Origin of the sequence: Bradyrhizobium cosmicum, from assembly GCF_032290525.1 — a bacterium.
Classification (GTDB): domain Bacteria; phylum Pseudomonadota; class Alphaproteobacteria; order Rhizobiales; family Xanthobacteraceae; genus Bradyrhizobium; species Bradyrhizobium cosmicum_A.
In genome coordinates this window covers 53990-104418 of record NZ_JASXTA010000026.1, presented here as the reverse complement: position 1 = coordinate 104418, position 50429 = coordinate 53990, and the positions used below count along the sequence as shown (strand labels likewise).

Annotated in this window: 50 protein-coding genes (1 of these 50 cut by a window edge); 25 read left to right on the top strand and 25 right to left on the bottom strand. The window is 64.2% G+C overall.

The window, feature by feature from the left end; genetic code table 11:
- Nucleotides 1-73 precede the first annotated feature (73 nt).
- Entirely contained in the window at nucleotides 74-445 is a 372-nt protein-coding gene (locus QSV46_RS33650; protein WP_314961779.1) for a response regulator, read from the bottom strand.
- 240 nt (nucleotides 446-685) lie between these two features.
- Between QSV46_RS33650 and QSV46_RS33645 the strand changes: the two genes are divergently transcribed.
- Both QSV46_RS33645 and QSV46_RS33640 read left to right on the top strand, forming a co-directional pair.
- Entirely contained in the window at nucleotides 686-1336 is a 651-nt protein-coding gene (locus tag QSV46_RS33645; RefSeq protein ID WP_314961777.1) for a protein-L-isoaspartate(D-aspartate) O-methyltransferase, read from the top strand.
- A 109-nt stretch (nucleotides 1337-1445) separates the two neighbouring features.
- Nucleotides 1446-2825, top strand: a complete 1380-nt coding sequence (locus tag QSV46_RS33640; protein ID WP_314961775.1) for a LysM peptidoglycan-binding domain-containing M23 family metallopeptidase — start codon at nucleotides 1446-1448, stop codon at nucleotides 2823-2825.
- Between the two features lie 78 nt (nucleotides 2826-2903).
- On the opposite strand, the gene QSV46_RS33635 is transcribed toward QSV46_RS33640, so the two are convergent.
- The gene (locus QSV46_RS33635; RefSeq protein ID WP_314961774.1) at nucleotides 2904-3884 is read right to left on the bottom strand and encodes an ATP-binding protein; all 981 of its coding nucleotides are present in this window, start codon (nucleotides 3882-3884) and stop codon (nucleotides 2904-2906) included.
- A gap of 182 nt (nucleotides 3885-4066) precedes the next feature.
- Here QSV46_RS33635 and yajC point away from each other — a divergent pair, with 182 nt between their 5' ends.
- From yajC to QSV46_RS33605, 6 genes are all read left to right on the top strand, one after another.
- Nucleotides 4067-4444, top strand: coding sequence for a preprotein translocase subunit YajC (gene yajC / locus QSV46_RS33630; protein WP_314961773.1), 378 nt, complete (start codon nucleotides 4067-4069; stop codon nucleotides 4442-4444).
- A gap of 47 nt (nucleotides 4445-4491) precedes the next feature.
- Nucleotides 4492-6096, top strand: coding sequence for a protein translocase subunit SecD (gene secD / locus QSV46_RS33625; RefSeq protein ID WP_314961771.1), 1605 nt, complete (start codon nucleotides 4492-4494; stop codon nucleotides 6094-6096).
- 11 nt (nucleotides 6097-6107) lie between these two features.
- A complete protein-coding gene (secF, locus tag QSV46_RS33620) occupies nucleotides 6108-7127 on the top strand; it encodes a protein translocase subunit SecF (protein WP_314961768.1) in 1020 nt (339 codons plus the stop codon).
- Nucleotides 7128-7188: 61 nt separating this feature from the next.
- Nucleotides 7189-7572 carry an Mth938-like domain-containing protein gene (locus QSV46_RS33615; RefSeq protein WP_314961767.1) on the top strand — a complete coding sequence of 128 codons (384 nt, stop codon included), beginning with the start codon at nucleotides 7189-7191 and terminating at the stop codon, nucleotides 7570-7572.
- Nucleotides 7569-8432: a phytoene/squalene synthase family protein gene (locus tag QSV46_RS33610; RefSeq protein ID WP_314961764.1), complete on the top strand. Its 864-nt coding sequence runs from the start codon at nucleotides 7569-7571 to the stop codon at nucleotides 8430-8432. The genes QSV46_RS33615 and QSV46_RS33610 overlap by 4 nt, the downstream gene beginning before the upstream one ends.
- Before the next feature lie 45 nt (nucleotides 8433-8477).
- Nucleotides 8478-9722, top strand: a complete 1245-nt coding sequence (locus QSV46_RS33605) for a threonine ammonia-lyase (protein WP_314961761.1) — start codon at nucleotides 8478-8480, stop codon at nucleotides 9720-9722.
- Between the two features lie 13 nt (nucleotides 9723-9735).
- On the opposite strand, the gene QSV46_RS33600 is transcribed toward QSV46_RS33605, so the two are convergent.
- A complete protein-coding gene (locus QSV46_RS33600) occupies nucleotides 9736-10914 on the bottom strand; it encodes an aminotransferase class V-fold PLP-dependent enzyme (protein WP_314961760.1) in 1179 nt (392 codons plus the stop codon).
- Nucleotides 10915-11065: 151 nt separating this feature from the next.
- On the opposite strand from QSV46_RS33600, the gene QSV46_RS33595 reads away from it, so the two are divergent.
- On the top strand, nucleotides 11066-11539 hold the full coding sequence (locus QSV46_RS33595) for a VOC family protein (RefSeq protein ID WP_314961757.1): 474 nt from the start codon (nucleotides 11066-11068) through the stop codon (nucleotides 11537-11539).
- A 12-nt stretch (nucleotides 11540-11551) separates the two neighbouring features.
- On the opposite strand, the gene QSV46_RS33590 is transcribed toward QSV46_RS33595, so the two are convergent.
- The 6 genes from QSV46_RS33590 to QSV46_RS33565 all read right to left on the bottom strand — a co-directional run bounded on the left by QSV46_RS33590 (nucleotide 11552) and on the right by QSV46_RS33565 (nucleotide 17387).
- Nucleotides 11552-12124: a CAP domain-containing protein gene (locus QSV46_RS33590; RefSeq protein WP_314961755.1), complete on the bottom strand. Its 573-nt coding sequence runs from the start codon at nucleotides 12122-12124 to the stop codon at nucleotides 11552-11554.
- Between the two features lie 74 nt (nucleotides 12125-12198).
- A complete protein-coding gene (locus QSV46_RS33585) occupies nucleotides 12199-13293 on the bottom strand; it encodes a serine/threonine protein kinase (RefSeq protein ID WP_314961752.1) in 1095 nt (364 codons plus the stop codon).
- 7 nt (nucleotides 13294-13300) lie between these two features.
- Nucleotides 13301-14728: a methylenetetrahydrofolate--tRNA-(uracil(54)-C(5))-methyltransferase (FADH(2)-oxidizing) TrmFO gene (gene trmFO, locus QSV46_RS33580; protein WP_314961750.1), complete on the bottom strand. Its 1428-nt coding sequence runs from the start codon at nucleotides 14726-14728 to the stop codon at nucleotides 13301-13303.
- 126 nt (nucleotides 14729-14854) lie between these two features.
- The gene (locus tag QSV46_RS33575) at nucleotides 14855-15007 is read right to left on the bottom strand and encodes a DUF1127 domain-containing protein (protein ID WP_007590701.1); all 153 of its coding nucleotides are present in this window, start codon (nucleotides 15005-15007) and stop codon (nucleotides 14855-14857) included.
- A gap of 499 nt (nucleotides 15008-15506) precedes the next feature.
- The gene (locus tag QSV46_RS33570; protein ID WP_314961670.1) at nucleotides 15507-16331 is read right to left on the bottom strand and encodes a lytic murein transglycosylase; all 825 of its coding nucleotides are present in this window, start codon (nucleotides 16329-16331) and stop codon (nucleotides 15507-15509) included.
- A 147-nt stretch (nucleotides 16332-16478) separates the two neighbouring features.
- Nucleotides 16479-17387 (bottom strand): DUF2189 domain-containing protein, encoded by a 909-nt coding sequence (locus tag QSV46_RS33565; RefSeq protein WP_314961667.1) that lies wholly within the window; start codon nucleotides 17385-17387, stop codon nucleotides 16479-16481.
- 333 nt (nucleotides 17388-17720) lie between these two features.
- On the opposite strand from QSV46_RS33565, the gene QSV46_RS33560 reads away from it, so the two are divergent.
- Nucleotides 17721-18107, top strand: a complete 387-nt coding sequence (locus QSV46_RS33560; protein ID WP_314961665.1) for a DUF3597 domain-containing protein — start codon at nucleotides 17721-17723, stop codon at nucleotides 18105-18107.
- Between the two features lie 52 nt (nucleotides 18108-18159).
- Here the strand turns inward: QSV46_RS33560 and QSV46_RS33555 are convergent, their stop codons facing one another.
- Entirely contained in the window at nucleotides 18160-18435 is a 276-nt protein-coding gene (locus QSV46_RS33555; RefSeq protein WP_314961662.1) for a GNAT family N-acetyltransferase, read from the bottom strand.
- A 238-nt stretch (nucleotides 18436-18673) separates the two neighbouring features.
- On the opposite strand from QSV46_RS33555, the gene QSV46_RS33550 reads away from it, so the two are divergent.
- Complete coding sequence (locus QSV46_RS33550) at nucleotides 18674-19072, top strand: SPW repeat protein (RefSeq protein ID WP_314961659.1); 399 nt, start codon at nucleotides 18674-18676, stop codon at nucleotides 19070-19072.
- Between the two features lie 49 nt (nucleotides 19073-19121).
- Here QSV46_RS33550 and QSV46_RS33545 read toward each other — a convergent pair whose 3' ends face one another.
- Together QSV46_RS33545 and QSV46_RS33540 are read right to left on the bottom strand one after the other, a co-directional pair.
- The gene (locus tag QSV46_RS33545) at nucleotides 19122-19397 is read right to left on the bottom strand and encodes a GNAT family N-acetyltransferase (RefSeq protein ID WP_314961657.1); all 276 of its coding nucleotides are present in this window, start codon (nucleotides 19395-19397) and stop codon (nucleotides 19122-19124) included.
- A 128-nt stretch (nucleotides 19398-19525) separates the two neighbouring features.
- Nucleotides 19526-19825, bottom strand: coding sequence for a hypothetical protein (locus QSV46_RS33540; RefSeq protein ID WP_314961655.1), 300 nt, complete (start codon nucleotides 19823-19825; stop codon nucleotides 19526-19528).
- Between the two features lie 139 nt (nucleotides 19826-19964).
- Here QSV46_RS33540 and QSV46_RS33535 point away from each other — a divergent pair, with 139 nt between their 5' ends.
- From QSV46_RS33535 to QSV46_RS33525, 3 genes are all read left to right on the top strand, one after another.
- A complete protein-coding gene (locus tag QSV46_RS33535) occupies nucleotides 19965-20462 on the top strand; it encodes a hypothetical protein (protein ID WP_314961652.1) in 498 nt (165 codons plus the stop codon).
- Nucleotides 20463-20567: 105 nt separating this feature from the next.
- Nucleotides 20568-22175 (top strand): acyl-CoA synthetase, encoded by a 1608-nt coding sequence (locus tag QSV46_RS33530; protein WP_314961649.1) that lies wholly within the window; start codon nucleotides 20568-20570, stop codon nucleotides 22173-22175.
- Between the two features lie 9 nt (nucleotides 22176-22184).
- Entirely contained in the window at nucleotides 22185-23045 is an 861-nt protein-coding gene (locus QSV46_RS33525; protein ID WP_314961647.1) for a PCC domain-containing protein, read from the top strand.
- A gap of 16 nt (nucleotides 23046-23061) precedes the next feature.
- On the opposite strand, the gene QSV46_RS33520 is transcribed toward QSV46_RS33525, so the two are convergent.
- Nucleotides 23062-25143, bottom strand: coding sequence for a DUF1217 domain-containing protein (locus tag QSV46_RS33520; RefSeq protein ID WP_314961643.1), 2082 nt, complete (start codon nucleotides 25141-25143; stop codon nucleotides 23062-23064).
- A gap of 1142 nt (nucleotides 25144-26285) precedes the next feature.
- Here QSV46_RS33520 and QSV46_RS33515 point away from each other — a divergent pair.
- Both QSV46_RS33515 and QSV46_RS33510 read left to right on the top strand, forming a co-directional pair.
- Complete coding sequence (locus tag QSV46_RS33515) at nucleotides 26286-26849, top strand: SRPBCC family protein (RefSeq protein ID WP_314961641.1); 564 nt, start codon at nucleotides 26286-26288, stop codon at nucleotides 26847-26849.
- A gap of 2 nt (nucleotides 26850-26851) precedes the next feature.
- Nucleotides 26852-27799 carry a cytochrome D1 domain-containing protein gene (locus QSV46_RS33510; RefSeq protein ID WP_314961638.1) on the top strand — a complete coding sequence of 316 codons (948 nt, stop codon included), beginning with the start codon at nucleotides 26852-26854 and terminating at the stop codon, nucleotides 27797-27799.
- A gap of 3 nt (nucleotides 27800-27802) precedes the next feature.
- Here the strand turns inward: QSV46_RS33510 and QSV46_RS33505 are convergent, their stop codons facing one another.
- The 5 genes from QSV46_RS33505 to QSV46_RS33485 all read right to left on the bottom strand — a co-directional run bounded on the left by QSV46_RS33505 (nucleotide 27803) and on the right by QSV46_RS33485 (nucleotide 33909).
- Nucleotides 27803-28435, bottom strand: coding sequence for an HAD-IA family hydrolase (locus QSV46_RS33505; protein ID WP_314961784.1), 633 nt, complete (start codon nucleotides 28433-28435; stop codon nucleotides 27803-27805).
- Between the two features lie 14 nt (nucleotides 28436-28449).
- A complete protein-coding gene (locus tag QSV46_RS33500; protein WP_314961636.1) occupies nucleotides 28450-28950 on the bottom strand; it encodes a GIY-YIG nuclease family protein in 501 nt (166 codons plus the stop codon).
- A 9-nt stretch (nucleotides 28951-28959) separates the two neighbouring features.
- On the bottom strand, nucleotides 28960-31944 hold the full coding sequence (gene uvrA, locus QSV46_RS33495; RefSeq protein ID WP_314961634.1) for an excinuclease ABC subunit UvrA: 2985 nt from the start codon (nucleotides 31942-31944) through the stop codon (nucleotides 28960-28962).
- Nucleotides 31945-32222: 278 nt separating this feature from the next.
- Nucleotides 32223-32918 (bottom strand): porin family protein, encoded by a 696-nt coding sequence (locus QSV46_RS33490; RefSeq protein ID WP_314961632.1) that lies wholly within the window; start codon nucleotides 32916-32918, stop codon nucleotides 32223-32225.
- A 229-nt stretch (nucleotides 32919-33147) separates the two neighbouring features.
- Nucleotides 33148-33909: an outer membrane protein gene (locus QSV46_RS33485; protein WP_314961629.1), complete on the bottom strand. Its 762-nt coding sequence runs from the start codon at nucleotides 33907-33909 to the stop codon at nucleotides 33148-33150.
- Nucleotides 33910-34361: 452 nt separating this feature from the next.
- Between QSV46_RS33485 and QSV46_RS33480 the strand changes: the two genes are divergently transcribed.
- The gene (locus QSV46_RS33480; RefSeq protein ID WP_314961626.1) at nucleotides 34362-34859 is read left to right on the top strand and encodes a single-stranded DNA-binding protein; all 498 of its coding nucleotides are present in this window, start codon (nucleotides 34362-34364) and stop codon (nucleotides 34857-34859) included.
- A gap of 358 nt (nucleotides 34860-35217) precedes the next feature.
- Nucleotides 35218-37962, top strand: a complete 2745-nt coding sequence (gyrA, locus tag QSV46_RS33475) for a DNA gyrase subunit A (RefSeq protein ID WP_314961623.1) — start codon at nucleotides 35218-35220, stop codon at nucleotides 37960-37962.
- Nucleotides 37963-38068: 106 nt separating this feature from the next.
- Here gyrA and QSV46_RS33470 read toward each other — a convergent pair whose 3' ends face one another.
- Together QSV46_RS33470 and QSV46_RS33465 are read right to left on the bottom strand one after the other, a co-directional pair.
- A complete protein-coding gene (locus tag QSV46_RS33470) occupies nucleotides 38069-39922 on the bottom strand; it encodes a KUP/HAK/KT family potassium transporter (protein ID WP_314961621.1) in 1854 nt (617 codons plus the stop codon).
- Nucleotides 39923-40109: 187 nt separating this feature from the next.
- A complete protein-coding gene (locus tag QSV46_RS33465; RefSeq protein WP_314961619.1) occupies nucleotides 40110-40367 on the bottom strand; it encodes a hypothetical protein in 258 nt (85 codons plus the stop codon).
- 259 nt (nucleotides 40368-40626) lie between these two features.
- Between QSV46_RS33465 and coaD the strand changes: the two genes are divergently transcribed.
- Genes coaD through queA form a run of 5 tightly spaced genes read left to right on the top strand, consistent with a single transcriptional unit; the run spans nucleotide 40627 to nucleotide 43744 of the window.
- Nucleotides 40627-41124 carry a pantetheine-phosphate adenylyltransferase gene (gene coaD / locus QSV46_RS33460; protein ID WP_314961616.1) on the top strand — a complete coding sequence of 166 codons (498 nt, stop codon included), beginning with the start codon at nucleotides 40627-40629 and terminating at the stop codon, nucleotides 41122-41124.
- Nucleotides 41125-41162: 38 nt separating this feature from the next.
- Nucleotides 41163-41726, top strand: a complete 564-nt coding sequence (locus QSV46_RS33455) for a peptidylprolyl isomerase (RefSeq protein ID WP_314961614.1) — start codon at nucleotides 41163-41165, stop codon at nucleotides 41724-41726.
- Between the two features lie 9 nt (nucleotides 41727-41735).
- Nucleotides 41736-42161: a hypothetical protein gene (locus tag QSV46_RS33450; RefSeq protein WP_314961612.1), complete on the top strand. Its 426-nt coding sequence runs from the start codon at nucleotides 41736-41738 to the stop codon at nucleotides 42159-42161.
- A complete protein-coding gene (locus QSV46_RS33445) occupies nucleotides 42158-42622 on the top strand; it encodes a peptidylprolyl isomerase (protein WP_028144513.1) in 465 nt (154 codons plus the stop codon). Before QSV46_RS33450 ends, QSV46_RS33445 begins: the two co-directional genes overlap by 4 nt.
- A gap of 48 nt (nucleotides 42623-42670) precedes the next feature.
- A complete protein-coding gene (queA, locus tag QSV46_RS33440; RefSeq protein WP_314961596.1) occupies nucleotides 42671-43744 on the top strand; it encodes a tRNA preQ1(34) S-adenosylmethionine ribosyltransferase-isomerase QueA in 1074 nt (357 codons plus the stop codon).
- A 122-nt stretch (nucleotides 43745-43866) separates the two neighbouring features.
- On the opposite strand, the gene QSV46_RS33435 is transcribed toward queA, so the two are convergent.
- From QSV46_RS33435 to QSV46_RS33420, 4 genes are all read right to left on the bottom strand, one after another.
- Nucleotides 43867-44904: an aspartate-semialdehyde dehydrogenase gene (locus tag QSV46_RS33435; RefSeq protein WP_314961594.1), complete on the bottom strand. Its 1038-nt coding sequence runs from the start codon at nucleotides 44902-44904 to the stop codon at nucleotides 43867-43869.
- Nucleotides 44905-45131: 227 nt separating this feature from the next.
- Entirely contained in the window at nucleotides 45132-45737 is a 606-nt protein-coding gene (locus QSV46_RS33430; protein WP_314961591.1) for a PepSY domain-containing protein, read from the bottom strand.
- A gap of 251 nt (nucleotides 45738-45988) precedes the next feature.
- Complete coding sequence (locus tag QSV46_RS33425; RefSeq protein WP_314961589.1) at nucleotides 45989-46735, bottom strand: TetR/AcrR family transcriptional regulator; 747 nt, start codon at nucleotides 46733-46735, stop codon at nucleotides 45989-45991.
- Between the two features lie 132 nt (nucleotides 46736-46867).
- Nucleotides 46868-48037 (bottom strand): patatin-like phospholipase family protein, encoded by a 1170-nt coding sequence (locus tag QSV46_RS33420; protein ID WP_314961587.1) that lies wholly within the window; start codon nucleotides 48035-48037, stop codon nucleotides 46868-46870.
- 216 nt (nucleotides 48038-48253) lie between these two features.
- On the opposite strand from QSV46_RS33420, the gene tgt reads away from it, so the two are divergent.
- Entirely contained in the window at nucleotides 48254-49402 is a 1149-nt protein-coding gene (gene tgt / locus QSV46_RS33415; RefSeq protein ID WP_314961585.1) for a tRNA guanosine(34) transglycosylase Tgt, read from the top strand.
- Between the two features lies 1 nt (nucleotide 49403).
- Here the strand turns inward: tgt and QSV46_RS33410 are convergent, their stop codons facing one another.
- Nucleotides 49404-49622: a hypothetical protein gene (locus QSV46_RS33410; protein ID WP_314961582.1), complete on the bottom strand. Its 219-nt coding sequence runs from the start codon at nucleotides 49620-49622 to the stop codon at nucleotides 49404-49406.
- Nucleotides 49623-49842: 220 nt separating this feature from the next.
- Here QSV46_RS33410 and cysK point away from each other — a divergent pair, with 220 nt between their 5' ends.
- A protein-coding gene (gene cysK / locus QSV46_RS33405; protein ID WP_314961579.1) for a cysteine synthase A crosses the window boundary here: on the top strand, nucleotides 49843-50429 show its 5' portion. Its footprint extends 403 nt past the window's final position; the window shows 587 of its 990 coding nt (coding positions 1-587); the start codon lies at nucleotides 49843-49845; its stop codon lies beyond the right edge, outside the window.

The window sequence follows — 50429 nt, the reverse complement described above, 5'->3', positions numbered from 1 at the left end:
CCAGCCAGCATGGTGAATCAGAAATACACTGATTTGGGAATCCCAAATCGATTCAGACTAAACTCATCCCGCTTTAGCCGCCGCGGAGCGCGGCTTCGATGGTCTTGCCGAGCGCGTCGAGCTGGAACGGCTTCTGGAGCGCCGGCCGGTCGCGGTACTGCTCGGGCAGGCCGGAGGAGCCGTAGCCGGTGGCGAAGATGAACGGGCAGCCCTTCGCCTTGATGACATCGGCCACCGGCGAGATAACCTTGCCGTTGACGTTGACGTCGAGGATGGCGATGTCGAACTCGGTCGCGTGGGCGAGCCGCATCGCCTCGTTGATGTCGCCGGCTTCGGCTGCGATCTTGTAGCCGAGCTCTTCGAGCATGTCCGCGACCATCATCCTGATCATGACCTCGTCCTCGACGAGGAATACAGAGCGGCCCGAAAGCCCTGTCGCGGTCATTGTCGTTGAGTCCTTGCCCATTCCGGAAAACGTTCGCAGATAACACGAATCGGCGCAATGCGCGTTTCAGCGAACGGACACCTGAAAATGGCCTTTGCGGTTAGCCCGCAGCAAGCCAATTGTGGTCAAATACCGTGTCCGAAGGCTATCATGGGTTCCCGAGCAGGAACAGGACTCTTGTCTCGGGCCTTGGCGATTCAAGCGGCGACCCCTGACCTGACGAGGCGAACACGAGCAGCGATGACCTCCCATCAGCCCCCACCGGAAAAGATGATGTTTCAGCTCACGCTGAGGCGCCGGGGCATCAGCGACCAGGCGGTGCTTCGGACCATGGAGGAGGTGCCGCGCGAGCTGTTCGTCGACGAAGCCGACCGCGACGGCGCCTATCGGGACAGCGCGCTGCCGATTGCCTGCGGGCAGACCATCAGCCAGCCCTTCGTCGTCGCCTACATGACCGAGCAGCTCCAGCTGCAGAAGAAGCACCGCGTGCTCGAGATTGGCGCCGGCTCAGGCTATCAGGCGGCCGTGCTGTCGCGGCTCGCCGGCCAGGTGCTGACCGTCGAGCGCTATCGCAAGCTTGCGGACGCCGCACGCGCCAGGCTTGAAAAGCTCGATTGTCACAATGTCGAGGTGATGCTCGGCGACGGCCTCAACCTGCCGGCCAATATCGGTCCGTTCGACCGCATCATCGTGACCGCTGCGATGGAGCAGGTCCCGGAGAATTTGGTCGAACGGCTCGAGGTCGGCGGCATCCTGATCGCGCCGGTCGGCCCGCACCAGGGCGTGCAGACGCTGGTCCGGCTGACCCGGACGGAAGCCGGGATCGAGCGCAAGGAACTCGTCGAGGTCCGCTTCGTGCCGGCGCTGCCCGGGGTGGCACGGGAGCTGTAGATTTCCGGATCGGCTGTGCTGCCAACATCTTATTGGGAGGGTTAAGCCGTTATTTACTCGGCGCGTGTTTACTTAAATAACCAGTTCTGTTGCGTACGAGTGAGTAACCATGTCCGTCGTCGCCGAGTTGCTTTACTCGCGCCGCGTACCGCAGGTCGCGGTGCTGGCGCTGATCTCCTTCAGCTTCGCAGGGTGCAGCGCCGACATGTCGTCGCGGCTGTCCCAGTCGAACTTCTCCAACCCCTTCGCGTCTGATCAGACCGGTTCGGTGCAGCAGGCACCGCCGCCGCAGCGTGAGCTACCGCAATATTCGCGACCGCAGACGCAGCCCGGTTACTATCAGTCGCAGCCTTTGCCGCCGCCCGCGGTGGCCGCGCCGCAATCCTATCCCGTTGCGTCGGGTGGTGGCGTGTCCGGAGGCGGCCGCGGCGTCAGCTCCTACGCGCCCCCGGCGCAGCCGCATCTCGAAACGACGGCCACCGTGCCGCCGCGCTCGGTCGCGGCCGCCCAGCCGGCCGGCGGGACCAAGATCATCGTCGGCACCAGCGACACGCTCGACGTGCTCGCCAAGCGCTATCGCGTTACGCCGCAGGCGATTCTTGCCGCCAACGGTTACAAGGGCCCGCGCGCGCTCTCGCCCGGCCAGCAGTTGGTCATCCCGCATCCGGCGACGGCCGCAGCGCCTGCGCCGGTGATGGCTCCGGTCGCGGCAGCTCCCGCGATGGCGCCCGCGAAGCCGGTTGCAGCCATGGCTGCGCCGTCCAGCATGCACTTCGTCAATCGCGGCGACACGCTCGCCAGCATTGCCCGCAAGAACCATATTTCTGCGGTCGAGCTTGCTCGCGCCAACGGTCTCGATGCGTCGGCCAAGCTCAAGCTCGGCACCAAGCTGACCGTGCCCGGTGCGAAGACCGCCGCCGTGGCGGCGCCGGTTGCTGCAGCCCCCGTCGCCGGGACGCTCCAGCCCGTTGCGGCTGCTCCCGCACCGGCCACCAAGATGGCTGCTGTCGCCGCGCCCGTGCAGAGCGCGCGCCTCGCCCAGGCCACAACCAACATTGAAGAGAAGCCCGCCGAGACTCCGGCGAAGGCTGCCGAAGTCACCAGTGCACTGCCGACCTTCCGCTGGCCAGTGCGCGGCAAGGTGGTCACGAGCTACGGCGCCAAGACCAATGGCAAGTCCAATGACGGCATCAATCTCGCGGTGCCCGAAGGCACCCCGGTCAAGGCGGCCGAAGACGGCGTCGTCGCCTATTCCGGCAACGAGCTGAAGGGTTATGGCAATCTGGTTCTGGTTCGGCACTCCAACGGCTACGTCACCGCATATGCCCATGCGAGTGAGCTGATGGTGAAGCGCGGAGATACCATCAAGCGCGGCCAGGTCATTGCCAAGTCGGGTCAATCCGGGGAGGTGGCGTCGCCGCAGCTCCACTTCGAGATCCGCAAGGGATCGAGCCCGGTTGACCCGCTTCAATTCCTGAACGGAGCGTGAGGCCTAAGCCTTCGCACTGACGATGTCGTCGCCCGCTTTCGCGGGCGATGACGGTTTTAGACGTGGCGATAGCTTCGGCTACGTCGCTGTCAGCTTTACACCCAGCCGTCCCGCCAGCTCCTGCACGAACTGCCAGGCGACACGGCCCGAGCGCGAGCCGCGCGTGGTCGACCATTCCAGTGCCTCGCGCTCCAGCGCCTCGTCGTCGATCTTGACGCGGAAATGGCTGCAATAGCCGCGCACCATCGCGAGATATTCGTCCTGGCTGCAGCGGTGAAAGCCGAGCCAGAGCCCGAAGCGATCCGACAGCGAGACCTTTTCCTCGACGGCTTCGCCTGGATTGATCGCGGTCGAGCGCTCGTTCTCGATCATCTCGCGCGCGAGCAGGTGGCGGCGGTTGGAGGTGGCGTAGAGGATGACGTTCTCGGGCCGGCCCTCGATGCCGCCCTCGAGCACCGCCTTGAGCGATTTGTAGGACGCATCGTTGCCGTCGAAGGAGAGATCGTCGCAGAACACGATGAAGCGGAACGAGGAGGCGCGCAGCTGCTCCATGAGCGCGGGCAGGCTCTCGATGTCCTCGCGGTGGATCTCGATCAGCTTCAGCCTGTCAGAGGCATTGCGGTCAGTATTGATGCTGGCATGAGCGGCCTTCACCAGCGACGACTTGCCCATGCCGCGCGCGCCCCAGAGCAGGGCGTTGTTGGCGGGCAGGCCATTGGCGAAGCGCTCGGTGTTCTCCATCAGGATGTCGCGCATCCGGTCGACGCCCTTCAGGAGGAACAGCTCGACCCGGCTGACCCGCGGCACCGCAGCGATGCGGCCGTCGGGATGCCAGACGAAAGCGTCCGCCTGCTTGAACGAGTAGCGTTCAACGGCCGGCTCGCCCTGGGCGGCGAGGTGCGCCGCGATGGCCTCCAGCGCGCGGACGATGCGCTCCTGGGAAAGCTCCGAGGCGACCTTGGGAGCTGCCGTGGGGCGTTTTGCCGCGACGCGGGCGGGCTTCCTGGCAGGTGTGCGGGGGCCTTTGCCGGCCGGGCTTTTGCTTGGTTTTCTGGGCATGTCCGAAGTTCCTGAGAACGCAGCCTTTATCGGGCCTGACGGCGCGCCGCAAGGTGGCCAAAAGGGCGGTCTGGCAGCGTTGCAATTGGGGCAATGGCCGCTATAGTCCGCGCGAATTTGACCGAACCGGTCGCCTTCGAGGGCCTGACCGGCTTTCCCCCGTTCTCACGAGGATTGTCTAAATGCTGATTACCCCTGCGTATGCCCAGGCTGCGGGCGCCGGCGACACCAACAGCATGTTGATGTCGCTGCTGCCGTTCGCCCTGATCTTCGTGATAATGTACTTCCTGATTCTGCGTCCGCAGCAGAAGAAGGTGAAGGACCACGCCGATCTCGTGAAGAACATCCGCCGCGGCGACACCGTGGTGACCTCCGGCGGCCTTGTCGGCAAGGTCACCAAGGTCGTCGACGACGACCAGATCGAGTTCGAGATTTCCGACGGCGTGCGTGTGCGGCAGATGCGCCAGATGATTTCGGGCGTGCGCGCCAAGGGCGAGCCGGCGAAGGAATCCAAGGATAGCGCGAAGGAAGCCGCCAAGGATGACGCCGCGTCGAAGTGAGTGCTTCCGCGAGTCTCCCTAGTCTCCCGATCTGACAGGTCCAGTCGATGTTGTATTTCACGCGGTGGAAGGCGCTGGGGATTATCCTGACGGCGCTGATCGTGTGCCTCTGCGCGGTCCCGAACTTCTTCCCCGAAGCGCAGGTCAAGACCTGGCCCGCCTGGGCGCAGCGCCGCCTGGTGCTCGGCCTCGATCTCCAGGGCGGCTCTTATCTGTTGCTGGAGGTCGACGGCAACTACGTGAAGAAGGAGAGGCTGGACCAGGTCCGCGACGACGTTCGCCGGACACTGCGCGATGCCAAGATCGGCTTCACCGGCGGCGTCACCATGCGCAACGACGCGGCCGAGGTTCGCATTACCAAGGAAACCGACGTGCAGCCGGCACTCGCGAAGCTGCGCGAGCTGTCGCAGCCGCTGGGCGGTCTGATGGGGTCGAGCGGTCAGCGCGACCTTGAGGTAACCGACGCCGGCGGCGGCGTGATCCGCCTGAGCATCCCGCAGGCGGCGATGCTCGACCGCATGCGCAAGACGATCGAGCAGTCGATCCAGATCGTCGAGCGCCGCGTCAACGAGCTCGGCACCGTCGAGCCCGTGATCCAGCGCCAGGGCAACGACCGCATCCTGGTGCAGGTTCCGGGGCTCCAGGACCCGACCCGCCTGAAGGAGCTGCTGGGCAAGACCGCGAAGATGGAATTCCGCATGGTCGATACGTCCGTGTCGCCGGATCAGGCGCAGCAGGGGCGGCTGCCGCCGGAATCCGAGCTGTTGATGAGCGCGTCGCCGCCGCCAACACCTTATGTGGTGAAGAAGCAGGTGCTGGTTGCGGGCGGTGATCTGACCGATGCCCAGGCGAGCTTCGACCAGCGCACGAACGAGCCGGTCGTCAGCTTCAAGTTCAATACGTCGGGCGCGCGCAAGTTCTCACAGGCGACGCAGGAGAACGTCGGACTGCCCTTCGCGATCGTGCTCGACAACAAGGTGATCTCGGCGCCCGTCATCCGCGAACCGATCACCGGCGGCCAAGGCCAGATTTCCGGCAATTTCACCGTGCAGTCGGCCAACGACCTCGCGATCCTGCTGCGCGCCGGCGCGCTGCCGGCGCCGCTGGCGGTCGTCGAAGAGCGCACCGTCGGTCCGGGTCTTGGTCAGGACTCGATCGAGAAGGGCGAGCTTGCGGCCTATGTCGGCTCGATCCTGGTCATCATCTTCATGCTGCTGACCTACCGGCTGTTCGGGGTGTTCGCCAACATCGCGGTGGCCATCAACGTCGCCATGATCTTCGGCCTGCTGTCGCTGCTCAACGCCACGCTGACGCTGCCCGGCATCGCCGGCATCGTGCTCACCGTCGGCATCGCGGTGGACTCCAACGTGCTGATCTACGAGCGCATCCGCGAGGAGTTGCGCGGCGGACGCAACGCGATCTCGGCGATCGACGCTGGCTTCAAGCGGGCGCTCGCCACCATCCTCGATTCCAACATCACCACTTTCATTGCTGCCGCGGTGCTGTTCTACATCGGCACCGGTCCGGTGCGCGGCTTTGCCGTGACGCTCGGCATCGGCATCATCACCACGGTGTTCACCGCTTTCACCATGACCCGGCTGATCGTCGCCTGGTGGGTGCGGTGGAAGCGGCCGCAGAGCGTGCCGATCTAGGAGCTAAGACCGTGACGCAATATGTTCTCATCGGGCTTGGCATCCTCATTGCCGTCCTCACCGTGGTGGCCGCGCTCGGCGTGCTGCCGTCGCTGCGCATCGTCCCCGACGATACGCATTTCGACTTCACGCGCTTCCGCCGCATCAGCTTCCCGATCTCGGCGGCGCTGTCGATCGTTGCGATCACGCTGTTCTTCACCCACGGCCTGAATTTCGGCATCGACTTCCGCGGCGGCACGCTGCTCGAGGTGCAGGCCAAGTCCGGCACCGCCGATATTGCGGCGATGCGCACGACGCTGGATGCCTTGCGTCTCGGCGAAGTCCAGCTCCAGCAGTTCGGCGGCCCAGCGGACGTCCTGATCCGCGTCGCGGAGCAGCCCGGCGGCGACGCCGCCCAGCAGGCGGCCGTCCAGAAGGTCCGCGCCGCGCTCGGTGATTCCGTCGACTATCGCCGCGTGGAAGTGGTCGGCCCGCGCGTCTCCGGCGAGCTCCTTGCCTACGGCATGCTCGGCCTGATGCTTGCGATCGTCTCGATCCTGATCTATCTCTGGTTCCGGTTCGAATGGCAGTTCGCGCTTGGCGCCATGATCGCCAACGTCCACGACATCGTGCTGACGATCGGCTTCATGTCGATCACCCAGGTCGATTTCGACCTGACCAGCATTGCGGCACTCCTGACCATTCTCGGCTATTCGCTCAACGATACCGTCGTCATCTACGACCGCATCCGTGAAATGTTGCGGCGCTACAAGAAGATGCCGATGCCGCAGCTGCTCAACGAATCGATCAACTCGACGCTGTCGCGCTCCATCATCACCCACTTCACCGTGACACTGGCGCTGCTGGCTTTGCTGCTGTTCGGCGGCCATGCCATCCACAGCTTCACCGCGGTGATGATGTTCGGCGTGGTGCTGGTCGGCACCTACACCTCGATCTTCATCGCGGCGCCGATCCTGATCTATCTCGGCGTCGGCGAGCATCGCGAAGATGCGCCCGATACGGCTGCGCCGGCGAAGAAAAACAAGGCATGATCCGAACCGCATTGCCCTCGCAGGAGTTCGCGAGGGCAGTAAGCCAATTCGGACGAAGCTGATGGCCGGCGATCCCAACGCTCCGCATTTCCCGCGCTCGGCGCCGATCGAGGCCTATGGCAAGGGCGGCTTCGCCTTCGCCGGCATGTCGCATCGGGGATCGCTGCTGTGCCTGCCTGACGCGATCTGGGCCTGGGACGTGACGGATCCAGCCAGGATCGACCGCTATTCGCTGGATCGGGTCTTTACGGCCGCGAACAGCATCGACACGCTCCTGATCGGCACCGGAACCGGGGTCTGGCTGCCGCCGCCGGACCTGCGCCAAGCCCTGAAGGCGGTGAGGGTGGTGCTGGACACGATGCAGACCGGTCCCGCCGTGCGAACCTACAACATCATGATCGGCGAACGGCGGCGCGTCGCCGCGGCGCTGATCGCCGTGCCATGAGCAGCGCTACGCCGTCGCCCGACAACGTTAGCTTCTGCGCCGATCTCGTGCGCAGCCACGATTTTCCGCGTTATGCCGCGACCCTGTTTGCGCCCGCCGCGGAGCGCCGCGCGTTGCTGGCGCTCTATGCCTTCAATGTCGAGATCGTCCGCGTCCGCGACCAGGTCGGCCAGCCCTTGCCCGGCGAGATCCGCTTTCAATGGTGGACCGACCTGTTCTCGGGTCTCGTCCACGGCAGCGCCGAGGGCAATCCGGTGGCGGCCGAGTTGCTGCGCGCGATCCGCGATTTCGACCTTCCGGTCGAGCCGTTGTCGCAGCTCGTCGACGAGCACCAGTTCGACCTCTACAACGATCCAATGCCGACCCTGACGGCGCTGGAAGGCTATCTGGCGACCACTTCATCGGCGTTGTTCGGCCTGGCAGCCCGGATCATGGCGCCCCCGTCGGAGGAAGTCGAGCATCTCGCCCGCCATGCCGGGCTGGCGCAGGGCCTCGTGCAGGTGATCGCCAACCTCCCGCGCGATGCGGCGCATCGGCAATTGTTCCTGCCCCAGCAGGTGCTGGCGAGCCACGGTTGTCAGATGGAGGACGTGTTCGCTGGCAAGGAGACGCCGAACTTGCGCGCCGTGCTGGACCAGCTTGCAGGCGAGGCCCAGCAACATTTGACCACGGCGTTGTCGCTGCTGGTGCAGGTGCCGGCATCGTTACGTCCGGCATTTTTGCTGCTCGCCCAGGCGCGAGCCGACCTCAAGCGCCTGTCGCAAACCGGGCGCAATCCGTTTGCGCCGCAGCCGACGTCGCGGTTGCGCACGCTGTGGACGCTGTGGCGGGCTTCACGTTCCCGGGAATTTACCAAATAGCGGCTGGCTTATCGCCTCGGACCGCCGGATGCTCTATGCTGTCCTATGGCTGACTTGTCCCAGAGCATGTCCTCCGATCTCGGCGACATTCCGGTCGCCCCAGCCGACGTTCACGCAGCCGCCGACACCATCCGCGGCGCCGTCGTCGAGACGCCCTGCAGCTACAGCCGCACGCTGAGCAACATCTGCGGCTGCGATATCTGGCTGAAATTCGAGAACCTCCAGTTCACGTCCTCGTTCAAGGAGCGCGGCGCGCTCAACCGGCTCACGGCGCTGACACCGGAGGAGCGTGCGCGCGGCGTCATCGCGATGTCGGCTGGAAACCACGCGCAGGGCGTTGCCTATCACGCCAGGCGGCTCGGCATTCCCGCCACCATCGTGATGCCGGTCGGCACGCCCATGGTGAAGGTCGAAAACACCAGACATCACGGCGCCGAGGTGGTGGTCACGGGCGCGACGCTGGAGGAGGCGGCTGCGTTTGCGCGCAGCCACGGCGAAGCCCGCGGCATGATCTTCGTCCACCCCTATGACGATCCGCTGGTGATCGCGGGGCAGGGCACGGTGGGGCTCGAGATGCTCCGGGCGGTGCCGGAGCTCGACTCGCTGGTCGTCCCGATCGGCGGCGGCGGCCTGATCAGCGGCATCGGCATTGCCGCGAAATCGATCAAGCCGTCACTGCGGATCCTCGGCGTCGAGGCCTGGCTTTATCCCTCGATGTACAATGCCATTCATGACGGCAATTTGCCGGCGCGCGGCGATACGCTGGCCGAAGGCATCGCGGTGAAATCGCCGGGCAAGATCACGACCGAAATCGTCCGCCGCCTCGTTGACGACATTGCGCTCGTCAGCGAGGCCGAGCTCGAACGCGCGGTTGCGACCCTGATCTCGATCGAGAAGACGGTCGTCGAGGGCGCCGGTGCCGCCGGCCTTGCTGCGCTGATGTCCGATCCGTCCCGCTTCGCCGGCCAGAAAGTCGGCCTGGTGCTGAGCGGCGGCAACATCGACACGCGGCTGATCGCATCCGTCCTGACGCGCGAGCTGGCACGCGAAGGGCGGCTGACCCAGCTCTCGCTCGATATTCCCGACAGGCCCGGGCAGCTCGCCGCTGTCGCGGCGCTGCTGGCCGAAGCCGGTGCCAACATCATCGAGGTCTCGCATCAGCGGACCTTTTCCGATCTGCCGGCCAAGGCGACACTGCTGCAACTCGTCATCGAGACCCGCGACAGCGCGCATCTCGACGAAGTGATGGCGAGACTTAGTGCGTCCGGACTGAGCGCGCGCTGCACCTGAACGATACGTGTCGCTATCGTGGCGCCAAACCCGCGAGGTGGCCGATCAACCGGTCGATCTCGGTCTCCGTATTGTAGTAATGCGGGGAGGCCCGCACGACCGGTGGCAGCGAGCGGACTTCGGCATCGATGCGGGTGCTCGCGGGGTCTGAAGCGCCGATCGTGATGCCCATCTCAGCGGCGCTGCGGACGATGGCATCCGCCTCATACCCATCCATCGTGAAGCTGACGATCGCGCCCGGTGCGCGTCCGAGGTCGCGTGTGGTGACGCCGCGAAGGGAAGCGAGGCCGCCGCGTAGACGGCTCGCAAGCAGACGGCAGCGCTGTTCGATCGGGCCGATGCCGATTGCGAGGGCATAGTCGACGGCCGCGCCGAGACCAAGCCGGGCCGCGTAATTGTTCTCCCAGGTCTCGAAGCGGCGGGCATCGTCGCGCAGTTGGTAGGCGTCGCGCGAGACCCAGGGCGCCGCGAAGTGGTCGATCATCGGCGGCTCGAGATGTTGCAGCAGCGCCCGCCGGACATAAAGAAAGCCCGTGCCGCGCGGACCGCGCAGGAATTTTCGCCCCGTGGCCGACAGCATGTCGCAGCCGATGGCTTCGACATCGACCTCCATTTGGCCGACGGCCTGACAGGCGTCGAGCAGATAAGGAATACCCCGCGCCCGCGCGATCTTGCCGACCGCTGCGGCAGGATTGACCAGCCCGCCATTGGTCGGAACCCAGGTGATGGCGATCAGTTTCACGCGCTCGTCGATCATTCGCTCGAGCGCGTCGACGTCGAGCTCGCCGCTGGCATCGCTCGGCACCACGTCGATCACCGCGCCCGTACGTTTGGCGACCTGGAGAAAGGCGACATAGTTGGCAGCGTATTCGGCCTCGGCTGTCAGGATCCGGTCGCCCTGGCGAAAGGGAAGCGCGTAGAACGCCATCTGCCAGGCAACGGTCGCATTCTCCACGAGAGCGATCTCGTCGGACGCGGCATTCAACAGACGCGCCACCGAACCATAGATGGAATCAAGCCGCACAGCTTCGCGGTCAGCGGCGGCATAGCCTCCGAACTCGCACTCCAGGTCGATATGCCCCTTCATCGCCGCGACGACGGGCGCCGGCATGAGAGCTGCGCCCGCGTTGTGGAGATACGCGAGCCGTTCGGCAGCCGGCGTGTCGGCACGTATTCGGTCAATGTCGATCACATGAGAGCCTCTGCCATCGGGTTCTCTGAGTTAGACACAATGACGCATGAGGGCAAGATGGCGAACGGAAGTCGCGGCTGGAGCATGCCGCTCCGGATGCCTATGCTGATGGCGAACGTGATTTTGCTGGGGAGAACTGAAAGGATCCGCAATGCCGAAGAATACGATTTGCCTTTGGTACGACAAAGATGCCGAGGCGGCTGCACGTTTCTATGCCGAGATATTTCCCGAAAGCGCAGTGAGTGCTGTCCACCGTGCGCCCGGCGACTATCCATCCGGCAAGGCGGGCGATGTGCTGACCGTCGAGTTCACGGTCGCCGGCGTTGCTTGTCTCGGCCTCAACGGCGGTCCGATCTTCAAGCACAACGAGGCCTTCTCGTTCCAGATCGCCACCGAAGACCAGGAGGAGACCGATCGCTACTGGAACGCCATCGTCGGCAATGCAGGGCAGGAGAGCGCATGCGGCTGGTGCAAGGACAGATGGGGCGTTTCCTGGCAGATCACGCCGCGCGTGCTCACCGAAGCGTTGGCGGCCGGCGGTGCCGAGGCCAAGCGCGCGTTTGACGCGATGATGGGGATGACGAAGATCGACGTCGCCGCGATCGAGGTGGCGCGCCGCGGCTGACGTTGTGTCGCTTTAGATGCAGAGGCCGAGCAGCTTGATGTGGCAGCCGCTGGATTTGGGCTTGCTGGCGGGGGCGGCTTCGCGCTTCACGGCAACCAGCGGCTCCCTGTCCTTCTTGCTCTTGCCCTTGCCCTTCGGCTCGTAATCGCCGGCGATCACCATGGCCCAATAGGTGCGCTTGCCGCTGGCGTTTTTCGCGCTCGCAATGCCGACGCGGGAGGCGTTGTGCAGCAGCAAATTCTTGCGGTGCCCGGAGGAGTCGATCCACTGTCCCAGCGTCTTCTCGAAATTGTCGTAGCCATAGGCGATGTTCTCGGCGGCGCGTCCGGCGCCGGCCGGTGCGACACGCCGGTTGAACGGGCCAAGCGCATCGTGGCTGAGGTCGTCCTTCGCCGCCATCGCGCGGGCCTGGTCCATGGCGATGCGATCAAGCGTGGTGTCGCGGACGACGCGGACTTCGCCGTGCTTGAGGCGGAAGCCCGAGATCAGTTCGGCCGGGGATTCGGCCATCGCGGGCGCAGAGGCCAATAACAGGCCGGCGATCAGGCCGCCAACCACACGCTGAATCGTCCCCCGAATGTCCATAACCCCGCCACGCCTGCCTTTGTTCGACCGCTTCTCTATCGCCAATGTGGACGCTTCAAGGCACCGGAGGCCCGTCAGCTTGCGGGCAGGTCCGCCTCGAAATTGAAGCGGTCGCGCAGATTCTTGCGCTGTTCCAGGATGTCCTTGAGGAAGGCGCGGTCCTGGTCGTTCTTCATCATCGGCTCGATCAGGTCGAGCTGGTTCATGGCGACCAGCTGCAGGATCTCGGTGCGCGGCTTACCGCTGCTATCGCGCGGCAGGGCATGCACCACCTGGATGTGCTCCGGCGGCTTCGGGCCCTTGGCGGCCGACAGCTCACTCCGAAGCTCGCCCTCGAGCGTGGCATGGTCGGCTTCGACAAAGGCATAAAGCCCGACGCCGGAGCGGCGGTCGGCGAAGGCGACGATGGCGGTGTCGCGCACGGCCGGATTCTTGCGGATCAGCGCGGCCAGCACCGGCGCATCGTTGACAAGGCGGCGGCCGCCGCCCTCGCGATCGGTGAAGTTGAAAAGGCCCCGGGTGATCGCGCGATAGACCTTCTTGCCGGTCGCAAGCCAGAAGCTTGCCGCGAACGATTTCTTCGCCAGGATTTTTCGCTCGCGCGGCGTCAGCGCTTCCGGCGCGTAGGAGCGCTTGTGCTTGAGCAGGTGCCGCAGGTCTTCATAGGCGAGGATGCGGTAGAGCCGGCCGCGCCGATTGAAGCAGGCTGCGAGCTGGAAGTCGGTCACATAGGCACGGCCGTCGCGGCCGACCAGCCAGTTCTGTTCCTTGGCGAGATCGTTGTGACAGATGCCGGCGCGGCGCAGCCGGCGCAACGCCGCCTTGGCCGAACGGAAATAGGCGAGGTCGCCATGGGGCTTTGCCAGATGCAACGCGACGCCGTCGACGAAGCCCCGCACCAGAGCGCGGCGGCCGGCCCATAGCAGCTCGGGACCGACGTTCAGACCTTTGGCCAGCGCCAGCGCGTGCTTCTCGCGCGCGAACAGGTGACGTGCCAAAGGGAATGACCACCACGGCACCTCGTCGAGCCGGCGCAACACGGCATCGACCTCGGTGCCATCTCCGCGAAATCGGCCGCGCTCGACGGTCGAGAACACGTCGCGCTTGAGCAGCACGCCCTCGGTCCAGCGCGCCGACAGTGTCGCGGCGTCGTCTTTGGAGAGACTCATCGAAAACTCACGCGGCGGCGGCAATGCGCAGGTGATCGGCGATCCAGCGATCGAGATCGGCGAGCGCCAGCGCGCTCATCGCCTGCTTCTTGGCTACTGTCTTCTCGTTGCCGCGCAGGCGCGTGCCGTCTGGTTTCTTCGTCGGCACGGTTGCGAGCGGCGGGAACAGGCCGAAATTGATGTTCATCGGCTGGAACGAGCGCGTGCCCGGCTCGATGGTTTCGATATGGCCGCCGGTGATGTGGCCGAGCAGCGATCCGAGCGCCGTTGTACCGGGCGGACTCGCCAGCGTCTCACCGCGGGCATCGGCCGCAGCATAGAGACCGGCGATCAGCCCGACGCTGGCCGACTCCACATAGCCCTCGCAGCCCGTCATCTGGCCGGCAAAGCGCAGCCGCGGCTGCGCGCGCAGCCGCAGCTGGCCGTCGAGCAGCTTTGGCGAATTGAGAAAGGTGTTGCGATGCAGGCCGCCGAAGCGGGCGAACTCGGCTTTCTCCAGCCCCGGAATGGTGCGGAAGATGCGCTGCTGCTCGCCATATTTCAGCTTCGTCTGGAAGCCGACGACGTTGTAGAGCGTGCCGAGCTTGTTGTCCTGTCGCAGCTGCACGATCGCGTAGGCCTTTGTGGTGGGATCGTGGGGGTTGGTGAGGCCGACAGGCTTCATCGGGCCGTGGCGCAGCGTCTCGGGGCCGCGCTCTGCCATCACCTCGATCGGCAGACAGCCGTCGAAATAGGGCGTGTTGGTCTCCCACTCCTTGAACTCGGTCTTCTCACCGGCGATCAGCGCGGCGACGAAGCCGTCATACTGCTCCTTGGTCATCGGGCAGTTGATGTAGTCGGCGCCGTTGCCGCCGGGGCCGACCTTGTCATAGCGCGACTGGAACCAGGCCACCGACATGTCGATGGATTCGCGGTGCACGATCGGCGCGATCGCGTCGAAGAACGCGAGCGCGTTCTCGTCGGTGAGCTCGCGGATGGCGTCGGCCAGGGCTGTGGAGGTGAGGGGGCCGGTCGCAACGATGACGTTGCTCCAGTCGGCCGGCGGCAGCCCCGCGACCTCGCCGCGGGCGATCTCGATCAGGGGATGGTCGTTCAGCGCCTTGGTAACGGCCGCCGAGAAGCCGTCGCGGTCGACTGCCAGCGCGCCGCCTGCGGGCACCTGGTTGGCGTCCGCAGCGCGCATGATCAGCGAGTCGAGCCGGCGCATCTCCGCATGCAGCAGGCCGACGGCGTTGTTGGCGGCGTCGTCCGATCGGAACGAATTGGAGCAGACGAGCTCGGCGAGCCCGTCCGTGCGATGCGCCTCGGTCATCCGGTCCGGCCGCATCTCGTGCAGCACGACGGGCACGCCAGCTTTGGCGACCTGCCAGGCGGCTTCGGAACCGGCTAGGCCGGCGCCGATCACGTGCACGATATTGGATTGGGGTCCTGTCATGGGGCGGACAGGTAGCGCTTTTCGGAGGCGAGTGGAATCGCCGAGATCGAGTTTTCTGCCTCCGGATACGACAACGCCCGCACGGGGCGGGCGCTATCGGTTCGTCCGGTAAAAGGCTGAACGATATTAGCCCTGATACTGACCGGCGGCAACGCGCGGGATGTCAGAGCGATCAAGGCCGATGTCGGCCAGTTCGCGATCGCTGAGCTGGGACAGCTCGGCAACATTGCGCTGATAGTCCCGGAAAGCCTGGATCATGCGGATGAGCGAGAGCAGCATTGGTAGTCTCCTGCAGTTCGATTCAGCCCTTGCCCGGGCGTCATCGTTGAAATGAATATAGACAGGAGTGGTGCAGTGCGAAAGTTCCGATGTTGCGATGCAGCTAGGCGCCCAGTGCATAGCGTCGGTAACGGACGATTAACCTGAGGGCATTCCCGCTCAAGAGGTGGGCGCAAGAGCGGGAGAATGGCTGTAAATCTCCGTGAGTTCACGGGCTTACCTCGGGGAATACGGTTCGTGTCGGAAACGAAATAAGGTCCGTTCCGGTCGCGCGCAACGCCACCGTTCAGCTTCTATACCCAAGTCTCGCATGCGCGAATCGCATGATAACGGAAACGATAGAAGTGAATATATATTCGATGTTTGGCGCGAGGGACGCCCGTCGGTGAGCGGGCCGATCAGCCCATTTCCCTTCACTTATGGCCAAGCAGAATTTGCCCGACGGAGGGTTAGTAACCCCCGCCGAACTTATTCAGCCTCGATTCGGGGCGGGGTTTGCCTAAGGGGCGTGTGCGAGCTGGGTCGCGAAATGGGCGACGGTCTTTGAATAGATCTCGCTCTTGTTCCACTGCTGTAGCACCGCAAAATTCGGACCGCCGGGCTGCCAGTCCTTGCCCCGTTGCCAGCCATAGCCGGCGAGATAGTTGGCGGTGGAGGCGAGCACGTCGGGCGCGTTGTGCAGGAGATCGCGCTTGCCGTTGCCGTCGAAATCGACGGCGTATTTCATCCAGGAGGACGGCATGAACTGGGTCTGGCCGAGCTCGCCGGCCCAGGCACCCTTCATGTCGGCAGGCGCGAGATCTCCGCGCTGGACGATGCGCAGCGCATCCAGCAGCTCGGCCCGAAACTGCTCGCTGCGTCGGCAGTCATAGGCCAGCGTCGCCAGCGAGCGGATGGTCGCGAACTTGCCGGTGTTGACGCCAAAATCGGTCTCGAGACCCCAGATCGCGACCAGCACCTCGCCGGGCACGCCGTAGGTCTGCTCGATGCGGGAGAGCACCGAGCCGTATTGCTTCATCATGTTGGAGCCCCGCGTCATCCGCGGTGGCACCATACGGCCGGAAAATTCCTCGAAGGTCTGGGCAAAAACCTTTTGCGAGCGGTCGCGTTTGAGCACGTTCTCATCCAGCGTCACACCTGTGAGGCCGGCGGTGATGGCCTGCTGTGAGATGCCTTTGGCCGCGGCATCGGTTTTGAAGTCCGCAAGCCAGGCGTCGAAATTGCCCGAGCCGCAGGCGACCGCAGCGAGCGCTGGTTCGGCGGACAGGATTGAGGCGGAGAGGGCGAAGGCTGCGAGGGCGAGACGAGAAATCGTCGGGGTCATTCGAGCAAAATAATTCCGTGAAGTGGTCTGGCCGGCGGCGGCAATCTCGGTCGTAACCGCGGCCAAAGCAAGGCGCAAAGGAAGGCGTGTGACAGCGCGCAGTCCTGCCCAAGCCGGGCCCGAACAGGACTGCATGTCACGATATCGTCAGCCGTCGGTCCGATTGCGCCAGGGGAAGAGGTTGGCGGGGAAGTCGGCGGCCGGCTTGCGCGGGCGATGCGGCGGGGGCGGCACCGGACGCGCACCAGGCTCCGAGACGATCACCTTGCGGTAGAGATGCCAGGTCGCATGGCCGAGCAGGGGAATCACCACGGCGAGGCCGAGAAAGGCCGGGATCGTGCCGAGCGCGAGCAGCACCGCGACGATCAGGCCCCAGGCCGCCATCGGCACCGGGTTCTTCGCGACAACGCGCAGCGATGTCACCATCGCCTCGAACGCGCCGGCATGGCGGTCGAGCATCAACGGGAACGACACGGCGCTGATGCAGAGCGCGGCGAGCGCGAACAGGAAGCCGGCGCCGCAGCCGACCACGATCAGCCACCAGCCCTGCTGAGTCGTCAGCACGCGCGTCACGAAGTCGGTGATTCCGGTCGCGCCCTCATAGCCGAATGCCGCGACATAGATCGCCTGCGCGGTCGCAACCCAGGTCACGAACAGAGCGAGCAGCAGCGTGCCGAGGCCAAGCATCGCGCCGAACGAAGGCGAGCGCAGCACCTCCACGGCATCCCATGCGCTGGCCTCCTCATAGCGCTCGCGCCGGCTGGATAGCTCATAGAGACCGAGAGCGGCGAACGGGCCGATCAGCGCGAACCCCGCGGCCAGCGGAAACAGCAGCGGCAGCACCGAATAGCCCATCACTACGCGGGCGAGCACCAGACCCAGCACCGGGTAGATCACGCACAGGATGATGGCGTGGCTCGGCACCGCCTTGAAATCGTCCCAGCCGCGCCGGAGCGCATCGTACAGGTCGGAGAGTTGGATGGTTCGGATCACCGGTCCAGCCGCCTCGGCGGTCTGGCCCATGGTGGTGACATTGCCGTGGAAGATTCTGGCCATGGTCGCTAGCTCCCTTGCCATGCGGCCGAATTCAGCGCCGGCAACGGCGCAAACGGCCGCTATTCTGAGTTTTGCGATTCCAACCAAACGCGAATTCCGGATGGCATCGCGAGCTGAAGGTAAAGCTTACGCCCATTTCCGAGTCCTGTCCCTCGTGCTTGGGTGAGATTCGATGCCGCACCGCAACCTCAATGATGTCATTCGGTCGTCATTTCGCCGCAGATAAGCTGATGCTGCTCGTTCGTTCGCAGGAACTTCGCGAGCGCAACACGGTAACTTCGTCTATAAGGGCCACTCAAGGCCCTTCCAACGGATCCTTTTCGGGGAGCAGACATGAGCATATTCGGGAAAATCATGGGCGCGATCTTCGGCAGCCAGCCGGCTTCCGCTGCGCCCGCAGGCAGCGCACCGTCGGGCAGCGCGCCCGCTGGCGCCGGATCGGCGTCCGCGCCGATGGCGAACGTCGACGTTGCGGCGATCGTCGACGCTGCGGTCGCTGCCCACAAGGGCGAGAAGCTCGAATGGCGCACCTCCATCGTCGACCTGATGAAGGCGCTCGACATCGACTCGAGCCTTGCTGCGCGCAAGGATCTCGCCAAGGAGCTCGGCTACAGCGGCGACATGAACGATTCGGCCAGCATGAACGTCTGGCTGCACAAGCAGGTGATGTCCAAGCTCGCCGCCAATGGCGGCAAGCTCCCGCCGGAAATCAAGCACTGACCGATCGCCCGGTTATTGGCAGGGGCCCGCGCTTGCGCGGGCCCTTTTGCTTTCAGGCGAGGAGATCCGCATCCTCCGGATGCCGTTCCAGATAGTCGACGACGAAGCCGCAGCCGGCGATCACTTTCCTGCCGTCGCGGCGGATCAGGTCCAGCGCGCCCTTGATCAGCTCGGATGCGATGCCGCGGCCGCGCAGCGCGCGCGGCGTCTCGGTGTGAGTGATGATCACCGCCGACGGTGTCAGCCGGTAATTGGCGAAGGCGATTTCGCTGCCGACGTCGAGCTCGAAACGGCTCCTGTCCCTGTTGTCGCGTACCGGTGCCGCCATGCAATATCATCCTTCCGATGTGCGCATTGCCTGCCGATCTAGGAGCCCGGCCCCGCCCTTGGCAAGGTGCGGCCACGCGGCGACCGCAAATAATCCGCGACATCGGTCTTGCAAGTTCCACGGCGATTCCCACGTCCTTGAGAGGACATACGCCCGAATGCGGCCGGCAAGGTCGCTAGACATTCGGAGTGTCATGATTGCCAGCCGCAGACGTATGCTTCTTTTGTAGGAGGGTACGATGTCGGACTTTGGTTTCTTGAATACTCATCGAACATGGGAAGACTGGTGCGGGATGCTGCTCGGCGCGCTGATCGTCGCGTCGCCGTGGTTCCCCATCCAGGAGCACGCGACGGTCGACGGACAGCAGATGATGATCCTGAACACGGTCGCAATCGGTCTCGTCATCTTTGGCCTCAGCCAGCTCGAATATGTCGCCTTGCAGCGCTGGCAGGAGGTGGCGACGATCCTGGTCGGACTGTGGCTCATCATCTCGCCTTATATGCTCGGCTATTCCGGCGAAGGATTTCTCCGGATCTATCATACGAGCCTCGGCGCGGTGACGGTGGTCCTTGGCATGCTCCAGCTGTGGCAGGACTGGGACCTGACTGACCAGGATATGCTGAAGCATGGGCAATAGGTCGTAGATGTCGGCAGGCCCGCCGGCTACAGGCGGCGGGCCTGTGTTGTTATCTCGTCACGAGATCTGCATAGTCCGGGTGCTTCTCGATCCACGCCTTCACGAACTGGCATTCCGGGATTACTTTCAGTCCTGCCGCGCGGACCTGGTCCAGCGCGCCTTGCACCAGCTTCGAGCCGATGCCCTTGCCGCCGAGCTCTTTCGGAACATCCGTGTGCTCGAACGTGATGAATTTGCCGTCAAGCTTGTAGTGCTCGGTCGCAAGGTGGCCCTCCGCCTCGAGCTCGAAGCGGTGATGGTTCCTGTTGTTGATGACGTCGCTCATGTCGTCTCCAGTCAGCTCTTCAGCGAGTTCGTCAGCATGTTGCGGATCGACCAGATTTCGCCGTCAGAGGTGCCTTTGATGTCGTCGATACGCCTGCTACCCGCACGAAGTCGTAACGCACGATCAGGTCAATCGGTCGCTTTGGCCAGCCTGGAATCTTCCAGCTGCGGCTGCGGGCGGAGGCAGCCCTGGCAGATGACGAGGGAGCGGTTGACCCTGGCGTCCTGCTCGGCCTCGATGCCGTCCTGCGCCTGCCGCCATTCCTTCGAATAGGGCTGAAATCCGGCTTGCGACCTGTTGCGCTCGAATCGGGCCGCGATGCGTGCTGGTGTGGAGCGCGGCTGATTGGGATCCTCGCCGGCTCCGTCCCAGGCATAGCGGGCAGGCTTGAAGGCGGGATCGGAGGTGAGGTGCGCTTGCGGGGCCACGGCACATCCGGCGAGCGCCAGCGACAACAGGAGGAAGGCGGGCGCTTTGACCGTGATGCGGCACTCTGTACGCGAGAACTGATGAAGGTTGCGCCGATCATGTTTAAAATTCCCTGAACGATCGCGGCTGCAAACGCACATGCGCTATCTGATCATCATCCTCATTCTACTCGCCACCGCTGCGCGTGCCGACGATGCGAAGCCGCTCAATCCAGCGGACTATCCGCCCGGCGTGGAGAAGGCTGTGCGCTACGCGAATGAGGAATGCGAGAGCCAGGATGGTGGTCCCGTGACATTCGCGCCGGACACGGTGCGCAAGATCGACCTGACCGGCGATGGTCGTGAGGACTACATCGTCGATTTCCGCGACACCAAGTGCGGGGAACGCGAGACGACCTATTGCGGAACCGGCGGTTGCGTCATGAACATCCTGGTGACGCTGCCTGATGGCAGCGTGCGCCCGGTGTTCGACGGCCGTGTCCGCAGCTACAAGATTTTGGCGCCGCTGAAAAAGCGCGGTGCTGCGCGCACGATCCGCTTCGATCTGCATGGCAGCTTCTGCGGCGGGTTTGGCGCGCAGGCCTGCTGGAAGGAGAAGGCCATCACGGCGAGGCCGTTCGCGTTCAAGCAGCCGTAGGGCAGGTCTACTCCCGGCGGCCTTGCGGGAGCGCGGGCGATGGCGATAAATGGGTTGCAATGAGCGGGCGGCTCGTATGCCGCCCGCCGTCGAAGAGGAAGCCCGATGCCGCCCCTGCGCATGTCCCGCCGCGTCATGAATCTCGCTTATATGCTGACCCAGAATGCGCGGCGGCATGGGGCGCGTCCCGGCTTCGTCTGGGAAGACCGATCCTGGACCTGGCGCGAGATCGATACGCGGGTCTCGGCGCTCGCCGCAGCGCTCGCCGCGCGCGGCATCGCGAAAGGTGACCGCATCCTCGTCCATTCCAAGAATGGCGACGAGATGTTCTTCTCGATGTTCGCGGCGTTCCGGCTCGGCGCGGTCTGGGTGCCCACCAATTTCCGCCTGATGCCGGACGAGGTCAGTTATCTCGGAGAGGCCTCCGGCGCGAAGGCGTTTCTGTGCCATGTCGATTTTCCCGAGCACGCCGCGGCGGTGACAGGCGGCGCGCTGGAATTCACCTGGAGCATCGATGGCAAGGGCGCGTTCGGCGAGATGTCGGTTGCAGATGCTATCGCCTCGAAGGCTGGTCAGGAGGTCGAGAACGTCGCCGTCGAGCACGACGATCCCTGCTGGTTCTTCTTCACCTCCGGCACCACCGGCCGCTCCAAGGCCGCGGTGTTGACCCATGGCCAGATGGGCTTTGTCGTCACCAACCATCTCGCCGATCTCACGCCTGGTGTCACCGAAGACGATGCCTCGCTCGTGGTGGCGCCACTGTCGCACGGCGCCGGCGTGCATCAGCTGGTGCAGACCGCGCGCGGCGTGCGCACCGTGCTGTTGCCGACGGAGAAATTCGACATCGACGAGGCGTTCCGCCTGATCGAGGCGCAGCGCGTCAGCAATCTCTTCACGGTACCGACGATCCTGAAGATGATGGTCGAGCATCCCGCCGCAGACAAATACGATCATTCCTCGCTGCGTCACGTGATCTATGCCGGCGCGCCGATGTATCGCGAGGACCAGAAGGCCGCCTTGAGAAAGCTCGGCAAGGTCATCGTGCAGTATTTTGGCCTCGGCGAAGTCACCGGCAACATCACGGTGTTGCCGGCGGCGCTGCATGATCCCGAGGACGGCCCGCACGCGAAGATCGGCACCTGCGGCTTCGAGCGCACCGGCATGCAGGTCTCGATCCAGGACGACGAGGGCCGCGAGCTCAAGGCGAACCAGAGCGGCGAGATCTGCGTGATCGGGCCTGCCGTGCTTGCCGGCTATTACAACAATCCCGAGGCCAATGCGAAGGCATTCCGCAACGGCTGGTTCCGCACCGGCGATCTCGGTCACATGGACGAGGAGGGGTTCGTCTATATCACCGGACGCGCGTCGGACATGTACATCTCCGGCGGCTCCAACATCTATCCGCGCGAGATCGAGGAGAAGATCCTGACGCATCCCGCGGTCGGGGAAGTCGCCGTGCTTGGCGTGCCCGATGCGACCTGGGGCGAGGTCGGCGTTGCCGTCTGCGTCGCGCGTGAAGGCAAGACGCCTGTGAGCGAAGCCGAAATGGCGGCGTTCCTCCTGCCGAAGCTACCGCGCTACAAGATGCCGAAGCGCTTCTTCTTCTGGGAGGCGCTGCCGAAATCCGGCTACGGAAAGGTGCCGAAGCGCATGGTGCGCGACGAGCTCGAAGCGCGCGGACTGCTCGACCTCGACAAGACGAAGACGGGCTGAGCGAAGGTCATGCGCAGCATCAAGCAGCCGGGCGCGCCAGTCGCCGAGCGCATCCAATGGGTGGAGGCGAGGGGGCATGCCTTCGCGTTCACGCTTCAAGCAGGCCTGCCGCTGCTGGAAGCCGCGCGCCGCGGCTTTGCGGCCGAAAGATTTGCCGGCGGGGTATTGAACTTCCAGCGCGGCGCGCTCGGGCCGTTCGCCTTTGTCATGCCGGCACTGTCGAAGACAACCGAGAACGCCGCCTTCTACAGCGACACCTATCGGCCAGCCGGCGTGACGCGCACGAAGCTCGGCAGCATGACGCTCGGTAGGCGCGACGGCGCACCGTTCTTTCATTGCCACGGACTCTGGACGGAGGCGGACGGCAAGGCGAGCGGCGGCCACATGTTGCCGGACGAGACTGTGGTCGCCGAGCCGTTCGAGGTCGAGGCCTTCGGCATCGACGGCGCGTTGTTCACCGCCGAGCCCGATCCCGAGACCAATTTCAAGCTGTTCGGGCCGGTCACGGCCGTGAGCACCAGCGCACACACGACGAGCCGCGCCTTCGCGCTGCGGCTGCGGCCCAATCAGGACTTCGCCGGCTGTCTCGAAGAGTTTTGCCGCGCGCAAGGCATCGCGCGTGCGAAAATCCATGGCGGCGTCGGCTCGACCATCGGGGCGCGCTTCACCGATGGCGGCGTGACCGAGCCGTTCGCGACGGAGCTTGCGATAGCCTCCGGGACGATCGCGCCGGGCCCTTCGGGGGCGCTCGAAGCGGCACTCGACATTGCCCTGATCGACTACACCGGCGGCATTGCAGAGGGCCGTTTGATCCGTGGCGACAATCCCGTGCTGATGACCATGGAGCTGGTGCTCGAGGTGTTGGGTTAGTCTCGGCGAGCCATCTTCAGCGAGCACGTAATTTGGCGATGGCCAGGTACGTGGCTTCACTCATGCCCGATAGGCCTGAGCTCGATCCTTGAAAGAGGTTGAGCAAGGGAGATTGACCCTGACCGGTGCTCTCGCTGTTCTTGACGTCATACATGGCCGAGAACCGGCTCAACAGCTTTGCGACCTTCGCGGGATCGGACAGATCATTGATCTTCATGAATTTGTCCACGAACTTGGCTTGCTGATCGATCGGCATCGCAGCCATTGAATCCGGCAAATTGAAAGTGGTTCTGAACACCTCCGAAAGAGCCTTGTCGGCCAGGATGTCGTATGCGGACGTGATGTCTCCCGCCTTGCGCTGGAAATAGAGCGCCAGGCGTACGCCGGGATTGGTATCGCCTTGCTGCTGCTCCAGGCTTTGCTCCAGATAGTTCGTCTGTGTTTCCCGGAATTGATCCCGCTTCTGCGGACCCATCATCGGGAGGCGCGCGACATTGCCCTTGCTGTCGAAATTGAACGACGCCACGATTTCGGCAAAGCGAGGGTCGCTCTGCGCGTTCGCGAAGCTTTTTGGATCGTTCAGCTCAGAGGCGAAGGCCTTCTTGAGAAAATCGGTACTGACCTTCCTGGGGTCCAAACCCTTTGCCAGAAGAATCAAATCGACCATCGGCCTGTTTGCGAGAAGATCGGAAACACTGTCGATGCCGGCGATGGCCTCCTGATAAGCCGTTGCATCCTTTGTGGCCTGTGCCCGAACTGCGGCCTGCTGCTGGGTGGTTGCCGTGCTTGCGCTCCTCACCGCTCCAATGACGTAGTCCTTCGCAATCTGGAGGACTTCTGCAGCGTCTTGCGCCACCAGGGGAGTGGTCAGATTGCCCTTTGCATCGAAGTTGAAGGATTGGGCGAGTTGAACGTATCGATTGTCCTTGAGGGTATAGACGTAGCTTTTGGGATCGCTGAGGTCGCTTTCGAGGACGGCCTTGATGGTGGCCTGCGGGACCTTGCCGGGGTCGAGGCCGACGGCGCCCAACGCAAAATCATACACGCTTGGTGTCGATACGAACGCCTGGACCGAATTGATCTTTGCGAGGTCCGTTCTGAATTGCTTGATCGCCAAGGCTTCGTAGATCGGGCTCGCCGCCGTGTAGACGTCGGCCTTGCTGTCGTCGAACTGTTTTTTCGTGAGCGCGATATTTGCAGCAGTTTGCGCAGGTACACCTGAAGGAAGCGATCCGTCGGGCGAAAACTCGAACGCGCCGGCCAGGTCCACAAACCCGCCAATCGTCGTGATCTGGTCGCTGAGGCTGGAAATGCTGTTGGTATATGACTCGAGATGATATTTTTCGACGAGGATCTGGACGCTCAACTGGGCCACGTCGGCGCCCGGTTGCGAGAGTTGGGCCTTGTAGTCGGCAATCTTCAATTCGGTGGCGCTGACGTTTGATTGGGCTTGAGCACGCTGGGCGTTGAGCCCGGTCAGCTGAGACGCGAAAGTGGTGTTGACGTAGCTGTTTGGATCGGAGGGATCGCTGCGCAGGACCTGGCTGATCGTGTCGGCGGGCCACTTGCTTTGATCGATTCCGAAAGCCGAATAGACGTAGTTGCGAAGACGGTCGTTGTTCAGGAGTTGGTCTGCACTGCTGATCTTGCCGATTTGGGCGCTGTAGTAGTTCGAGTCGTCGGCAAGCGCATCGACCTGACTCTTCATGGTCGCGGTATACAGACCGATCATCTCATCGGTCTGGTTGTCCGATTGCGCAACCGGCGTTGCAGTGCCGTTGAAGGAAAATGCCGCGGCAAACTCCTGGTAACGCTTGTCGACCAGCTTGTTGACGAAGCTCTTGGAGTCGGAGAGGTCGCTCTCCAGCACCTTCTTCATGAAGGCCTTGGCGTAAGCCATGTCTTCGAGGCCATATGCCTTCATCGCATAATGATAAAGGCGATAGTCCTTCATGAAATCGTCGACGCTCTTTACCTTGCCGATGTTGGCCTTGTAATAGGCGGCCTCGCGCGCGACGTCCGCTTGCTGCTCGACCCGCGTCAGGGACTGCTTGAGATTGCGCGTGATGTAGCTGTAACTGAAATAGGTCGATACCATCGCGCATTCCTCGCGGCGTTACGGTCCCGGACGTCCGTCAATCATTGCGGGGTCGCGAGGTGGGGGTTGGCCTCATGCCGGCAACTGGCCGAGTTTTGTTGCTGTATGTTTCTCAGATGCAGCTTTCGCGAAGATTGCGTTCCCGATATGTCCGGTCAAAATATCGCTTGGAATGCGACCATCCGTGTGGGTTCGTGGAGGCGACGCTGCGGGAGTAAGCGAGGGGGGCACCCGAGGCCCACACTCGTGTCCCGGACAAGCTGCAACGCGTGAGCGTTGCGGCGCAGAGCCGGGACCCCAGGAGGCCGCGCGGCGCGCTGCTGCATGGGCCCCGGCTCTGCAGCGCACCGCCGAAGAGGCCTGCGCCGCGTCCGGGGCACGAGCGCCGAATTCATCCCACATTCCTGCCTAGATCACACGCGCGGTTTCCCGTTCTCGCGGCACGTCACGCCCGAGCTTTGCGGCATCTATCGCCCTCAAAAAGTGCCGAGGGCGCAGGGAAGGCCGGGTGCCGGCTGGCACCCGCGGTCCGCTGTGCGCGAATTGCGCTGGAAGTGATGCACAGCGGCATACAGGTGAAGCCAAACATCCGGCCTTCCCTGCGCAGCGGTTTTACGGCTTATGTCGCGATCTCCCCGGGGAGCGATGCACTATTGCCCCCGTCGCCTTGCGGATGGCTGATGCTGCGGGCCCGGTTGGGCCACAGCAATCACCGCAAGACTTGGCGCACAGACCCCGGGCGCCAGGACCACACGATTTTGCCGTACGCAGGCGGTATCGGTCGTGTGCGCGCGGCGTTCGCTCACGGGGTGACCCGCCCTGCAAACCACCTTCGCGCCGACAACGCCCGCGTCCACCACGTCCCATCCCGCGTTCGTGACGATCGCGATCCGCCCCTCGGCCGGGTCGGGATGGCCGAACATGCGATAATTCCGAATTCGCATAAAGCGAATTATTTTGATCCGGATGCATTGACCCCGATCCGGTGTGTTTTGCCCGTCGGGCAACGCAAGGGATGGCGTGAATCCGGGAGGCGCCGCGGCCACAGCCGTGCCGCGAACCGGTCTCGCCACGGTCCAAAAATGCGCTACGATGGCCTCAGCGCGCCTCAAGTCGCGCAGATTCAAGGATGAGGAAACGATATGCGGATGCGAAGCGGAACGGCGATCGCCGGAGTGGCGGCGCTGGCGGTGGCGGGAATGGCTCTCAACGTGGTGCTCGAGCCGGTTTGGGCCCACGGGCCGACCCGGCAGAAGGTGCGGGAATCCATCGAGATCAACGCCCCGCAGGCCAAGGTGTGGGCCGCGATCGGCAATTTCCAGGACATGAGCTGGCTCCCGCCCGTCACCAAGACCGAGGGCGTCAAGGGCAACGAGATCGGCGCGACGCGAACGCTGACGCTCACGGGCGGCGCGACGGTCGAGGAGGAGCTCTACAAATACGAGCCCGACATGCTGAGCTATTCGTACCGGATCACCAAGGTCGACGTGAAGGTGTTGCCGGTCACCAATTATTCCTCGACCTTGACGGTGTCGCCGGCGCCTGACGGCAAGGCGAAGCTGGAATGGGCCGGCGCGTTCTATCGCGGCTTTCCCAACAACGATCCGCCGCCGGAGCTGAGCGACGAGGCCGCGGTGAGGGCGGTGAGCGGGCTGTACAAGGCTGGCCTCGAGGCACTGAAGAAGAAGATCGAGAGCGGAAGCTGACGGTGCGGACGCTGGTCCTGGCGGCGCTCGCCGCCAGCCTTGCCGGTCTCGGCGGTGCGACCGCTGAGGAGGCGTTCGTCACCAACCAGCTCAGCGACGATCTGATGGTCGTTGACCTCGCCACCTCGCGCAGCGTTGCGACCATCCCGATCGGCGGCAAGCCGGCCGGTGTTGCCGTCAGCGCGGACGGGCGCTTTGCCTATGTCACGAGCCCCGATGCCAAGGCGGTGACGGTGGTGGACGCCGCAACCCGGCAGGTCGCGGGGCGGATCGAGGTCGGCGGCGGGCCGCTCGGGATCGCGGTGGCGCCTGATGGAACGACGGTCTATGTCGCGGACTGGTATGCGGCGGCGGTGCGGGTGATCGACTCGGCCACCCGCAGCGTCACGGCCAGCATCGCGGTCGGCGCCTCGCCCTCGGGGCTCGCGGTGACGCCTGACGGCAAGCTGCTGCTCTCGGCGGACCGCGACGATGACAGCGTCTCGGTCGTGGACATCGCGACGCGTCAGCGCAAGGCGATCATCAAGGTCGGCACCCGCCCGTTCGGCGTCACCGTCGATGCCGAGGGCAAGCGCGCCTACACCGCCAATGTCGGCTCCGACGACGTCTCCGTGATCGACATTGTCGCAGGTAGAGAGATCGGCCGCGTGCCGGTCGGGATGCGACCCTATGCGGTGGCGCTGGCGCAGGGCCGCGGGTTCGTGACAGACCAATATGGCGGCACCGTCAGCGTGTTCGACCTTGCGACGCTCAAGCCAGTGAAGCGCGTCAGTGTCGGCGAATATCCCGAAGGCATCGCGACGACCGCTGACGGCAAGCGCGTCATCGTCGCATGCTGGGAGAGCAACACACTTCATATCATCGATGCGGCGGAGCTGAAGGTGATCGGCGAGGTCAAGACCGGTGACGGCCCGCGCGCGTTCGGGACGTTTTTGCGTCGGACGGAGTAGGGGCTACGGCACCGAGCGCAGTGCGTGCACGATCTCATCCATCCGCTCAAACACATGATCCGGCCCCAGCGCCCGCAGCGCCACCGGTGCCGCATAGCCCCAGCACACCGCGCCGCAGGCAATCCCCACGGCCCGCGCCGCCTCGATGTCGCGGACCTCGTCGCCGATCGCGATGACCTTGTCCGATTCTACGCCCGCACGTCGCATGACGCGGCGGAATTTCGCGGCCTTGCCAAACAGCGATGCCGCACAATCGAAGTGCGCGAACAGCGCGGCGGCTTCGCCAAGCTTTTCGCGCGCATTGGCTTCACTGTCGGACGTCACCAGCGCGAGCTGCATGCCGCTTTGCGACAGCGTCTCCAGCATTGCCTCGACGCCCGCAAACAGCGAAATCTCGGCCGCCGCCTCGGCCTTCAGCCGCCGCGCATGCCGCGCAATCGCGGGCAGCTTCCATAACGGTACCTCCAGCCGGGCGAGGATCTCGCGCGACGAGGCATGCCGCAGCCCCTCGACGTCTTCATCCGCGACACGGCGAAAGCCGAAACGATCGGCGACATCGTTGATGGTGCGCAGGAACCACGGAAAGCTGTCGGCGAGTGTGCCGTCGAGATCGAAGATGGCGAGGGAGTAGGGCAGCTGCAATAGGTTTATCAATCCGCCTTTTGTTCCCGCGCTCTGCGAGTTTCCATTTCTTTGATTTCGAGGGCCAGATCTTTTTGAAATCTACGAAGCGACACTCGTCGTGAATCGCGCTCGATCTGGAATTCGACCATTCCAGAGCCATTGTACCAGTAGATGAAGTCCACGGAATTCATGTCCCGATCTTGTTCATAAAAGTCGCGGAAACCGTCGACCATAAGATCTCGCATGTCTTCGTCAGGAAATTTGAACCACTCGCCCTTGTGCCAACAGTTCGCGAGGCCCTCGTGAATCATGCGCTCCAAATGGCTCACGTTCCAGAAGGGCTTCATCGCGATCACCTCAATGTCAGGGCTCCAAGTCAGAGCGTCTCTAACACGGCGTTTCGGATCTTTGGTTTTACCGACCTTGTAAAGATCGCCGGCCCGCATCAGGTACAGCCACCCGGGATCAAGCGTCGGCACGCCGAAGATTTTCAAGTTGGGACGAAATTCGCTCCAATCACCTGTCATGGAAGCCTTCTACTCCGCCGCCTCGCTCGCCGCGCGCCTCCGCTTCGGCTTCCTTGCCTTCGCCAACACCGGCGCCAGAAACTTGCCCGTATAGCTCCGCGGCGCTTTCGCGATGTCTTCCGGCGGGCCCCAGGCGACGATTTCGCCGCCGCCGTCGCCGCCTTCGGGACCGAGGTCGATGACCCAGTCGGCGGTCTTGATGACTTCGAGATTGTGCTCGATCACCACGACCGTGTTGCCCTGCGCGACCAGTTCGTGCAGCACCTCCAGCAGCTTCTTGACGTCGTGGAAGTGCAGGCCGGTGGTCGGCTCGTCCAGGATGTAGAGCGTGCGGCCGGTGGCGCGCTTGGAGAGTTCCTTCGCGAGCTTGACGCGCTGGGCTTCGCCGCCGGAGAGGGTGGTCGCCTGCTGGCCGACATGGATGTAGTCGAGGCCGACGCGGTGCAGGGTCTGGAAGGTCTCGCGCACGCGCGGCACCGCCTTGAAGAACTCCGCGGCTTCCTCGACGGTCATGTCGAGCACGTCGGCGATGCTCTTGCCCTTGAATAGCACCTCCAGCGTCTCGCGGTTGTAGCGCTTGCCCTTGCAGACGTCGCAGGTGACGTAGACGTCCGGCAGGAAGTGCATCTCGATCTTGATGACGCCGTCGCCCTGGCAGGCCTCGCAGCGGCCGCCCTTGACGTTGAAGGAGAAGCGGCCGGGCTCGTAGCCGCGCGCCTTGGCCTCGGGCAGGCCGGCGAACCATTCGCGGATCGGGGTGAAGGCGCCGGTATAGGTCGCTGGATTCGAGCGCGGGGTGCGGCCGATCGGCGACTGGTCGATGTCGATGATCTTATCGATGTGCTCGAGCCCCTCGATGCGGTCGTGCGGCGCGGCGCCTTCGCTGGCGTTGTTCAGCTTGCGCGCGATGGCCTTGTAGAGCGTGTCGATCAGCAGCGTCGACTTGCCGCCGCCGGAGACGCCGGTGACGGCCGTGAACAGGCCGAGCGGAATCTCGGCGGTGACGTTCTTGAGATTATTGCCGCGCGCGTTCACCACCTTGATGGTGCGGCGGTGGTTCGGCGGGCGCCGCTCCGGCACCTCGACCTCGAGTTCGCCGGTCAGGTACTTGCCGGTCAGCGAGTTCGGGTTGCGCATGATCTCGGCGGGCGTGCCTTCGGCGATGATGTTGCCGCCATGCATGCCGGCGCCGGGGCCGATGTCGAGGACGTGGTCGGCGAGCAGGATGGCGTCCTCGTCATGCTCGACCACGATCACGGTATTGCCCAGGTCGCGAAGTCGCTTGAGGGTGTCGAGCAGGCGCGCGTTGTCGCGCTGGTGCAGGCCGATCGACGGCTCGTCCAGCACGTAGAGCACGCCGGTCAGGCCCGAGCCGATCTGCGAGGCCAGGCGGATGCGCTGGCTCTCGCCGCCGGACAGCGTGCCGGAGGAGCGGGAGAGGGTGAGATAGTTGAGGCCGACGTCGAGCAGGAAGGTGAGGCGCTCGCGGATCTCCTTGAGGATACGTCCGGCGATCTCGTTCTGCTGCGCGTTCAGCGCCTCCGGCACGGTCTCGAACCAGGCGCCGGCTCCCTTCACCGACATTTCCGATATCTCGCCGATATGCTTGCCGCCAATCTTGACGCAGAGCGCCTCGGGCTTGAGCCGGAATCCCTTGCAGCCCTCGCAGGGCACGTCGTGGAAGTATTTTGCGAGTTCCTCGCGCGCCCACTCGCTCTCGGTTTCGCGATAGCGGCGGTTGATGTTGGTGATGACGCCCTCGAACGGCTTCTTGGTGTCGTAGGAGCGCACCCCGTCCTCATACGAGAACTTGATCTCGTCCTCGCCGGAGCCGTGGAGGATGGCGTTCTGCGTCTTCTTGGGCAGGTCCTTCCACTTGGTGGTCAGCGTGAACTTGTAGTGCTTGCCGAGCGCGGTCAGCGTCTGCACGTAATAGGGTGACGACGATTTGGCCCAGGGCGCGATCGCGCCCTTGCCGATCGCGAGGTCCTTGTCGGGAATGACGAGGTCCTCATCGACATGCTGCTCGACGCCGAGGCCGCCGCAGGCCGGGCAGGCGCCATAGGGGTTGTTGAACGAGAACAGGCGCGGCTCGATCTCGGGGATGGTGAAGCCGGACACGGGGCAAGCGAATTTTTCCGAGAACAGCATTCGCTCGGGGCCACTCTTGTCGTGGATCTTCGCGGTCTTCTTCTTCTCTTTTTCTTCCGCGGGTGCAGCAGCCGGCGCGTCGGCGAACTCGACGACGGCAAGGCCCTCGGCGAGCTTCAGCGCGGTCTCGAAGCTTTCGGCGAGGCGCTGGCGGATGTCGGCGCGCACCACAATGCGGTCGACGACGACGTCGATGTCGTGCGGGAATTTCTTGTCGAGCGTCGGCGCCTCGGCGAGCTCATGGAAGGTGCCGTCGATCTTGACGCGCTGAAAGCCCTTCTTGAGCCACTCGGCGAGCTCTTTCCTGTACTCGCCCTTGCGGCCGCGCACGACCGGGGCGAGCAGATAGAGGCGGGTGCCCTCGGGTAGCGCCAGCACGCGGTCGACCATCTGCGACACGGTCTGGCTTTCGATCGGCAGGCCCGTGGCCGGCGAATAGGGCACGCCGACGCGGGCCCAGAGCAGGCGCATGTAGTCGTAGATCTCGGTGACGGTGCCGACGGTCGAGCGCGGATTCTTCGAGGTCGTCTTCTGCTCGATCGAGATCGCCGGAGACAGGCCGTCGATCTGGTCGACGTCGGGCTTCTGCATCATCTCCAGGAACTGGCGCGCATAGGCCGACAGCGATTCGACGTAGCGGCGCTGGCCCTCGGCATAGATGGTGTCGAAGGCGAGCGAGGATTTACCGGAGCCGGAGAGGCCGGTGAACACCACGAGCTTGTCGCGGGGAATCTCGACGTCGATATTCTTGAGGTTGTGCTCGCGCGCGCCACGGATCGTAATTGCGCGCAGGTGTGATCCCGCGTTCTGCTGTTGGCGCTTCGCCTTGATCACTTCATCCATCCGGGTTGCCCTCAAGGAATCCCAAAGGCGCGCGATCGCGCCAACAAAAAGGCGCGCTTCGCCCGGAACCGGGATCGGCGCCGATGGGGTTGTCAGCGAACGTAGGAAGAACGGTGGCGGATTTCCAGTGGGACTTGCGAATCGTCAACGGATTGTTGGCCAGCTGGCGGCATCTGGCAGCAGGAACTCCGCAGAAGCGCTCCGCGGACAACAAAAAGGCCGGCGCAAGGCCGGCCTTTCGTAACGCGATGGCGTTGGAGCCGAAGCTCAGTACTTGCTTAGTACTTGGCGACCACCGGGCCCCCGAAGTGATAGTTCACGCCGACTTGCACGGTGTGCAGGTTGAGCGTGCCCGTGTTCACGGGAGTGCCGAGGCCAGAGAAGTACGTCTCGCCGCCGAGGCTGCGATAGAGGTACTCGCCCTTGACCGACCACTGCGGAGCGAAGAACGCCTCGACGCCCGCACCAACGGTCCAGCCGGAGTGCCACTTGGTGTCGGAGACGGTCACGCCGAGCGCGGAGACGCTGATCTTGTTGTCGATCCAGGCGTAACCACCGGTGCCGTAGAACAGCACCTGGTTGACGGCGTAGCCGATGCGGCCGCGGACGGTGCCCATCGCATCGGTGCGGGAGCTCGTCGTGACGGGAACGAGCGCGCCACCAATGAGAACGGGAGCAGTCGCCGAAGCGCTGACGTCAGCCCAGGCACCATCGGCTTCAACGCCGAACACCACGTTGCCGGTCTGCCAGTTGTAGCCGGCGGTGCCGCCGACGAAGCCGCCCTTCATCTTCGGGTCGGTCGAGGAATTTTCCCAAGCGCCGCCACCGACGATACCGAGATAGAACCCGGTCCAGTTGTAGACCGAGGCCACAGCCACCGGAGCCTTGGTGTACGGGCGGGCCGCGAGATCAGCCGCCGACGCGGGGGCAGCCAAAGCAAACAAACAGGCCGAAGCCAACAAAACCTTTTTCATTTTCAACTAATCCCAGTCCCAGTTTCTGTTGTGCCTTCCACGATGGGGGAAGGGCATCGGACGCTCGTGTCCAACTGATGTCGTACTTACACCAGTAAAGCTGCAAGTTGTGTCTCCGAAAAGCCACACAGCCGCAAAACGTAACGATGGCTGGCTCATGACTCCGGTTGCTCACAGCGCAAAGGCCGGCGCGAGGCCGGCCTTTGATTGTCGATCGATATCAGAGGGATCAGTACTTCGCGATGCTCGGGCCGCCCCAGCGATAATTGACGCGGACGAGGCCCATGTCGACGTCTTGACGGATGCGCTCGGTTTGCACGAACGCACCGCCAGACGTGAAGTCGACGTTACGATCGCCGAGGAAAATGTGGTTGTACTCGAAGCCGACAGACCAGTTCGGAGCGAAACCGAACTCGACGCCCGTACCGACGGTGCCGCCCCAGCGGGTTTCGCGGGCCGAGCCGAACACCGTACCGGCACCTACGAACCCTGGCGCGACGAGAAGGTCATATTTGTCGTTGACCACTGCAGCGCCGCCCTTCACGTAGAGCAACACATTGTTCCAGGCATAGCCAACCTGGCCGGTGATCAGGCCGAAAGCATCGATTCGCGTACTATCCTGCTGACCCGGTGCAGTCGGGCTGATGTTGTCTCCGCGGAAGTCGGCCCAGTTGCCTTGGCCTTCGACACCGAACACCCAATTCGCGGACTGCAAGCGGTACCCGATCTGGCCACCGACCGTGCCGCCGGTCGCGTTGTGGCAGCCATCGGTCACGAGAACGCCGGTTACCGGAGTCACGAAGTCCCAGCAGCTGCGGCTGGTGCCTCCGCCGCCGTTGATGCCGATGTAGAAGCCGCTCCAATCGTAGATGGTGGCGACCATCGGCGCCGGAGCCTTGGTGTAGGGACGTGCGGCGAGATCCGCCGCGCTTGCGGGAGCCGACAGGCTCAACGCCATTGCACCGATTGCACCAATCAAAATCTTATTCATTGCAAGTCTCCCCAGTTTCGGTCCGCTTCTTGAATTCCCCAAAGCGGCCAATCAGGCGCGACGCCCATATGAACTTAATTCCGAGGCAAACGTAGCTTAATGGGTGAGCAGAGTCCGTCGCTGAAATGCAACAGTCGCAGGACAACTTCGATGCAGATAACTTGATGAATGTTAAGCGCTTTTCGTCATTCACGGGAACCGGCGATGGTTCCAGCAGCGCCGGCTGTTTCAGCGGCGTATTGGCACCCGTCCGGCCATATATTTCGCAGCGTCAGCCGGAAGAACAAATCTGGAACAAAGCTGCGGCCGATGCTATATATGGGGATAAGTTGAGGGCCGGTGGGCTGATCCGCCCTCGCAAGCGTATAGGGTCGCCTTAACAGGTTGCAGAGGACCGCGGCGCGCGGGCTCGGCCTTTTGAAATTCAGTGGGATTTGGAGTGGAGAGCGGCGATGGCGGGAAGCGTCAACAAGGTCATTCTGGTTGGAAATCTCGGCAAGGATCCCGAAATCCGCCGCACCCAGGACGGGCGGCCGATCGCGAATTTGAGCATCGCAACCTCGGAGACCTGGCGCGACAAGAACAGTGGCGAGCGCAAGGAAAAGACCGAGTGGCATCGCGTCGTGATCTTCAATGAAGGCCTTTGCAAGGTCGCCGAGCAGTACCTGAAGAAGGGCGCCAAGGTTTACATCGAGGGCGCGCTGCAGACCCGCAAATGGACCGACCAGGCGGGCGTCGAGAAGTACTCCACCGAGGTCGTGCTCCAGGGCTTCAACTCGACCTTGACGATGCTCGACGGCCGCAGCGGAGGGGGAGGCGGCAGCTTCGGCGACGAGTCGGGCGGCGATTTCGGCTCCTCCGGTCCTGCCAGCAGCGCGCCGCGCCGTGCGGTAGCCGCCGGCGGCGGTGGTGGCCGCAACAGCGACATGGACGACGACATCCCGTTCTGAGAACGCGGATCGCACGAGGGGCGCGCCGGACGGATAGTGACGGCGCTTCCTGCGTCGTGTCAGAAAACCTTGTTAATCGGCAGGAAGGGCTCGGGATTTCCGAGCCCGCTTCACGTTTGGGGTGAACTCGGATTGCGCCACGGCAAACGAGCTGACGGGGCACACGCGCTGGGCGATTTGCCGGGAGCTGCAGGCGGTTTTTGAAGACCCATTTCGGGTTCATCCAAGACGCTGCTCGTAAGGCCCTAAGTCGTTGGAAAAATAAGCGGAAAAAGCACTTCCCTTGGCCCCTGCGAGGGTGGTTATCCGACCCCCGATGCGCTATATGATTCCCAAATAAACCTCACCGGATTCCCCCTTGGCTGACGACGACAACAAGCCCGGCGACCAGCCGGCGCAACCCTCGGACATTCGCCCCGTCTCCATCTTCGAGGAGATGAAGAAGTCCTACCTCGACTACGCCATGAGCGTGATCGTGGCGCGCGCGTTGCCCGATGCCCGCGACGGCCTGAAGCCGGTGCATCGCCGCATCTTGTACTCGATGAACGAGCAGGGGCACACGCCGGACAAGAAGTACGTCAAATCCGCCCGCGTGGTCGGCGACGTCATCGGTAAGTATCACCCGCACGGCGACCAGTCGATTTACGACGCCATGGTCCGCATGGCGCAGGACTTCTCGATGCGCGTGCCGCTGATCGACGGCCAGGGCAATTTCGGCTCGGTCGACGGCGATCCTCCGGCTGCCTATCGTTACACCGAAGCGCGGCTGACGAAGGCGGCGTTGGCGCTGCTGGCCGACATCGACAAGGACACCGTCGACTTCCAGCCGAACTACGACAACAACGAGACCGAACCATCGGTCCTGCCGGCCAAGTTCCCGAACCTTCTCGTCAACGGCGCCGGCGGCATCGCGGTCGGCATGGCCACCAACATCCCGCCGCACAATCTCGGCGAGGTCATCGACGCCTGCGTCGCGCTGATCGACAATCCTGCGCTCACCATCGACGAGCTCATCAACATCGTGCCGGGGCCTGATTTCCCGACCGGCGGCATCATTCTCGGCCGCGCGGGTATCCGCGCCGCCTATCACCTCGGCCGCGGCTCGATCGTCATGCGCGGCAAGGTCGCGATCGAGACCATCCGCAAGGAGCGCGAGGCGATCATCATCACCGAGATTCCCTACCAGGTGAACAAGGCGACGATGGTCGAGCGCATCGCCGAGCTGGTCAAGGAAAAGAAGATCGAGGGCATCGGCGACCTGCGCGATGAATCCGACCGCGACGGCTACCGCGTCGTCATCGAATTGAAGCGCGACGCCGTGCCGGACGTGGTGCTGAACCAGCTGTACCGATTTACGCCTCTGCAGACGAGTTTTGGCGTCAACATGGTGGCGCTCGACAGCGGCCGTCCGCGGATCATGCATCTGAAGGATCTGCTCTCCATCTTCGTCGACTTCCGTGAGCGGGTCGTCACGCGGCGCACGAAGTACCTGCTCGCCAAGGCGCGCGATCGCGCCCATATCCTGGTCGGTCTCGCGATCGCGGTCGCCAATATCGACGAGATGATCCGCGTCATCCGCACCTCGCCCGACCCGACCACCGCCCGCGACACCCTGATGTCGCGCGACTGGCCGGCACGGGACGTCGAGGACATGCTGACGCTGATCGACGATCCGCGCCATCGTATCAGCGAGAACGGCACCATCCGGCTGTCGATGGAGCAGGCGAGGGCCATTCTCGATCTGCGCCTGCAGCGCCTCACTGCGCTCGGCCGTGACGAGATCCGCGAGGAACTCGACAAGCTTGCCGGCGAGATCGCCGATTATCTCGACATCCTGCGCTCGCGCGCCCGCGTGCTTGATATCATCAAGACCGAGCTTGCCGAGGTGAAGGCCGAGTTCGCCACGCCGCGCCGCACCGTCATCATCGAGCAGGAAGGCGAGGTCGAGGACGAGGACCTGATCCAGCGCGAGGACATGGTCGTCACGGTCTCGCATGCCGGCTACGTCAAGCGCGTGCCGCTATCGGCCTACCGCGCGCAGCGCCGTGGCGGCAAGGGCCGCGCCGGCATGCAGACCCGCGACGAGGATTTCGTCTCGCGCCTGTTCGTGGCCTCGACGCACACGCCGGTGCTGTTCTTCTCGTCACGCGGCCAGGTCTACAAGGAAAAGGTCTGGCGGCTGCCGATGGCCGCGCCGAACGCCCGCGGCAAGGCGCTGATCAATATCCTGCCGCTGGAGCAGGGCGAGCGCATCACCACCATCATGCCGCTGCCCGAGGATGAATCGACCTGGGGCAACCTCGACGTGATGTTCGCGACCACCGGCGGCAACGTCCGGCGCAACAAGCTGTCCGACTTCGTCGATGTCCGCCGCTCGGGCATCATCGCGATGAAGCTGGACGACAACGAGGCGATCGTCGACGTGCAGATCTGCACCGAGCGCGACGACGTGCTGCTGACCGGCGCCGCCGGCCAGTGCATCCGATTCCCCGTCACCGACGTGCGCGTGTTCACCGGGCGCACCTCGATGGGCGTGCGCGGCATAGCGCTTGGCGAGGGCGACAAGGTGATCTCGCTGGCGATCCTGCGCCATGTCGAGACCACCTCGGACGAGCGCTCGGCCTATTTGAAGATGCGCCGCGCGGTCGCCGGCGAAGCTGCGACGGAAGAGGCCCCGTCGGATGCGGAGGCCGAGGAGACATCCGGCAGCTTCCAGCTCCCGCAGGAGCGCTATGTCGAGATGTCGGCACAGGAGCAGGTCGTGCTGACCGTCTCCGTCAACGGTTACGGCAAGCGGACCTCGTCCTACGAGTACCGCACCACGGGCCGCGGCGGCAAAGGCATCGTCGCCATGAGCGTCAACAACCGCAACGGCAATCTGGTCGCCTCATTCCCGGTGGAAGATGCTGATCAGATCATGCTGGTCACCGACAAGGGCCAGCTGATCCGCTGCCCGGTCGAAGGCATCCGCATCGCCGGCCGCTCGACCCAGGGCGTGATCGTGTTCGACACCGCCGAGGACGAGCACGTCGTCTCGGTCGAGCACATCACGGAAGAGGCCGAGAGCGGGAATGGGGCGAATGGGGAGGCAAACGGGGAGTGACCGGTAGCCCCGTAGCCCGGACGGAGCGCACGCGAAATCCGGGTTCCTCATTCGAACTGCTGCCCCGGATTGCGCTTCGCTCCATTCGGGCTACTGCACTGACCCGCTAAATCTCCAGCTCCGTGCCGAACTCCACCACCTGCTTGGTCGGCACGCCGAAGAACGCGGCTGAGCGTTCGGCGTTGCGCTGGAGGAAGGCGAAGACGCCTTCGCGCCATACCCACATGCCCGGCACGTCCTCGCTCGGGATGATGGTCTCGCGGCCGACGTAATAGGTGATGTCGGCGAGATCGATGCCGGGCAGCTTGCCCTGGCGGCAGGCGAGCTTGAGCCCGTCATAGATGGTCGGGTTCTGCATGAAACCGTAGTGCAGCACCACGCGGGTGATGCCGGTGATGATCTCGATCACCTCGGTGCGATCCTCGTCAGGGATATGCGGCAATTCCTCGATCAGCACCGTGACGAGGACGATGCGCTCGTGCAGCACATGGTTGTGGTTCACGAACTGCGTCAGCGCGAGCGGCACGCCGCGCGGCGCGGAGGCCAGGAATACCGCGGTGCCGGGGAGCCTGGCGCTGCACTTGTTGACCGCGGTCTCGATCAGATCCTCCTCGGGCTGGCGCAGTTTTCCGCGCGCGGCCTCGACCAGCTTCACGCCGCTGCGCCATGTCAGCATCATGAAGGCGACGAGAGCCGCAAGCAGCAGCGGAAACCAGCCGCCCTCGAACAGCTTGACCGAGTTGGCCGAGAAGAAGATCAGGTCGATGACGAAGAAGAAGCCGTTCACGGCAACGACGAGCCACGGCGAATAGCCCCACTGGATCGCAACGAGTGCGGCGAGCAGCGTCGTGATCGCCATCAGGAGCGAGACGGCGATGCCGTAGGCGCCGGCGAGCGCATCGGACGTGCCGAAGCTCAAGACCGCTCCAAGGGTTGCGGCGGCGAGCAGCCAGTTCACCAGTGGCACGTAGATCTGGCCGATCGCGGTGCTAGTGGTGTGGCGGATCTGCATGCGCGGCAGGAACCCGAGCTGGATCGACTGCTGGGTCAGTGAGAACACGCCGGAGATGATCGCCTGCGAGGCGATCACGGTCGCGACCGCCGAGAACGCGACCAGCGGATAGTGCAGGGCGTCGGGGCAGAGCTGGAAGAACGGGTTCTCGATCATCGTGGGATCGGTGATCAGCAGCGCGGCCTGACCAAAGTAGTTCAGCACCAGCGCGGGCAGGCAGATCGCGAACCAGGCGAGCCGGATCGGCAGGCGGCCGAAATGGCCCATGTCGGCATACATGGCCTCGCCGCCGGTCACTGCCAGGAAGGCGGCGCCGAGGATGGCAAAGGAGACGTGAAAATCCTGGTGGATCAGGAAGTCGAAGGCATAGAGCGGGCTCAGCGCGGCCAGCACAGCCGGCGCCTGGACGATGCCGTGGATGCCGAGCGCGGCAAGCACGACGAACCAGGCCAGCATCACCGGACCGAAGATGCGGCCGATGAAGCCAGCACCCTGCTTCTGCATCATGAACAGCCCGATCAGAATGACGACCGTGATCGGCACCACCGCGGGCGCCAGCGAGGGCGCGTCGACCTTGAGCCCTTCGATGGCGCTGAGCACCGAGATCGCCGGCGTGATCGCGCCGTCGCCATAGAGCAGGGCTGCGCCGACGAGACCGACGACCAGCAGATGCGCCCGCCAGGTGCCGGGTTGGGCGTGGCGGGCGTGGAGCAGCGCCAGCAGCGCGACGATGCCGCCTTCGCCGCGATTGTCCGCGCGCAGGATCAGCAGCGCATATTTCAGCGAGATGATCAGCAGCAGCGCCCAGAGGATCAGCGAGGCAATCCCCAGGACAGCGCCGTGATTGAGGGTGCCGCCATGGGCAGCCGCCTTGGCGGCTTCCTTCAGGGCATAGAGCGGGCTGGTGCCGATATCGCCATAGACCACCCCGAGGGCGCCCATGGTCATTGCAATTGGCAGAGGGTCGGGGTGATGGCCGGAAGCCAATGCGGGCGTACTGGACAATGACAACCCTCGATGGGATCGTGCCCGGCGGGCCATCCGACGGGCGCGAGCATCATGCAGTCTGCGACGGGACGTCGCAAATAGCCATGGGGATTATATGGGCAGCTTCTGACGTGAAGCTGACGGCCGGCTACGGCGTGCGGTTTGCGGTCACGAGGCGCGCCTCGCGAATGTTGGCCTTGGTGCCAGCCTGGCGCAGACAGGAGGCCTCGAAATTCGGCCAGGCCTGCTGCGAGCAATCCTTGCCGATGCTGCGGATATCGAGGCGGTCGCTCTTGGCGAGCGGCTGCGGGACGCTCGCTTCGACTGCTGGAGCGAAGCCGGGAAGAACGGTGAGGGCGGCGGCAACAAACGCTGCGATGGCGACGGCCGAGATGGTCTTGATCATTGACGGTCCCCTGTGATGCGGCCGCTACGCCCAGTTGTGCGGCCCGTCATTCGTTGGGTGGATTAGTAACCATGGCCAGTTTCCGGACGTCTTCGCGGACGCGGGAAATGGTTTCGTTCGCGGTCCGATTTGTTTCGTGGCCGCCCTCAGGACGAAACAATGGGCTCGCTTCCGACATGGTCTGAGGCGGAATCTGCGGGAAACCGGCAAGGAACCTGTCCGGCTTGCCGGGCCGGGCCGGGCGCGGTAGGACGGGGCCATGCCGCGCATTGCCTTCTACCCAGGTTCCTTCGACCCCATCACCAACGGCCATCTGGACGTGGTCCGGCACAGCGTTCCCTTGTGCGACCGCCTGGTGGTCGCGATCGGGGTTCATCCGGGCAAGAAGCCGCTGTTCTCGACCGAGGAGCGGCTCAAGATGCTCGACGACGTCTGCGGGCCGGTGGCCGCAGCGGCCGGCTGCACGTTGGAGGCGGTCACGTACGACGACCTCGCAGTCACCGCGGCGCGCAAGTACGGCGCGACCATCATGATTCGGGGTCTGCGCGACGGCACCGATCTCGACTACGAGATGCAGCTCGCCGGGATGAACGGCACGATGGCGCCCGACGTGCAAACCGTCTTCGTGCCGGCCTCCCCGGTGGTCCGCCCGATTACCGGCACATTGGTGCGCCAGATCGCCGCCATGGGCGGCGACGTCACGGCCTTCGTCCCGCCGCTCGTTGCATCCCAGCTCAAGGCAAAATTCGCCAGCTGACGGCGCGTTTCCTCTCTCATCTCTGATCCGGAGTTGTCATGATCCGAATTCTCGCAGTTCTTGCCGCGCTTCTGTTCGCGGTGCCGGCGGTGGCGCAGCAACTGCCGGCGGGCCTCGACAAGGCCAACGCCATCGTCATCGACAGCACCAAGGGGCGCATCGTCATCAAGCTGCGGACCGACATCGCGCCCCAGCACGCCGAGCGCATCAAGCAGCTCGCGCGCGAGGGCTATTACAACAACGTGCCGTTCCACCGCGTCATGGACGGCTTCATGGCCCAGACCGGCGACGGCGAGAAATTCAACGGCACCGGCGGCTCGAAATATCCGAACCTGAAGCAGGAATTCTCCAAGGTGCACTTCGCACGCGGCATCGTCGGAATGGCGCGGCGCGGCGACAGCGTGGACAGCGCCAATTCGCAGTTCTTCATCATGTTCGCCGACGGCGGCAGCCTCGATAACCAGTACACCGTGATCGGCGAGGTCGTGCAGGGCATGGACGTCGTCGACAAGCTGAAGAAGGCACCGCCCGGCTCGTCCGGCGGCGCCGTCACCGATCCCGACAAGATGGTGAAGGTCCAGGTGGCCTCCGACATCAAGTAGGGCGTTGCGATGGCGCACTGCGGCAACAGGCTTCTGCTGGTCGCCGCGGTGCTGCTCTTCGGCCTCTCCGGCGCGGCCGCCGAGGACGCGCAGGTCAACACCATCCAGGATATCTTCCGGCACTTGCGGACCTGCTGGAAGCCGCCGCCGGCCAGCAAGGCTCGCCCACTCGACATCACCGTCGTCGTGAGCTTTAACCGGGCCGGAAACATTTTGGGCCACCCGAGGATTACCTATGAATCCGCGGAGGCCTCCGACAATGACCGGCTGCAATACCGGATCGCGGTGATGGAGGCGTTGCAGCGCTGCACGCCGATGCCATTTACCGATGCAATGGCCGGCGCCGCCGCGGGACGTCCATTCGCGATCCAGTTCCGCAGCCGCAAAACTTCACCTGACAAGACTTCACCCCCAACGCAAGAGAGACGAGCATGAGCGCCACCGAAAACACCCTGATCCTCGAGACCACACAGGGCCCCGTCACCATCGAGATGCGTCCCGACCTCGCGCCCGGCCATGTCGCGCGCATCAAGGAGCTGGTCCGCGAGGGCTTTTACGACGGCATCGTGTTCCATCGCGTGATCGACGGTTTCATGGCGCAGACCGGCTGCCCGCAGGGCACCGGCACCGGCGGCTCGGGCAAGAAGCTGAAGGCCGAGTTCAACAAGGAGCCGCATGTGCGCGGCACCACCTCGATGGCCCGCGCCGCGAGCCCCGATTCCGGCGACAGCCAGTTCTTCATCTGCTTCGACGATGCCCGCTTCCTCGACAACCAGTACACGGTGTGGGGCAAGGTCACCGAGGGCATGGAGAACGTCGACAAGATCAAGCGCGGCGAGCCGGTGCAGAACCCCGACAAGATCGTCAAGGCGCGGATGGCCGCGGACGCGGAGTAACGCCTGCGGTCGTGCTCCGCTTCGGCGGGGCACGACGAGGTATTTCAATTGCGCACCGACCTCTTCGATTTCGACCTGCCGCCCGAGCGCATCGCGTTGCGCCCGGCGAGCCCGCGCGACTCCGCGCGGCTGCTAATCGTAGAGAACGGCGCGCTGCGCGACCAGATCATCGCCGACCTGCCTCAATGGCTGAGGCCCGGCGACCAGCTCGTCGTCAACGACACCAAGGTGATCGCGGCGCAGCTCAAGGGCCGCCGCATCGGCCGCGAGACCGAGCCGAAGATCGAGGCGACGCTGATCAAGCGCCTCGACGGTTCGCGCTGGCAGGCGCTGGTGAAGCCGGCGAAGAAGCTCATGGCCGGCGACCGCATCCGCTTCGGCAATGAAGGCAAGGTCTGCCTGCTCGGCCATCTCGACGCCGAGGTCGAGGCCAAGGGCGCCGAAGGCGAGGTGACGCTGTCGTTCTCGTTCCACGGCCCCGCGCTCGATCAGGCGATATCGGATCTCGGCAGCCCGCCGCTGCCGCCCTACATCGCCTCCAAGCGTACCCCCGACGATCAGGACCTCGCCGACTACCAAACCATGTTCGCGGCGAATGAAGGTGCGGTCGCGGCTCCGACCGCGGGCCTGCATTTCACGCCCGCCTTGGAGCAGGCGCTGCACACGCGCGCCGTCGACATCAACCGCGTCACGCTGCATGTCGGGGCAGGGACGTTCCTGCCGGTCAAGGTGGAGGACACCGAAGGCCACAAGATGCATGCCGAGTGGGGCACGATCTCGGCCGAGACCGCAGAGCGGCTCAACGCTGCGCGGAAGAACGGCGGCCGCATCATCGCCGTCGGCACGACGTCATTGCGTCTGCTCGAGAGCGCAGCGAGCGAGGACGGCACCATCCGGCCATTCGCCCAGGAGACCTCGATCTTCATCACCCCCGGCTATCGCTTCCGCGCCGTCGATATTCTGTTGACCAATTTCCATCTGCCGAAGTCGACGCTTTTCATGCTGGTGTCGGCCTTCTCGGGGCTGGAGACGATGCAGCAGGCGTATGCGCATGCGATCGCGAATGGCTACCGGTTTTATTCGTACGGGGATGCTTGCTTGTTGTTTCGGGCGCGCGACTAATTTCGGCGCCGTAGGGTGGGCAAAGCGAAGCGTGCCCACCATCCTTCGTGGGTTGCGCAAGAGAAGTGGTGGGCACGCCGCTTGCGCGCCTTTGCCCACCCTACGACCCTACGATTCCGGCGCTACGCCATCACCCGCTGCGGCAGCAGCTCCGCGATCTGCACCGCGTTGAGCGCGGCGCCCTTGAGCAACTGATCGGCCGCCACGAACATCGAGATCGAATGTCCTGAGGGATCGCTGAGGTCCTTGCGGATGCGGCCGACCAGGACGTCGTCCTGGCCCGAGGCGTCGATCGGCATCGGGAAGTAGTTCCGGGCGCGGTCGTCGACCACCTTCACGCCGGGCGCCCGGGCCATGATCGCGCGGACCTGGTCCTCGGTGATCTCCTTCTCGCATTCGAAGGTGATGGCCTCGCAATGGGCGCGCAGCACCGGCACGCGGACGCAGGTGACGCCGATCGCGATCTTGTCGTCCTCGAAGATCTTGCGGGTCTCCTTGATGACCTTGGTCTCTTCGTCGTTGTAGCCGGTCTCGGGGTCGACGGCGGTGTTGTGGTTGAAGAGGTTGAAGGCGTAGGGGTGCGGCATCACCTTGGGCGTGTAGACCTGCCCGTTGAGGTTGGCGCGGGTGGACTCGACGAGCTCGTCCATCGCGGCAGCGCCTGCGCCGCTCGCAGCCTGGTAGGTCGAGATGATCACGCGCTTGATGCGGTTGTTCTGGTGGATTGGCCAGAGCGGCACCAGCGCGGTGATCGCGGCGCAGTTCGGGTTGGCGATGATGCCCTTGTGATCGCGGATGCGGTTCGCGTTGATCTCGGGGATCACCAGCGGCACGTTCGGATCCATGCGGAAGGCGGAGGAGTTGTCGACCACGACCGCGCCGGCCTTGACCGCGATCGGCGCGAACTTCTTCGAGATGCTGCCGCCGGCGGAGAACAGGGCAATGTCGACGCCCTCGAAGGCGCGCTCGGTCAGCTCCTCGATGACGACGTCTTGCCCGCGGAACGACACCGTCTTGCCGGCCGAACGAGCGCTCGCGAGCGCCTTGAGCTTGCTGACGCGGAAGCCGCGCTTGTCCATGGTGGCGATGAATTCGGCGCCCACCGCACCGGTGACGCCGACAATCGCGACGACGGGATCGTTACTCACTTTGTCCTCCATTGCATTGAAATCCAGACAACAAAAAAGCCCCGGACCATCATGGGCGGGGCTTCGGTAGAGCTGATTGCGTTTTCGTCGACGACTACACGCGCACGCCTCCCCGGGCCCCTGAGGCCGTGGTGGTTTTGGTCGTGCGTTTGGTGGTCGTGAACATGGCGGCGACTTATGCGGGAGAGTCTTGCGCCCGTCAATGGCTTTTTGGCGGGATTGTGGCCGCGGGGCGGGACCTATTTGGCCCGGGCGCCCGGCGGCTCCAGGATGACTTCCTTGAGGTCGTCACCGCTGATCACGACGATCGCAAAACTCAGCCGGCCGCCTTCGCGCACGAGCCCGCCGCTGATCGCCTTGCCCGAGGCCGCGCGCTCGGCAACGCGCACGGCGTCAGCGAGGCGGTGCCCGATCGCCCCGAGCGCTGCGAGGTTGCTGCGATCGTCGCGGTCCAGCTCGGCAAGGGGAAGCGCGGCTTCCCCGCCGACGAGCTCCCCGGTCGAAGCGTTGATGGTGTGGCGCCAGATGCGGTCGTTGTGCAGGGTCTTGATCCGGTAGACCGGCACGCCCGACGCTCCGTCGAAGCTCACATCCGCGGTGGTGGCGCCGGCATGACGGGCCTCAGCGATTGCCATGGCCTGGCTGATCGAGATCGACGAGCCGCGGAATCGTTCGATTTCGCGGCTGACCGCTTGGCGGTCGGCTTCGGCGTTACCATCTGTCTCGCCGTGAAGGGCGGTAGGGGTGCCTCCGGCCGAGACGATCGCCTGCGCTGGCGCTGCGACGAGCAATGCCGACACGGCGGCCGCGAAGAACGTCCTGATGTGTTGTCGTGGTGCGTTCATGCGCGAAACCCTCGGTCAGCGAGTGTGCCGGATGATCGTAAAGAATTCGCGGCCGACCTTGGGCGTCGGCCGGCCGCGGAGCGTCGTGACGGGCTGTACCCGCCCCGGCGTTCTTGGCGTTACGGACCTCTTTTGGGGCTGGTGAAAAAAGCGGTCCGCATCGCCTATAACTAAACCATACCGTATCGTTTTATTTTGGTCAACGGCGAGGGCGTGTTCCGCCAGGGATAGATCGCGATCTCACGGAATTGTCAGCGGGACGGGCGCCGCCGCTGCGTGCCCTTCGTGGTGCTCTGGATGCGGTCCGCAGGTCCCAGCGCACCCGCCAGGAACAGCTTGATCGCCGCGCGCATCCGCTTTTCAGCGGCCTTCGGCTCCAGCGCCGTTCCGAACGTCGCCAGGCGATGGGTGTGACCGACGACGACGTCAAGGAACACTTCGGCCGCGATCGTGGTGTCATCGATGTCGAGGGCGCCCTGCGCCACCAGATGGTCGAAGAAGCGCGCCGTGGTGGCGACGGCCTTGAGCCAGCCTTCCTCCTTGCCGAGCTTGGCGATGTCGGGGAAGTTGATGGCCTGTGACGTCATCATGCGGCTGAAGGCGACGGCATCGGGACCGCAGGTGAATGTCAGCATCTCGCGCCCGATCTCGACCAGCCGCTGCTCGACAGAAATATCCGAGGCGCTTGAGAGCTGCGTCTGCGCCGCCGCCGACAGCGGCGCAAGCCAGCGCGCGATCTCACGCCTCAGCACCGCCGCAAACAGGCCGCGCTTGTCGCCGTAGCGGGAATAGACGGTGGGCTTGCTCACCCGGGCCGCTTCCGCGACCGCGTCGAGCGAGGTCGCGTCGAAACCGCGGTCCAGGAACAGACGGGTGGCGACCTCGATCAGGCGCTGGTCGCGCTCAATGGCGGCGGTTTTCGTCGGCCGGCCGCCGCGCGATTTCGGCACCTCGCGTCGTGGCGCGGCGGTTCTCGTCCTGGTCGCAGTCAATCCCATGCCCAATGATTCCTGCGCGAGTCTGATCGTCGTTCGCTCTATATCGCGCGGGAGCGGGGGCGTCATCGCGAATCTGGCCGAACTGGCCGTATCGTCAACGATTTCCGTATGACGTCGTTCCGTCAGGAGCGATCACGGAAGTGTCGAGGTCCAGGCTTGGCCGGAGGCGGCCTTCTCAAATCCGTACTGGTACAGCGCCCGCATATACGTCGTGTCGAACCCCTCCGACGGCGGCGCGGGATAATCGCGTGCGATGTAGGAGAGATGGAAGCCGAGATGGTTGCGCTTGGCGAAATCGTAGGTCGAGAAGATGATCGAGCGCGTCTGCGACTGGGTGATCGCCGACAGGCTGCGCGAGGCGACATCGATAGTGCTGTTGGAGACGAGCTCGAAGTTGCGTTCGATCTTCTTGTTGACGAGGATGTAGATGTCCATCCTCGTTTTGCCCGGCAGGCGACTGTCCTGGAACAGCAGGGCTTCCGGCAATGTCAGCACCGGGGCCGTCACGCCGCCGTCGACATGCATCTCCTGAAACTTCCGGCCCTGGCCTTCGGCGTCGATCATGATCGGCGGAAACACCAAGGGTATGCTGGCCGAGGCCGCCATCACGTCGCGAAACAGTTTCAGCGCTTCGGGGGTGCCGATTGTGGCGATCTTGCCCATGTCCCAGATCGCGGTGCGCTGGGTGTCGAGATCGGTGGTCACGATCAACAGCCGTCGCCCCCTGGCATATTCGCGCGCGATCTGAGCCAGGATCTCCGGTCCGACGTAGCGCGCCACGAGCTCGCGCAGCCGCGTGTTGCCGAACAGGCCGGAGCCGAAAAGGACCCGCATGATGCTGGGGTCGTTCAGCAGGCTCTCGGCGATGCCGCTGGTGTAGACGTCTTTCAGCGTATCGTCGTATTGCGGCCCGAGAAATGCAAAGGGTGCCATGAGGCCGCCGGTGCTCACGCCAGAGACAACGGAGAAAGTCGGGCGGGTGCCGGCCGCACTCCAGCCGCTGAGCACGCCGACGCCGTAAGCGCCGTCGGCTCCCCCGCCGGAGAGCGCCAGATAGCTCCTCGTCGCCGGAAAGTTGAATTTCGTGATGGGCTCATCGGCGTAGCGCCTCAAGCCGTCGATATCGAGCACGCGCGAGCTGCTGGCATCGGCGGCCGTATAGGGCGTGCGGGGCAGGGAGGTGCAGGCGCCGAGCGCAAGGCTGCACGCGAGGAGCTGGAATGCGATCAGGCGGGCGCCTGTCCGCCTGATCCAGCCAAGCAAGTGGCCGGACGCGTCAGTCGAACTCAACGGGAAAGGCATTGTCGGTGGCTGGCGATCACGCTTATACCGCCACCGGCAATCTTGCCGCGGCAGCTCGTCCAACCCCCACGGTAAAACTACACTGTATCGTTCTGTTTAACAAGCGCGGGGAACGCTCGTAGGCACGTCAATTGTGTCCCGGTATGAGGCACAAGACGGCTGGAGCATCGCCGGAGCGGGTTGATCGGCTTCCCCCGACACGCAATAAGCACCGCCATGAATCCTCCCGATAGCGGTCTACCCAATCATTTCGAACTGCTCGCCACCGATGGCGCTGCGCGCAGCGGGCGCCTGACCACGCCGCACGGCGTGGTGCGGACGCCCGCCTTCATGCCCGTCGGCACCGCCGGCGCCATGAAGGGCATGCACTGGCGTGAGGTGCGCGACGCCGGCGCCGACATCGTGCTCGGCAACACCTATCATTTGATGCTGCGGCCCGGCGCCGAGCGGATCGCGGCGCTCGGCGGCTTGCAGCGCTTCACCGGTTGGAACGGGCCGATGCTGACCGATTCCGGCGGTTTCCAGGTGATGTCGCTGTCGGACCTGCGCAAGGTCAGCGAGCATGCGGTCACCTTCCGCTCGCATATCGACGGCGCCAAGGTCGAGCTGTCGCCGGAGCGCTCGATCGAGGTGCAGCGTTTCCTCGGCTCGGACATCGCCATGCAGATGGACGAATGCGTGCGGCTGCCGGCCGAGCGCGACGACATCGACCGCGCAATGCGCCTGTCGTTGCGCTGGGCGGAGCGCAGCAAGCGCGCCTTCGAGAGCGCACCAGACGGGTACATGCTGTTCGGCATCGTGCAGGGGGGCGACATCCCGCAGCTTCGTCATGCCAGCGCACAGGGCCTCGTCGAGATCGGCTTCCACGGCTACGCCATCGGCGGCCTTGCCGTCGGCGAGCCGCAGGCCGTGATGCTGGCGATGATCGACGAGACCGCGCCGGCGCTGCCGTCGGACCGGCCGCGCTACCTGATGGGCGTCGGCACGCCTGACGACATTCTCGAAGCGGTGAAGCGCGGTATCGACATGTTCGATTGCGTGATGCCGACGCGCAATGGCCGGCATGGCGTTGCGTTCACCCGCTTCGGCCAGGTCAATCTGCGCAACGCGCGCCACGCCGACGATCCGCGGCCGCTGGATGAGGAGAGTTCCTGGCCATCGGCGCGCAACTACGCGCGCGCCTACCTGCACCATCTCGTCAAGGCCGGCGAGACGCTCGGCGCGATGCTGCTGTCTGAAATCAATATCGCTTACTATCAGTTCCTGATGCACGGCATCAGGAGCGCGATCGCACACGGAATGTTCGAAGAGTTCTATCAGCGTACGCGCGAAGACTGGGCGAGGGGCGACATCGCCCCGCGCTAAATCAATTGCACACGAACCGCTGCTTCACGGCGTGCTTGGTGACGAAGCCGTAGCCGCAATTGTCGCAGGTCCAGAGATAGCTGATCATGTGGTCCGAGACGTAGGCGGATGCTTCGGCGGCGACCATGGAATCGGCGCAGACAGGACACGTGGGCAACTCGCTGCAACGCGGATCGCGGTGGTGTGCGACGGTCGACAACACTTCAGCGACTGCTGACATCGTGGTGACCTCCTGCTTGAGACCTAAGTCTAACATAAGCAGAATCAGTTGACGAGGTCGCAACACAAATGCGCTGGTTTTCTGATAACTAGAGCTCACGTGATTTTGCGATGCAGCGTATTTAACATGTGCCGCAATGTCGCTTGCGTCTCGGGGCAAGCTATCCGTAACTGCGCAGCAGCTGCAAAAGAAGCGCAATTGTCGTCACAGGGAGTTCATCATGGACGCATCGTCCGAGAAGGCTGCAAAGACGGGTGCAGCGCACCAACCCGGCCGAGGCCGAATCTATTCTTCGATCGTCGAGGCTTTTGGCGACACGCCGATCGTGCGGTTGCAGCGGCTGCCGGGCATGCACGGCGTGACTGCGACGATTTTGGCAAAACTTGAATATTTCAATCCTGCCGCAAGTGTGAAGGATCGCATCGGCGCGGCCATGGTCATCGCGATGGAGAAGGCTGGCATCGTCAAGCCCGATACCGTGCTGATCGAGCCGACCTCCGGCAATACCGGCATCGCGCTCGCCTTCGTCGCGGCCTCGCGCGGCTACCGGCTCAAGCTGGTCATGCCGGAATCGATGTCGATCGAGCGGCGCAAGATGCTGGCTTTTCTCGGCGCGGAGCTGGTGCTGACCCCGGCCGCACAGGGCATGAAGGGCGCGATCGCGACCGCCGAGGAGCTGTTGAAGACGACGCCGAACTCGGTGATGCCGCAGCAGTTCAAGAACCTCGCCAATCCCGAGGTGCACCGCCGCACCACCGCGGAGGAGATCTGGAACGACACCGGCGGCAGCATCGATTTCTTCGTCGC

What these genes read in the sequence shown, in the direction of transcription:
- QSV46_RS33650 (WP_314961779.1), bottom strand. Translation starts at nt 445, where the DNA reads ATGACCGCGACAGGGCTTTCGGGCCGCTCTGTATTCCTCGTCGAGGAC.
- QSV46_RS33645 (WP_314961777.1), top strand. Translation starts at nt 686, where the DNA reads ATGACCTCCCATCAGCCCCCACCGGAAAAGATGATGTTTCAGCTCACG.
- QSV46_RS33640 (WP_314961775.1), top strand. Translation starts at nt 1,446, where the DNA reads ATGTCCGTCGTCGCCGAGTTGCTTTACTCGCGCCGCGTACCGCAGGTC.
- QSV46_RS33635 (WP_314961774.1), bottom strand. Translation starts at nt 3,884, where the DNA reads ATGCCCAGAAAACCAAGCAAAAGCCCGGCCGGCAAAGGCCCCCGCACA.
- yajC (WP_314961773.1), top strand. Translation starts at nt 4,067, where the DNA reads ATGCTGATTACCCCTGCGTATGCCCAGGCTGCGGGCGCCGGCGACACC.
- secD (WP_314961771.1), top strand. Translation starts at nt 4,492, where the DNA reads ATGTTGTATTTCACGCGGTGGAAGGCGCTGGGGATTATCCTGACGGCG.
- QSV46_RS33615 (WP_314961767.1), top strand. Translation starts at nt 7,189, where the DNA reads ATGGCCGGCGATCCCAACGCTCCGCATTTCCCGCGCTCGGCGCCGATC.
- QSV46_RS33610 (WP_314961764.1), top strand. Translation starts at nt 7,569, where the DNA reads ATGAGCAGCGCTACGCCGTCGCCCGACAACGTTAGCTTCTGCGCCGAT.
- QSV46_RS33605 (WP_314961761.1), top strand. Translation starts at nt 8,478, where the DNA reads ATGGCTGACTTGTCCCAGAGCATGTCCTCCGATCTCGGCGACATTCCG.
- QSV46_RS33595 (WP_314961757.1), top strand. Translation starts at nt 11,066, where the DNA reads ATGCCGAAGAATACGATTTGCCTTTGGTACGACAAAGATGCCGAGGCG.
- QSV46_RS33590 (WP_314961755.1), bottom strand. Translation starts at nt 12,124, where the DNA reads ATGGACATTCGGGGGACGATTCAGCGTGTGGTTGGCGGCCTGATCGCC.
- QSV46_RS33585 (WP_314961752.1), bottom strand. Translation starts at nt 13,293, where the DNA reads ATGAGTCTCTCCAAAGACGACGCCGCGACACTGTCGGCGCGCTGGACC.
- trmFO (WP_314961750.1), bottom strand. Translation starts at nt 14,728, where the DNA reads ATGACAGGACCCCAATCCAATATCGTGCACGTGATCGGCGCCGGCCTA.
- QSV46_RS33575 (WP_007590701.1), bottom strand. Translation starts at nt 15,007, where the DNA reads ATGCTGCTCTCGCTCATCCGCATGATCCAGGCTTTCCGGGACTATCAG.
- QSV46_RS33570 (WP_314961670.1), bottom strand. Translation starts at nt 16,331, where the DNA reads ATGACCCCGACGATTTCTCGTCTCGCCCTCGCAGCCTTCGCCCTCTCC.
- QSV46_RS33565 (WP_314961667.1), bottom strand. Translation starts at nt 17,387, where the DNA reads ATGGCCAGAATCTTCCACGGCAATGTCACCACCATGGGCCAGACCGCC.
- QSV46_RS33560 (WP_314961665.1), top strand. Translation starts at nt 17,721, where the DNA reads ATGAGCATATTCGGGAAAATCATGGGCGCGATCTTCGGCAGCCAGCCG.
- QSV46_RS33555 (WP_314961662.1), bottom strand. Translation starts at nt 18,435, where the DNA reads ATGGCGGCACCGGTACGCGACAACAGGGACAGGAGCCGTTTCGAGCTC.
- QSV46_RS33550 (WP_314961659.1), top strand. Translation starts at nt 18,674, where the DNA reads ATGTCGGACTTTGGTTTCTTGAATACTCATCGAACATGGGAAGACTGG.
- QSV46_RS33545 (WP_314961657.1), bottom strand. Translation starts at nt 19,397, where the DNA reads ATGAGCGACGTCATCAACAACAGGAACCATCACCGCTTCGAGCTCGAG.
- QSV46_RS33535 (WP_314961652.1), top strand. Translation starts at nt 19,965, where the DNA reads ATGCGCTATCTGATCATCATCCTCATTCTACTCGCCACCGCTGCGCGT.
- QSV46_RS33530 (WP_314961649.1), top strand. Translation starts at nt 20,568, where the DNA reads ATGCCGCCCCTGCGCATGTCCCGCCGCGTCATGAATCTCGCTTATATG.
- QSV46_RS33525 (WP_314961647.1), top strand. Translation starts at nt 22,185, where the DNA reads ATGCGCAGCATCAAGCAGCCGGGCGCGCCAGTCGCCGAGCGCATCCAA.
- QSV46_RS33520 (WP_314961643.1), bottom strand. Translation starts at nt 25,143, where the DNA reads ATGGTATCGACCTATTTCAGTTACAGCTACATCACGCGCAATCTCAAG.
- QSV46_RS33515 (WP_314961641.1), top strand. Translation starts at nt 26,286, where the DNA reads ATGCGGATGCGAAGCGGAACGGCGATCGCCGGAGTGGCGGCGCTGGCG.
- QSV46_RS33500 (WP_314961636.1), bottom strand. Translation starts at nt 28,950, where the DNA reads ATGACAGGTGATTGGAGCGAATTTCGTCCCAACTTGAAAATCTTCGGC.
- uvrA (WP_314961634.1), bottom strand. Translation starts at nt 31,944, where the DNA reads ATGGATGAAGTGATCAAGGCGAAGCGCCAACAGCAGAACGCGGGATCA.
- QSV46_RS33490 (WP_314961632.1), bottom strand. Translation starts at nt 32,918, where the DNA reads ATGAAAAAGGTTTTGTTGGCTTCGGCCTGTTTGTTTGCTTTGGCTGCC.
- QSV46_RS33485 (WP_314961629.1), bottom strand. Translation starts at nt 33,909, where the DNA reads ATGAATAAGATTTTGATTGGTGCAATCGGTGCAATGGCGTTGAGCCTG.
- QSV46_RS33480 (WP_314961626.1), top strand. Translation starts at nt 34,362, where the DNA reads ATGGCGGGAAGCGTCAACAAGGTCATTCTGGTTGGAAATCTCGGCAAG.
- QSV46_RS33470 (WP_314961621.1), bottom strand. Translation starts at nt 39,922, where the DNA reads ATGACCATGGGCGCCCTCGGGGTGGTCTATGGCGATATCGGCACCAGC.
- QSV46_RS33465 (WP_314961619.1), bottom strand. Translation starts at nt 40,367, where the DNA reads ATGATCAAGACCATCTCGGCCGTCGCCATCGCAGCGTTTGTTGCCGCC.
- coaD (WP_314961616.1), top strand. Translation starts at nt 40,627, where the DNA reads ATGCCGCGCATTGCCTTCTACCCAGGTTCCTTCGACCCCATCACCAAC.
- QSV46_RS33455 (WP_314961614.1), top strand. Translation starts at nt 41,163, where the DNA reads ATGATCCGAATTCTCGCAGTTCTTGCCGCGCTTCTGTTCGCGGTGCCG.
- QSV46_RS33450 (WP_314961612.1), top strand. Translation starts at nt 41,736, where the DNA reads ATGGCGCACTGCGGCAACAGGCTTCTGCTGGTCGCCGCGGTGCTGCTC.
- QSV46_RS33445 (WP_028144513.1), top strand. Translation starts at nt 42,158, where the DNA reads ATGAGCGCCACCGAAAACACCCTGATCCTCGAGACCACACAGGGCCCC.
- QSV46_RS33435 (WP_314961594.1), bottom strand. Translation starts at nt 44,904, where the DNA reads ATGGAGGACAAAGTGAGTAACGATCCCGTCGTCGCGATTGTCGGCGTC.
- QSV46_RS33430 (WP_314961591.1), bottom strand. Translation starts at nt 45,737, where the DNA reads ATGAACGCACCACGACAACACATCAGGACGTTCTTCGCGGCCGCCGTG.
- QSV46_RS33425 (WP_314961589.1), bottom strand. Translation starts at nt 46,735, where the DNA reads ATGGGATTGACTGCGACCAGGACGAGAACCGCCGCGCCACGACGCGAG.
- QSV46_RS33420 (WP_314961587.1), bottom strand. Translation starts at nt 48,037, where the DNA reads ATGCCTTTCCCGTTGAGTTCGACTGACGCGTCCGGCCACTTGCTTGGC.
- tgt (WP_314961585.1), top strand. Translation starts at nt 48,254, where the DNA reads ATGAATCCTCCCGATAGCGGTCTACCCAATCATTTCGAACTGCTCGCC.
- QSV46_RS33410 (WP_314961582.1), bottom strand. Translation starts at nt 49,622, where the DNA reads ATGTCAGCAGTCGCTGAAGTGTTGTCGACCGTCGCACACCACCGCGAT.